Source organism: Paraburkholderia sp. 35.1 (genome assembly GCF_050436525.1).
In the GTDB taxonomy this organism is placed as follows: domain Bacteria; phylum Pseudomonadota; class Gammaproteobacteria; order Burkholderiales; family Burkholderiaceae; genus Paraburkholderia; species Paraburkholderia tuberum.
Map to the genome: position 1 here is coordinate 573,137 of NZ_JBNDMJ010000002.1, position 56,626 is coordinate 629,762.

Here is a 56,626-nt window from a genome sequence, read left to right on the forward strand (position 1 = left end):
CCGCGCATGCAACGGTGCATGGCCAGGTGCTGATGGGCGATCTGAGCTTCGAAGAGTTGCGCCAGCTGTATCCGGAACCGCAGCTCGAACGCTTCACCGAGCGCACGCCGGCGACCGTCGAAGAACTGTATGGACGGGTACGCGAGAGCGCGGCGCTTGGCTATGCGGTCAGCGAGGCGTCGTTCGAGCGGGGGATTTCGGTGGTGAGCGCGCCGGTGCGTGACCAGAGCGGTAAGATCGCCGCCGCGTTGACGGTGACGATCCCGCGTTCGGATATCGGCGAGACCGCCGAGCGCGAGCCGCTGATCATCGCCGTATGCCAGGCGGCGTTGGAGCTGTCCGAGCGCCTGAGCTATCGCCCGAGGCCGGACGATCCGACCGCGATGCAGGCACGCCGCAGATCGGTTGCCGCGCATTGAGTGCGCGCTGACTTCACGGCGCTACTACTTCCAATACTTATTTCATAATTTGTCGGCGAGTCCTGCTGCATTGCACAGCCGGACTCGCCGTGTCACGTCGTCAAAATCATCAGAACGAGTGATGGATGCCGCTCAGGACGATCGCCTGATTGCGGCCGCTCGATACGCCCGCGGTGAAAAACGCCGCGTCGGTGTTCGAACCAGCGCGCTGATACAGCGCGTTGATATACACCTGCGTCGACTTCGACAGCGCATAGACGTTGCCGATCATGAACTGCGTCCAGCGATGGCCGGCCAGCGTCGTCGTCGCGGCGCCGCCTGCGATCGTGTTGAACGGCGTGACCTGCCAGTTCGCGCCAGCGTCGTAGCTCTGATAGGTGTCCGAGTGAGCGGCGCTTTCGAGCTTCACGCGGGTGTACAGGCCGTGTACGAGCACACTGCCGAACTGGTACGACAGGCCCAGGCCCATGTTCTGCAGGTTGTCGGCCGTGTAGGTCGCGGCGGGCTGACCCTGGAAGGTCGTGATGCCGGTCGTCACGATAGACGGCGTGCGGTTGTTCTCGTTCGAATAGCTTGCGCCTGCCTTGAAGCCGCCGTTCGCGTACGTCGCCGCAAAGCCATACGCGCGGCCGATCGCGAAGTTGGTCTGATTGCCGAGGCCCATCATCGCGCCGAAGGTGAAGCCGTCGAACGACGCCGAACGGAATTTCGCCGAGTTGTCGTACGGCACGACCGCGGTGTTGGCGAGCGCGTCGATGTTGCCCGGGTGGAACGCGTACCAGCTCGCCGCCTGGTAGCCGGTGCTGAACGGGCCGAGCACGTCGAAGCTGAACGGCGTCTGATGACCGAAGCTCAGCGTTCCGATCCGGTCGGAAGCGAGACCGACGTAAGCCTGACGGTTGAACAGCACGCCCGCTTTCGCCATCGCGCCCGTGTTCGTATAGAAGCCGTTTTCGAGCTGGAACACCGCCTTCAGGCCATTACCCAGATCTTCGACCCCCTTCAGGCCCCAACGGTCAGGCTGCATGTTGCCCTGTTCCTGAATCCACTTCGAACTGCCGCCCACGTTGCTGATGTACGCGACACCTGCATCGAGGCTGCCATATAGCGTCACGCTGCTCTGCGCCCACGCGCCCGTGGTCATGCAAGCTGCCGTCAAACCGGCCGCAATGATTTGCTTCACCGTTGGTCCTCCTGATCAAACGACGTAGACACTCGCCGAATGCGCCGTCCCTGATCTGTTCTCTGGGGTTAATTCCGTTCTGGTTTCTGCGCCAGAACCACATCGGCTTTACGTCTGCGTTCCACCTATGGACACATGTATCGCCTATGGAAAGTATAGTGAAGCTGAGATCATCCGAAATAAATTTTGAGATCAGTACAAACCCGCTGTTGCCGATCGTCCCACGTCTGGGATTCCGGCTAGGCCATGCTTAGCAAAGGCCCGCGTGGTTAAAGGTTGTGCGCCCGGCACGGCGCGCCGATGTGTGCCAAAAACGACAGTCGGTGTTTTCCCCTAAGAGCTCATTTTTTTATTTTCTCGGCGTAGACCGACTCCTATAATCGACCATACACGAACTGATGTTCCTTATATGGAACGTCAAGGCTCAGGAGAACGTGAGAAATGACCGAACCATGGCGCTGTGCCGGACATGCCGGTGACCTGTCCGAAGACTCCCCGCTCGAGTTCAAGCTCGACGGCACGGAGATCGGCATCTACAAGGTGGGCGACGAGATCTACGCGATGGAAAACGTCTGCCCCCACGCGTACGCGTTGCTGACGCAGGGCTTCGTCGACGGCGACACCGTCGAATGTCCGCTGCACGAAGCCGTGTTCCATATCCCGACCGGCAAGTGCCTGAAAGAGCCGGGCGGCCGCGACCTGAAGATGTACTCGGTACGTCTCGCAGGCGAAGAAATCCAGATCAAGGTGGAATGACATGCGAGAGGTAGCCGTGAATTTCAATCCCTTCCTGAAGCCGTGGCTCGCGCCGCAACCGAACAACGTCGCTGGCAAGGGCGTGATCGAGAAGCCGGGCGAGAGCAGCAACATGGTCTGGCAGAACCGCAAGGCCGAGCCGACCCAGTACGAAAACGACTTTGGCGATGCGCTCGAACGCGTTTTCGAAGCCGGCGCAACAGAACTGCAGGAGGTCGTCGAGGGCTTGAACCGCGACGGTTTCCGCACCCCGGAAGGCACTCAGTGGATCGCCGAGCGCCTGGCCGCCGAATTCCGTCAGCTCGCCGACTAGGCGCGCCTTTCCGAACACGTTTCACCGCATTCGTACTGGAGTCTCTTCATGACGTCCCCCACTACAACTAAAGACACGGCCGATCCGGTCAAGTCGTATCTGGACCGCGGCCTGCGCAACTACTGGTATCCCGTCGCGCCGAGCTGGCAGGTCGGCAACGCGCCGATCGGCGTCACGCGTCTCGGCGACCAGATCGTGCTGTGGCGCGATAGCGAAGGCAAAGTCCACGCACTCGAAGACCGCTGCCCGCACCGCGGCGCGCGCCTGTCGCTCGGCTGGAATCTCGGCGATCGCGTCGCGTGCTGGTATCACGGCGTCGAAGTGAACGGCAGCGGCACCGTCATCAACGTGCCGGCCGTGTCGAGCTGTCCGCTCGAAGGCAAGACCTGCGTGAAGTCGTACCCGGCCGAAGAACACGCCGGCGCGATCTTCCTGTGGTTCGGCGACGACGCGCACAAAGAACCGGCGCCGCTAGTGCTGCCTGACGAACTCGTTGGCGAGGAATACGCAAGTTTCCTGTGCATGTCGAACTGGAAGTGCAATTACCAGTACGCAATCGACAACGTGATGGACCCGATGCACGGCGCCTATCTGCACGCGACGTCGCACTCGATGGCCGAAGGCGACAAGCAGGCCGAGATGCGCGTGCGCAAGACCGAAACCGGTCTGATCTTCGAGAAGATCGGCCAGCGCGACGTGAACTTCGACTGGGTCGAACTCGGTGACACCGGCGCGCTGTGGATGCGTCTCGCGATTCCGTACAAGAAGAAGTTCGGCCCGGGCGGCAGCTTCGGCATCGTCGGCTTCGCGGTTCCGGTCGACGGCGACAACTGCCAGGTCTACTTCTGGCGTACCCGCAAGGTGCAGGGCTGGCAGCGCGACGCATGGCGCTTCCTGTATCGCAACCGCCTCGAAGGTCTGCACTGGGACGTGCTCGAGCAGGACCGCTACGTCCTCGAAAGCCTCGCCCCGAACGCGCGCGATCACGAGTTCCTCTATCAGCACGACGTCGGCATGACGCGTGTGCGCCGCATGCTGCGTCAACGCGCACAGCAGGATCTCGCCGCGCTCGGAACGCATCGCGCGGCCAACGCGACGGCCGCCGCCAACGAAGCCGGTCACAGCCATGCATAACGACGCACTCGCAGCGCTCAAGGGCCGGCGCGTCCTCGTGACGGGCGGCGCGCGCGGTCTCGGCGCGGCGTTCGTCCGTGCGCTCGTCGAAGCTGGTGCACAGGTCGTGTTCGGAGACGTGCTGCACGACGAAGGCCGCGCGCTCGGGGCATCGCTGCGCGAGCAGGGCCACGCGACGACCTATCTGCCGCTCGACCTCGCCGATCCGGCCAGCGTCAAGCAGTTCGCGGAGCAAGGCGCGGCACAGCTCGGCGGTCTCGACGCGCTGATCAACAACGCGGCGATCACGAATTCCGGCGGCAAGTTCGCGGACGAGCTCAATGTCGAAACGTGGGACGCCGTGATGAACGTCAACGTGCGCGGCACCTGGCTGATGAGCACCGCCGCGCTGCCGTATCTGCGCGAATCGGGCCGCGGCGCCGTCGTCAACATCGCGTCGGACACGGCGATGTGGGGCGCGCCGAAGCTGCTCGCGTATGTGGCGAGCAAGGGTGCCGTGATCTCGATGACCCGCTCGCTCGCGCGCGAATTCGGCGCGCACGGCGTGACCGTCAACGCGATCGCGCCGGGCTTGACCGAAGTCGAGGCAACCGCGTACGTGCCCGCCGAGCGTCACCAGTACTACCTGCAAGGCCGCGCGCTCACGCGCGCACAAGTGCCCGACGATGTGACCGGGCCGGTGCTGTTTCTGTTGTCCGATGCCGCTCGCTTTGTGACTGGCCAGCTGCTGCCGGTCAACGGCGGCTTCGTGATGAATTGATCTTGTCGAATCGAAAGGAGAAAGAGATGGCGGACGCCGACAACGAACGCAAATCCTGGGACCAACCCGCGGACGCAAGCTTCCAGCAATGGCTGGACAGCCGCGTCGCACGCCTGGAGACGCGTCGCTACGACTGGGACGCGCTGAAGTTCCAGGCCGACTACGACCCGAAGTATCGACGTGCGCAGATGCGCTATGTCGGTACCGGCGGTACCGGCGTCGCGAAGGACATGAACACGGTGCCCGCAGGCAACTTCACGTTCTCGACGATGGTGATCCCGGCCGGCAACATCGGCCCGAGCCATATTCATACAGACGTCGAAGAAATCTTCTTCGTGCTGCGCGGCAAGATGAAAGTGATCTGCGAGCGTGACGGTGAGACGTGGGAAGCGGTGCTCGGCGAGCGTGACCTGATCTCGGTGCCACCCGGCGTGTACCGCACGGAAGTCAACATCGGCGAGGAAGACGCGCTGATGTGCGTGATGCTCGGTTCGCCGAAGCCGATTACGCCGACGTATCCGCCGGATTCGCCGCTCGCGAAGATCAAGCGCGGCTAACGCGCTGCCACGCCGTCCACGTCGTTCCACTTCACCCGCGAAGAAAATCATGTCCGCAGTCCCGTCCGTCAACGCCGAACAGCTTGCCGCGCTCGAAGCGCGTCTCGCACGCTATCCGGCGCAGCAAGGCAGCCTCGCCGCGCAACGCGTGCTCAGCTATCGCGAAGTCGATCGCGCTGGCCACGACGCGCTGCCGCTCGTGTTGCTGCACGGCATCGGTTCGGGCGCGGCTTCGTGGGTGCAGCAGCTCGACGCGCTCGGCGCGACGCGCCGTGTGCTGGCCTGGGACGCGCCGGGGTATGGCGCTTCCTCGCCGGTCGCGGCAGCTTCGCCAGTTGCGCAGGATTACGCAGTCGTACTGAAGGAATGGCTCGACGCACTCGGTATCGAACGCTGCGTGCTGGTCGGGCACTCGCTCGGCGCGATCGTCGCCGGCGCGTTTGCCGCCGCGCATCCCCGCTATCTGGCGGGTCTGTTGCTGCTGTCGCCCGCGAGCGGCTACGGTGCGGCCGCGCCCGAGGTGCGCGACGCCAAACGCGATCAACGGCTCGCGATGCTGAACGAACTAGGGCCCCAAGGTCTCGCCAACACGCGCAGCGCAAACATGCTGTCCGCCCACGCGAGCGACGAAGCACGCGCATGGGTCCGCTGGAACATGTCACGAGTGATGCCGCATGGCTACGCGCAGGCCACGCACCTGCTCGCCAACGCGGATCTCGCGGCCGACCTCGCGCGCTACGACGGTCGCGTGAACGTCGCGGTCGGCGCCGAAGACACGATCACGACGCCCGAGGCCTGCGAAAAGATCGCTCTGGCCGCGCGGACCCGCCTGCAGATCGTGCCGCGCGCGGGACACGCCGGCTATATCGAGGCACCCGCCGCGTACACCACGATCATCGATACGTTCTGCCGCGCAAGCGACAGCCCATTGAGCCAAAGCGGAGCCAATCAATGACGCCCGACACTCTTGACGCCGACCGCGACCTCGCCGCCGACGGCAACGAAACGAGCAGCGATTCGGGCTACCGTGTGCCCGGTCTCGAACGCGGCTTGAAGATCCTGATGGAGTTCTCGCCGCGCGAGCCGGTGCTCGGCGCACCGGAGCTGTCGCGGCGCCTGAGCATTCCGCGCACGACGGTGTTCCGTCTGCTGCAGACGCTCGAATTCCTCGGCTTTCTCGAACGCGCCGACAAGGACCGCAACTATCGCCTCGGCGTCGCGGTGCTGCGGCTCGGCTTCGAATATCTGAGCTCGCTCGAACTGACCGATCTCGGTCTGCCGATCATCGAAAAGCTGCGCGACGAGACTGGCCTCACGAGCCACATCGTGATTCGCGATGCACGCGACGTCGTGTTCGTCGCGAAGGCGCAAAGCCATGCGCCGATTTTCAGTTCGGTGAAGGTCAACGTCGGCACGCGCCTGCCCGCGCATGCGACGACCCATGGCCAGGTGCTGATGGGCGATCTGACGTTCGAGGAACTGAAGAAGCTCTATCCGGAGCCGGAACTCGAGCGCTTCACGACGCAGACGCCGGCCACGGTCGACGAACTGTACGAACGGATTCGCGACGACGCGCGGCGCGGCTTCGCGATCAGCGAGTCTTCGTTCGAGCGCGGCATTTCGGTGGTCAGCGCGCCGGTGCGTAACGACTCGCGCCGCATCGTCGCGGTGATCACGACGACGATTCCGCGCCGCGAGATCGATGCATCGCTGCTCGACGGCGGTCTCGTCGACAAGGTGCGCCGCGCGGCCGACGAGCTGTCGCAGCGGCTCAATTACCGGCCGAAGTCTGGGCCGAATAGCGGCAACAAGTACATGAAGGCACTGGGGCTCTGATGATCCAAATCGATTTGACCGGACAGGTAGCGGTGGTGACGGGCGGTTCGTCCGGCATCGGCCTCGCAACCGCCGAACTGTTTTTACGCGCCGGCGCTTCGGTCGCGATCTGCGGCCGCGACAGCGAGCGGCTCGCCCAGGCGCAAGCCGCGCTCACGAAGAAGTATTCCGGCGCGCAACTGCTCGCGCAGCGCTGCGACGTGCTCGACGCCGACGAAGTCAACGCGTTCGCGCAGGCGGTGCAGCAGCGCTTCGGCCGCACCGACATGCTGATGAACAACGCGGGCCAGGGCCGGGTGTCGACCTTCGCCGACACGACCGACGACGCCTGGCGCGAGGAACTCGACCTCAAGTACTTCGGCGTGATCCGCCCGACCCGCGCGTTCCTGCCGATGCTGCGCGACACGGCCGGCGCCGGCTGCAACGCGGCGATCGTCAACGTGAACTCGCTGCTCGCGCTGCAGCCGGAGCCGCATATGGTGGCGACGTCGTCGGCGCGCGCGGGCCTGCTGAGCCTGACGAAGTCGCTCGCGGTCGAACTGGCGCCGCAGCGCGTGCGCGTCAATTCGATCCTGATCGGCATCGTCGAATCGGGTCAATGGCGCCGCCGTTATGCCACCCAGGCCGAGCCCGGACAGAGCTGGGAAGACTGGACCGGCGAACTCGCGCGCAAGAAAAACATCCCGCTCGGCCGCTTCGGCCGTCCCGAAGAAGCCGCACAGGCGCTCTTTTATCTGGCTACCCCGCTGTCGTCGTACACGACTGGCAGTCACATCGATGTTTCTGGAGGCGTTGCACGACATGTCTAACAAAACCACCGTTGGCGAACTGATCGCCGCCTTTCTCGAGCAATGCGGCGTTAAAACCGCCTTCGGCGTGATCTCGATCCACAACATGCCGATCCTCGACGCAATCAACACGCGCGGCAAGATCCGTTATGTCGGCGCGCGTGGCGAAGCCGGCGCGGTGAACATGGCTGACGGCCTCGCGCGCGTTTCCGGCGGCCTCGGCGTCGCTTTTACGAGCACCGGCACCGCCGCGGGCAACGCGGCGGGCGCGATGGTCGAGGCGCTGACGGCGGGCACGGCACTGCTGCACGTGACCGGCCAGATCGAAACCGATTATCTCGATCAGGACCTCGCGTACATCCACGAGGCACCGGATCAGCTGTCGATGCTGCAATCGATCTCGAAGGCCGCGTTCCGCGTGCGCTCGGTCGAAACCGCGTTGCCGACGATCCGCGAAGCCGTGCGCGTCGCGCGAGCCGCGCCGAGCGGCCCGGTCAGCGTCGAGATTCCGATCGACATCCAGGCCGCCGAAGTCGAATGGCCGAGCGATCTCGGCGCCCCGCACGTGAGTACGCTCACGCATTGCAAGGACCGCGTCGCGCAACTCGCGCAGCACCTGACGAAGGCGAAGCGCCCGCTGTTGTGGCTGGGCGGCGGCACGCGCCACGCGCGCGCGGCGGTCGAACGTCTGGTCGCGCTCGGCTTTGGCGTCGTGACCAGCGTGCAGGGTCGCGGCGTGCTGCCCGAAGATCACCCGGCCACGCTCGGCGCGTTCAACGTGCACCCGGCGGTCGAAAGCTTCTACAAGACCTGCGACGCGCTCGTCGTGGTCGGCTCGCGTCTGCGTGGCAATGAAACGCTGAAGTACAAGCTCGCGCTGCCGCAGCCGCTGTATCGCATCGACGCCGACGCGCTCGCCGACAACCGCGGCTATCGCAACGACATGTTCATCCACGGCGACGCCGCCGCGGTGCTCGACGAACTCGCGACGCTGCTCGAAGGCAAGCTGAAGATCGATCCGGCGTTCGCGCAAGACCTGGCCGCCGCGCGCGAAAGCGCGGTCGCCGACGTCAGCAAGGGTCTTGGGCCCTACAAGCGTCTCGTCGACGCGCTGCAGGAAGCCGTGGGCCGCGACTACAACTGGGTGCGCGACGTCACGATCTCGAACAGCACGTGGGGCAACCGCCTGCTGAAGATCTTCACGCCGCGCGCTGGCGTGCACGCGCTCGGCGGCGGCATCGGCCAGGGTATGCAAATGGGTATCGGCGCGGCGCTCGCGGGCAATGCGGCGAAGACCGTGGCTCTGTGCGGCGACGGTGGCCTGATGGTCAACGTCGGCGAACTCGCGACGGCCGTGCAGGAAAACGCCAACGTGATGATCGTGCTGATGAACGACCAATGCTACGGCGTGATCCGCAACATTCAGGACGCGCAGTACGGCGGCCGCCGCTGCTACGTGCAACTGCATCAGCCGGATTTCGCGCAGTTCTGCGAAAGCCTGAAGCTCCCGCACTACCGCATCAAGTCGCTCGACGACGCGCCAGCGATCATTCGCGAAGGCATGGCGAAGACGGGTCCGGTGCTGGTCGAAGTGGACATGCTGTCGGTCGGCTCGTTCGCCACCGCGTTCGCAGGCCCGCCGGTCAAGAAAGAGGAGCCGCAACATGCATGAGGCCGGCTACGCGGGACATCACGCGCCCATCGACATCGCGATGATCGGCTTCGGCGCGATCGGCCAGGCGGTGTACCGCTCGGTCGCCGCCGATCCGGCGGTGCGCGTGTCGCATGTGATCGTGCCTGAAAGTCATGTGGCGTCGGTGCGTGAAGTGGTGGGCGCGAGCGTCGACGTGGTGTCGTCGGTGGCGGCGCTGAGCACGAAGCCGCAGTTCGCGCTCGAATGCGCGGGCCACAGCGCGCTCGTCGCTCACGTCGTGCCGTTGCTGAAGGCGGGCACCGATTGTGCGGTCGCGTCGATCGGCGCGCTGTCCGATGTCGGGCTGCTCGATGCGCTCGCGGCCGCGGCCGATCAAGGCGACGCGACGGTCACGCTGCTGTCGGGCGCAATCGGCGGTGTCGACGCGATCTCGGCGGCGCGCTTCGGCGGTCTCGACGAAGTGCTGTACACGGGCCGCAAGCCGCCGGTCGGCTGGCTCGGCACGCCGGCCGAAGCGGTTTGCGATCTGGCCACGCTCGCCGAAGAGAAAGTGATTTTCGAGGGCAGCGCGCGCGAGGCCGCGCGGCTCTATCCGAAGAACGCGAACGTCGCCGCGACGATCGCGCTCGCGGGCCTCGGCCTCGACAACACGACAGTGCGATTGATCGCCGATCCGAACGTGACGCGCAACGTGCATCGCATCGTCGCGCGGGGCGCGTTCGGCGAGATGGCGCTCGAAATGAGCGGCAAGCCGCTGCCGGACAACCCGAAGACGTCCGCGCTGCCCGCCTATAGCGCGATCCGCGCACTGCGCAATCGCGCGGCGCGCTGCGTGATCTAAGACCCGTTAAGACCCGTTAAGGAAACGCTGATCAATGGACCAACTGCCCAAGTTGCAGGCGAGATGGCGTCGAATTTTCTGTATGACGAAGCAAATCGACGCTCAATTCGGTGAATTGGACGCGTAAACGAGCCTCCCTGCTCGCATTTTTCATACGCTTGACGGATTGCTCCCATGGACCGATCGCAACAGATTTCGCGCAATCACCAGATTCGCCAGAGCGAACAGGCTGAACAGTTGCGCGGTGTTCTTGGCCAAGCCCTTGTATCGGGTCTTGCGATGATGAAACAGGTTCTTGACGATATGAAACGGATGCTCAACCCGCGAACGGATCTGCGCCTTGGTTCGCTCGACCGCCATCACCAAGTCCTTCAGCGCTCCCGCCTGCATCGCCTTGATCTTTCCCCGCTTGGCAGCGACGTGCCACTTCACGGTCTTGCCCGTCATTTCCTCGCGCTTGTCTACGCCAATGTAGCCCGCATCGGCAAACGCCTGCTCCTCATGTCCGTGCAGCAGGGCATGCGCTTGCGATACATCCGACACGTTGGCCGCCGTGCCAACCACACTGTGGATCAGGCCCGAGTCGGCATCGACGCCAATGTGGGCTTTCATCCCAAAGTGCCATTCGTTTCCCTTCTTCGTTTGATGCATTTCCGGGTCACGACTCTTCCCGGCGTTCTTGGTTGACGGCGGCGCTTCAATGATCGTCGCGTCAACCAGCGTGCCTTCCTTCATCATCAGTCCACGCTCGCACAGCGAGATGCCAATCTCGTCGAACAACTTCCGTGTCAGTTCGTGCTCGATCAGCAGGCGCCGGAACTTCAACAGCGTGGTTGCATCAGGCACGTTCTCGACTGCCAGATCGATGCCGGCGAAGGCTCGCAGCGCGATGCTGTCATACAGCGCGTCTTCCAGTCCTTCGTCCGACAGCCCGTACCACTGTTGCAGGAAGTAGATTCGCAGCATTCGCTCCAGGCCAATTGGCGGGCGGCCTCGCGTGCCCTTCGGATAGTGCGGCTCGATTGCCGACAGCAAGCGCTGCCACGGAACGACCTTCTCCATCTCCGCCAGGAAGCGTTGGCGCCTCGTCAATCTCTTCTTGCCCGAAATTTCCGCTTCTGCGAAGCCGATCTGCCTCTTCATCATCGTGAGTCTGTTCCGTAAGCTGCCTTCTTCTATAACGTCCTCGGCTACGCCAGCGATGACCACCGAGCTGAATAAATCAGCGTTTCCTTAAGCCCCTGGCTTGAAAGAACCGGAACGACCGACATGACTCACTTCGATACCAGCCTCGTGCCCAACGGCGATATTTTCATCGGCGGCGAATGGCGGCAGGGGCGCGGCAACCCGTACAAAAGCCTGTATCCGGCGGATCAGTCGGTCAACATGGAAATCTCGACGGCCAGCGCCGACGACGCGCGCGAAGCCATCGAAGCCGCCGACGCGGCGTGGCGCAAGTCCAACTGGTCGGGTCTGAAGCCGCATCAACGCGCATTGATCCTGTATCGCATCGCCGATCTGATCATGGCGCGCCACGAAGCGCTCGCGAATCTGCAGCGCCGCGACAACGGCAAGCCGATCGGCGAGACGCGCGTGCTGGTCGCGAGCGCGGCGAACACGTTCCGCTATTTCGCGGCCTGCCTCGAAACGCTCGATGAAGACGTCACGCCGTCACGCGGCGACTATCTGACGATGAGCATCTACGAGCCGATCGGTGTGGTCGCGGCGATCACGCCGTGGAATTCGCCGATCGCGTCCGACGCGCAGAAGCTCGCGCCGGCGCTCGCGGGCGGCAATGCGGTGGTGCTGAAACCCGCCGAAGTCACGCCGCTGGTGTCGCTCGCGCTCGCGCGCATCTGCGAGGAAGCGGGCGTGCCGAAGGGTGTGGTCAGCGTGCTGCCGGGCAAGGGCTCGGTGATCGGCGACGTGCTGGTGCGCCATCCGCTCGTGAAGAAGGTGTCGTTTACGGGCGGCACCGAAGTGGGCCGCGGCATCGCGCGCATCGCGGCGGACAAGCTGATGCCGGTGTCGCTCGAACTCGGCGGCAAGTCGCCGACCATCGTGTTCGACGACGCCGATCTCGATCATGCGGTGAACGGCGTGCTGTACGGCATTTTCAGCTCGTCGGGCGAGGCGTGCATCGCAGGTTCGCGCCTGTTCGTGCAGCGCTCGATCTACGACACCTTCATACAGCGTCTGATCGAAGGCGCGCGCAAGCTGCGCGTCGGCGATCCGTCGCGCGAGAACACGCAGATGGGTCCGCTGATCACGCAGGCGCATCGCGAGACGATCGAACGCTATGTCGCGCTCGGTCTAGAAGAGGGCGGGCGTCTGCTGTGCGGCGGCGAACGTCCGGTCGGCGATAACCGCGAAGCCGGCACCTACTTCCAGCCGACCATTCTCGAAGGCCTGACCAACGACGCGCGCATCTGCCAGGAAGAAATCTTCGGCCCGGTGCTCGTTGCGATGCCGTTCGACGACGAAGCGTCGCTGCTGAAGGAAGCGAACGACAGCGTGTTCGGCCTCGCCGCCGGCATCTGGACGCGCGATTACAAGCGCGCCTACCGGATCGCGCGCGGCCTCGAAGCCGGCACCATCTGGATCAACACCTACAAGCTGTTCTCGATCTCCACGCCGTTCAGCGGCTGGAAGGAGAGCGGCATGGGACGCGAAAAAGGCCGTGTCGGCATTCGCGAATACATGCAACAGAAGAGCCTCTACTGGGGCTTGAACGACGCGCCGTTGGCGTGGGCGAACTGAAGCGGGACGAAGAGGCACGTTATGACGATTCTCGGCATTGAACAGATTATTTACGGCGTGACGGATCTCGCCACCTGTCGGCAGTTTTTCGCGGATTGGGGTATGACAGAGACCGCCCACGACGAAACCCACGCGCGCTTCGAAACGCTGAACGGCTGCACGGTCCTCGTCGTCGAGGCGAACGATGCGTCGCTGCCGCCCGCGTTCGAAGAAGGCCCGACCTTGCGCGAAGTGACGTGGGGCGTCGCGACGAAGGCGGAGCTCGACGCACTGCGTGGCCGCTTCGCCGGCCAGCCGGGCCACTTCGAAAACGACGACGCGGTTGGATGCATCGACCCGAACGGCATGGCGGTGCGCGTCGAAGTCACGCGTAAGTGGGCGGTCCACGTGCACGGTTCGCCGTCGAACGTGTGGGGCCAGACGCTGCGCGTCGATCAGCCGTCGCCGGTCTATGAGCGCGCGGAGCCGGTCGAAGTGGGCCACGTCGTGTTCTTCACGAACAGGCTCGCCGAGCAGGAAAAGTTCTATCACGAACTGCTCGGCTTCGAGACCTCGGACCGTTATCCGGGCCGCGGCGCGTTCATGCGCTGCGCGCCGCACGGCGGCCATCACGACCTGTTCCTGCTGGCGCTGCCGAACGGCAAACGCGGCCTGAACCACGTCGCGTTCACCGTGCGCGACATCCACGAAGTGTTCGGCGGCGGCATGCACATCAGCCGCTGCGGTTGGGAAACGCAACTCGGCCCGGGACGTCATCCGGTGTCGTCGGCGTACTTCTGGTACTTCAAGAATCCGGCCGGCGGCCTGATCGAGTACTACGCCGACGAAGATCAACTGACGCCCGATTGGCAGCCACGCGATTTCGAGCCGGGCCCGACCGTGTTCGCCGAATGGGCGATCGACGGCGGCATCGACGGCAACACGCGGCGCCAGAAAGACGCGAAGGCGCCGGAAGGCAAGTTCATGACGGAGCGCAAGAATGACTGACGTTGCCGCGGAAAAGGCCCAGACCGCGCATGCGGGGCTCGAGGCGCCGCGCACGATCGTCGTGATCGGCGGCGGCCAGGCGGCCGGCTGGGTCGTGAAGACATTGCGCCGGGAAGGCTTCGACGGCCGCCTCGTGATGATCGCCGACGAAGTGCATCTGCCGTACGAGCGTCCGCCGCTGTCGAAGGCCGTGCTGGCCGGCGACGCGAACATCGACACGGTGCGGCTCGTGAAGCCCGGCGATTTCGACGCATTGAATGTCGAGGCATGGCAACCGGATCGCGCGACGTCGATCGATCGCGAGCAGCGCATCGTACGCACGAAGTCGGGCCGCGAAGTGCGGTACGACCGCCTCGTGATCTCGACCGGCGGCGCGGCTCGCCGTCTGCCCGACGCGCTCGTGAAGACCTCGCATATCGCCTATCTGCGCACGCTCGACGAAGCGGTCGCGCTCGGCGAACGGCTGCGCTCAAGCAAGCGCGTGCTCGTGATCGGCGGCGGCTGGATCGGTCTCGAAGTCGCGGCGACCGCGCGCAAGCTAGGCGTCGAGGCGTGCGTGGTGGAAGGCGCGCCGCGTCTGTGCGTGCGCTCGCTGCCGCCGCTGGTGTCCGATTTCCTGCTGGAGCTGCATCGCGCGAACGGCGTGGACGTGCGTCTGAACGCGGCGTTGGTCAAGCTCGAAGATCATCCGAACGACGCGAACCGGCTGCGCGCGACGTTTAAGGACGGCTCGACGCTCGACGCCGATTTCGCGGTGGCCGGCATCGGTCTCGCACCGCATACGGCGATTGCACAAGCGGCGGGCGTGAAGGTCGAGGATGGCATCGTCGTCGATCACTTCGGCGCCACCGACGACCCGCGCATCTTCGCGTGCGGCGACGTCGCGAATCATCCGAGCGCGTGGCTGAAGCGCCGCGTGCGGCTCGAATCGTGGGCCAACGCGCAGAACCAGGCGATCTCCACGGCGAAGGCCTTGCTCGGCACGTTCGAACCGTACACGGATATTCCGTGGTTCTGGTCCGATCAGTACGACGTGAACCTGCAGATTCTCGGCGACATTCCGGCCAACGCGGAACTCGCGGTGCGCGGTGATTTGCCCGGCAAACGCGCAACGCTGTTCTATCTGGAAGACAACACGATTCGTGGCGTGATCGCGATCAACACCCCGCGTGAGCTGAAGCTTTCGCGCAAGTGGATGAACCAGGGCCGGACCATCGACCTTGTCACCCTGACTGACGCCTCCACGGCGCTTGCCTAATCATTTCTACGGACGGCACCTCGGCATGAGAACCATCGAAAACACAACAGGAGACCGCAGCAGCGCCGGTGTTTCAGGCGCTGTGACGCAAGGCTCGATCATCGCGCGTCTGGAGCGCTTGCCGAGGAACCGGATGCAGGTGCGGGCGCGCATACTGATCGGTCTCGCGACGTTCTTCGATGGCTTCGACGTCATCGCGATCGCGGCGACGCTGCCCTTGCTGATCGCGAAATGGAATCTGACGCCGTGGGACGTCGGCTTCCTGCTTGGCTCGGGCGCCGTGGGACAACTGATCGGCGCGTTCCTGTTTCCGTGGTACGCGGAACGCGGCGGACGCGTGAAGGCGATCGCGCTGAGCTCGGGCATTATCGGGATCACCAGTATCGCGTGCGGTTTTGCGCCGACCTTCGCGGTGTTCGTCGCGCTGCGTATCGTCCAGGGCCTGGGCCTCGGCGGTGAGTTGCCGGTGGCCGCGACCTATATCAACGAGATCAGCCGCGCGCACGGCCGCGGACGCTTCGTTCTGCTGTACGAAATCGTGTTCCCGATCAGGCTGCTCGCGTCGAGCGCGCTCGGTGCCTGGATCGTGCCGCGCTTCGGCTGGCAGGCGATGTACTTCATCGGCGGCATGCCGTTGATCCTGTTCTTCGTGCTGCGCAAGCTCGTGCCGGAATCGCCGCGCTGGCTCGCCGTGCGCGACCGGATGGCCGAAGCCGATTCCGCCGTGCTCGCGTTCGAACGTGCCGCCAAGGTGCCGCTGCCGCCGGTCGCGCAGGCGTCGGAGTTCGACGAGATGGTCAATCGCCATCCGAAGCGCCGCGTCGCGGACCTGTTCGGCCCGGCCTATCTGAAGCGCACGCTCGCCGTGGCGATGCTGTGGGTCACCTGCGGCTTCATCCAGTACGGCCTGTCGACCTGGCTGCCGACGATCTACCGCACGATCTATCACGCGCCGCTGCAACTCGCGCTGAACCTGGCGGTCGCGGCGTCGGTGCTCGGCGTGCTCGGATCGCTGGCCTGCGCGTTACTGGTCGACAAGGTGGGACGCAAGCCGATCATCAGCATCTCGTTCGTGCTGTGCGCGTTGTCGCTGGGCATGGCGGGTGTGTTTCACGGCTCGTCGGTGTATGTGGTCGCAACCTGCTGCGCGCTGGCGCTCGGCTTTCTCGCCAGCGGCTTCATCACGGCCTATGTGTACACGCCGGAGCTGTACCCGACCAGCATCCGCGCGATGGGCTGCGGCGTCGGCGGCGCGTGGCTGAAGGTGGCGGCGATCTTCGCGCCGGCGATCGTGTCGAAGACGATGATCGGCGGCAACCTGGAAGTGGCGTTCTATATCCTCGCTGCCGTGCCGTTCCTCGCGGCGGTCGCGGTGCACTTCCTCGGTATCGAAACCAAGGGCAAGGTGCTGGAGCAGCTCGAGGCTTGACCGGGACTGCGTGATGACCGCTCGAGCAGTAAAACGAAAGGCGCACCGGGTAGTGCGCCTTTCGTCTTTGATGAGCCTTGATGACGCGCTGAGCGCTAAAGCGCTTTGCGATATACCACGAAGCCGGACTTATCCGCGACCTTGTCATAGAGCTGCATCGCGGTGTGATTCGTCTCGTGCGTCTGCCAGTAGACGCGTTGCGCGCCGTCGGCTTTTGCCCGCGCATAGACGGCCTCGATCAGCGCACGGCCGACACCCTTGCCGCGCTCGCTATCGAGCGTGTACAGGTCCTGCAGATAGCAGATCGGCCCCGCCATCGTCGTATGACGGTGATAGAGAAAATGCACGATGCCCTGCAACTGCCCGGCGCGTTCCGCGACGAATGCATGCATCGGCTCGTAGCCATCGAAAAAGCGATTCCACGTGATTTGCGTGATCTCGCGCGGCAACGCGGTCTCGCCCGAGCGGCCATAAAACGCGTTGTAGGCGTCCCATAGCGGGAGCCATGCATCGAAATCGTCACGGGTGACGGCGCGAATCTGCAGCGGGGCGGACATGTGGACGGCTCCTTTGAAAAGCTGTGGAACCGCCAGCATAAAAAATTTGCGACGCGATTGTTAGCTCCACCATGCTCGCAAAATCTGGAGCCACGACGCGTGCGACAGTGCGGTGAGCCGATGCATCACCGCATGCCGCGAGTCAGTGCTCGCGACGTTGCTTGTGACGCAACTCGTTGCGGACCTTCTTCGCGGCGAACAGCGGCACGTAGTCGAACACGCGCGCCTCGTTCCGGAATTCGGCGAGCGTATCGGCGTACATGCGCGACACCGTTTCTGCCGGCGTGTCGGTTTCCTCGGCGATGCTTCGGACCACTTCGTCTACATTCGGCTCAGGCTGGGACATGGTCTCTCTCCGGGTAGGACGGCAGGCTGGATGGACGGTACGCGGACGGCAGGAGTCCATTACAGGATGCGAATCGCGAGCGCGCCAATTGAATCGACCTATCGTCCGACTGATTCCACAGAGATTTTTTTCTTGCGCTGCGGCAAGCACCCACGCGGTGAGGCCGTGCGGAAAATCAACCGGCTGCGCGGTGGTGAATACCCGGGAAACGCACAGGGCTAAGCGACCGCCGCCTCTACCTCTGCACTTTCTGCGCTACATGCGCGATCGCGGTCGCGCACGACGCCGATCGCCTGCTTCAGCGCGTAAACATCCTGAAAGTAGCGGTACGGAATTCGGATCTGACTAGCGTTCGCGTCGATGCTTTCAATCTCCTCACTCCACTGCGCGATCTGCGCGCGAGACGGCTCGGCGTTCTTCCATACTTCGTCCTCGAGCGCCTTGATCGCGCGGTACCAAACGATCAGGCGTTTCTTCATCCGCGCTTCGAGCATGCGCGGCAGCGCCTGCGCGAGGCCGATCAGCAGCGCGAGGAACGGCACCAGAATCAGCAGCCGCCGTTCGATCAGACTCGCGAGCCAGAACGGCAGGTAGCGATACAGAAACGGCCGGCCCGATTTGAAGTACCGCACGCTTTCGTCGGAGATCGGGAATTCTTCGGTGTTCAGGTTGGGGAACGTGCCGAGCGGCGTGAAGTAGTCCTCGCCGCCGTGCACCGTGCGCGCCGCGTCGAGCAGCAGATAGACGAGCGCCGGATGCAGCGTGTCCTTCGACACGAGCAGCGCCGTCGCCGCGAGCAGCGTGACGTCGCTGCGCGGCAGATCGTCGGCGACGCTCGTCGAGGCACGCGGCAAGGTGATCTTCGACAGCGACGGGAATTTTTGCGCCAGTGCATCGGCCTGCGCGAAGCTCATCAGCTTCAGGTTGCTGGTGAGCAGCGTGTGCTGCATGTCGGCGTCGGGCCGGCCAATGAAGAATGCCGCGTCGACCTGACCGCTTTCGAGCCCCTGGTATGCGGCGTTCGCATCCATCTGCAGCAGCGTCGAGTTCTGACTCGTGACGCCGCTATAGCCGAGCAGCACCTGCGAGACGTTGAGCAATCCGCTGCCTGGCACGCCCATCGAAATGCGCTTGCCGCGCAGTTGCGACAGCCGGTCGATCGTCGCATCGCCGCGATAGAACACCCAGATCGGTTCGTACGACACGGCGGCGATGGTTTCCAGATTGTCGGTGTCATTCGGACTGGTCGTGCCCGACTGGATGAAGCCGACCTGATAGGCGCTGTTCGGGTCCGCGAGCCGCTGGTAGTTTTCGACCGAGCCCGACGAGCTACGGATGTCGAGCTTGACGCCTTCGCGCTTGAGCAGCGGCGCGTAGCGATCGGCGAAGCCGCGATAGATGCCGCCGTCCGCACCGGTGGTGATGACGATCGTGCGCTGGAACGCGGGCTCGAGCACGAGCGCGAGCATCCAGCCGAATGCGGCGATGAGCACGATCGCGCCGACGATCAGAAGACGTCGGCGCCGCCGCGTCATCGGGGTTGTCGGGCTGCGGTACAGCGCGGGGTCTGGTCTCGGCATCGTTACCCGGTTTGGTCAGGTCCGGCCTTGGTGACTGATGGGATGGAGGTGGTCTCTATTTCCTCAACTTTACGATATCAGAGGGTTTTATTGGATAGTCAGTGATGTGCATTGAAAAGGTCTGGCTGACACTGTCATCGGGGCACAGGTCGGTTGGCCCTGATGTCGAAGATTCCGGTAACTACGCCGTTGCTGCCGCCTTGGGCATTTTGAACGATGTATTCCTGCTTGACCCTGGCAAAAGAGAGGCGAACCTGTTCGTGTTGTGCGGTCATCTCTACGCCCGTGATGAATACATCGTTCATTGTGAGCCTGAGGAAATCGAGGGGGCTGCCAGCCGCCCTGCGCATGGTAAGAACCGCTTTCGAAACGTGCGTGCCGGTCAGGCAATAGGACATCAGGCTCGGACTCGCCCGGTCCACGTTGTGGAAGAACACGAGGTCGTCGACCGAGGCTTTGCTGACGCCGCTTCCTGGTCCGGACATCATGGAGAGCCGCTGTGCCATCTTCCATGTCTAGTTGATCACCTCGATTTCGTCCGGGTGTGTCGCGTCCTGCGACTCGCCCGTAATCCCGTCGATTTTTATGAAAACGTCATTTGACATCAAGGCGACACCTCTTTCTAACAAAAAGCACGGACCCGCCCCACGAGAGCCCCCAGCATAGTAGGAAACTGACTGCGAGCAGCAGCGTAACCACCACGTCCTCTTCGCCCTCCACACCGACGGCGCCAACGAGCTTGAAGAGGGGGCGAAGCATTTCTAACGTGGATTCGCGGCCAACCCAGCGCGCAAGCGGGTCGATCGTCGACAACGCAAGGCAGACTGGGACAGTCAGCACGAAGGTCGTAAAAATCCGCAGGGCAGTTTTCATTGCACAAGTACCGTACCGTAGTACTGCAGTGTGGTGCCGGGTATCTTCCGGGTTGGGTGCGACAGCAAGAACGAGCGTAAGCGATCGAACTGGGACTGGTCTGTGACCGTGATGCATCCCTCACTTTCTCCCCAGCGACCAGTCGGATGCAGGCGGAAGTTGCCTCGCTTCACGCCATTGATAAATGTCCAATCGTCAATCACGCCGTCGTTTCGATAAAGCGCGAACCAGGTCGAATGATCGACATCGGACCATGCGTCCTTGAGAAGGTCATACAGCCATCCCAGATGACCGCCACTCTGTCGGTCTACGATGTAGTACAGGCCTTGCGGAAGCGGACCGCTTTCGGCGACCGCTGTATCTGCGGGGTTGTTGACATGGGCTGGTTTGCCCGAAAAAGCAGACACGTTGCCAAAGCCTTTGCAGGTCAATACAGAGATGAGTCGACGGTTAAGCGTGAAATAGCACTCGGCGGGCATGGTTTACACATCGAAAAGGCGTTCACTCCGTGGTGGCGACGGAAGCGAGAAGACGGGTGACTCGAGGTAACGTTCGTGACACAGTCAGCTTCGGCGAAGACGGAACCATGCTCAATCAGACGACTCGGAAAGCGAGGCAAAATTGGGCCGATGTGCTGCTCGCTCTTTTGATGACATCACGAGTGTGCACGATCGCTGTGCTGCCCTACGCCCCCGCCCCCACCTCACCCCCCAACTCCCGCGCAATAAACTCGACGAACGCGCGAATACGATTCGACATCTGATGCCGCGGCGAATACACCGCGAAGATATCCGCATTCGGTGTGTCGTGATCGGGCAGCAACTGGACGAGCGATCCTTCCGTCAGATACTGCCGGATGTCCCATTCCGCGCGCATCAGGATGCCGTGTCCTTCGAGCGCCCATTTGACGGCGATCTCGCCGTCGTTGGTGGTCAGCGTGCCCTTGATCCGCACCGCCTCGGTCTTGCGCGCGGCGCCGCGTCCCGAGGTCAGCCGCCACACGCCGTACGCTTCGTCGCCCTGACGAATGCCGATGCAGTTGTGGCGCGTCAGATCGTGCGCCGTGAGCGGCATGCCGTGCGCCGCAAGATACGACGGCGCCGCGCACAGCAGACGCCGGTTCGGCGCAAGCCGGCGCGCGACCACGCGGGTATCGGGCGGCTCGCCGAAGCGGATGCAGACGTCGAAGCTGTCGTCGGTAAGCGGCGGGGGCGTGACCGACAACTGCAGTTGAACCGACACCTGCGGATACCGCGCGACGAAGCGCGAGATCGCCGGCCCGACATGGCTGCGCCCGAAGCCGAGCGTCGCGTTCACGCGCAGCAAGCCCTTCGGTGTCTTCTTCGCCGAGCCGAGCAGTTCGGCCAGTTCGTCGATCTCGTCGAGAATCCGCCGCGCGTGCTCGAGGTATAGCTCGCCTTCGGGCGTCAGCATCATGCGGCGCGTCGTGCGGGTTACGAGTGCGACGCCCGCGCGCTGCTCCATCTGGGTCAGGCGCTTGCTGACGGCCGCCGCGGTCAGCCCCAGTTCGCGTGCGGCCGCGCTGAGGCTGCCGCTCGCGGCGAGCGTCGAGAAAAAGCCCAGATCGGCTGGCTGGACGGTGTCGCGCATCGTCTTTTCCGCGTCTTCGCATTTGTGAATGCAAGTTAAAGATGCTTTGAGTTTAGCACCGGTTTTTACCCGTGGGATCGCGCTAGAGTCCACTCACGCCATTCACCAAGCACAGGACGCAGACATGAAGACCTATTGCATCGCAACCATCCCCGGCGACGGCATCGGCAAGGAGGTCGTGCCGGCCGGCGCGCAGGTGCTCGAGGCGCTCGCGAAGACCACGCGTGCCTTCACGTTCGAGTTCGAGAACTTCGACTGGGGCGGCGACTACTATCGTCAACACGGCGTGATGATGCCGGCCAACGGGCTCGACGCGATCCGCAACAAAGATGCGATCCTGTTCGGCTCGGCGGGCGACAAGGACATTCCCGATCACATCACGCTGTGGGGTCTGCGACTGAAAATCTGCCAGGGCTTCGACCAATACGCGAACGTGCGCCCGACGCGCATCCTGCCCGGCATCGACGCACCGCTGAAGTACTGCAAGCCCGAGGATCTGAACTGGGTGATCGTCCGCGAAAATTCGGAGGGTGAATATTCGGGCGTCGGCGGCCGCGTGCATCAGGGCCATCCGATCGAAGCCGCGACCGACGTGTCGATCATGACGCGCGCCGGCGTCGAGCGCATCATGCGCTTCGTGTTCCGCCTCGCGCAGTCGCGTCCGCGCAAGCTGTTGACCGTGATCACGAAGAGCAACGCGCAGCGTCATGCGATGGTGATGTGGGACGAGATCGCGCTCGAAATCTCGAAGGAGTTTCCGGACGTCACGTGGGACAAGGAACTCGTCGACGCGGCGACCGCGCGCATGGTCAACCGTCCCGCGACGCTCGACACGATCGTCGCCACCAATCTGCACGCCGATATTCTCAGCGACCTCGCGGCCGCGCTCGCCGGCAGCCTCGGCATCGCGCCGACCGGCAACATCGATCCGGAGCGCCGCTATCCGTCGATGTTCGAGCCGATCCATGGCTCCGCGTTCGACATCATGGGCAAGGGGCTCGCGAATCCGGTCGGCACGTTCTGGTCGGTCGTGATGCTGCTCGAACACCTCGGCGAATTCGACGCGGCCAGGCGCGTGATGCAGGCCGTCGAAGCGGTCACCGCGAACAACGCGCTGCACACGCGCGACCTCGGCGGCACGGCCACGACCGCGCAGGTGACGGCGGCCGTGTGCGCGTTCATCGAGCAGGCGGCGACGCCCGCGGCGAACGCGGCTTGAGCGCCGGCGTCGCGCGAACTGAACCGGACTGTGCGGAACCGCGCGCAAATCAGGCGCGCGGTCTACGCCCCGGCCACGATCTGGCCGGCACACAACCTTGACTCGATTAGCTCGGCCCAACGTCGGCCGGCGCGAGGCTCGCGCGCGGTCAATAGCCGCGCGCCGCAGGAGGAGACAATGACTTCGGAACTCGAAAGCCGGGTGTCCCGCAAGCTGATGCTGCGGATCATCCCGTTCGTCATGCTGTTGTACTTCGTGAGCTTTCTCGATCGCGTGAATGTGGGCTTCGCCGCGTTGTCGATGAACAAGGCGATCGGTCTTTCGCCGACCGCGTTCGGCCTCGGCGGCGGGCTCTTTTTCATCGGCTATTTTCTGTTCGAAGTGCCGTCGAACCTGATTTTGCACAAGGTCGGCGCGCGGCGCTGGATTGCTCGCGTGATGGTGTCGTGGGGGCTCGTGTCGCTCGCGTCGGCGTTCGTCGTCGGGCGCGAACAGTTTCTACGCGCTGCGCTTCATTCTAGGCGTCGCGGAAGCGGGCTTCTTTCCCGGCATCATCCTGTATCTGAGCCTGTGGTTTCCGGCGCGGCAGCGTGCGGTCGCGGCGGCATGGTTCATGGCCGCCGCGCCGATCTCGACTGCTATCGGCTCGCCGATTTCCGGCGCGATCATGAAACTGCCGCCGATTGCCGGACTCGTCGACTGGCAAATGCTCTACCTACTCGAAGCATTGCCCGCGATTATCCTCGGCTTCTGCGTGCTCAAGTATCTGACCGACAAGCCCGCGCAAGCCGAGTGGCTGCAGCCCGACGAGCGCGACTGGCTGATCGCGAGGCTGAAGCTCGAAGCCGACGCGCGGCACGCGCATGCGGGCCACACGGCCGGCGCGCTCAGCGCGTTGCGCGATCCGCGCGTGCTCGCGCTCGCGCTGATCTACTTCGGCACCTCGGCGGGGCTTTATACGCTCGGCTTGTGGGCGCCGCTGATCATCCGCCAATACGGTTTCGGCACGTTCGAAACCGGGTTGCTCGCCGGCGTGCCGAGCGTGCTCGCGGTGATCGCGATGGTGCTATGGGCGAAGCACTCGGATCGCACCGACGAACGGACGTGGCACGTCGTGATTCCGTGCGCGCTTGCGTGCATCGGCTTCGTGTTCGCCGGTAATGCGACCACCGCGTTGATGATCGTGCTTGCGCTCGTCGTCGTGAACGTGGGCATCAGTGCCGCGAAGGCGCCGTTGTGGGCGATGCCGAGCATGTTCCTGTCTGGCGCCGGGGCGGCGGCGGGCATTGCGATGATCAACTCGATCGGCAACCTCGGCGGCTTCGTCGGGCCGTTTGCGATCGGCTGGCTCAAGAACGTGACGGGCGGCTATACGGCGGGGCTTTACGTGGTCGGCGCGACGTTGGCGGTGTCGGCGGTGGTGACGCTGATGTTGAGCCGGCAGACGAAGTCTGCACCTGCCGCGGTGGGCGAACGGCACGGGCATTCGAACGCGCGCAGATAGCAGAGCTTGCGCGTCAGGTCCAGCAGGTAACGGGGCCGACGCTCGAGGTCTAATACACGCTAGCGATAATCCGCCGCGCCTTTGTCCGACATTACCGGTCTCCCGGCCTATACTGAACCGTGCGGCGCACCATTCGCGCTGCTGACTCACAAAGTCACCTCTGTGCGGATTTCCGCGCGAACGCTTTGCGCGTGTCCGCCGACACCTCGCTGCAAATCCAGCCCGGTGCAGCAACTCTCAATGCGAATGTCGGTCTCCGGCGTGCCACCTCCGCGCGCTGATCGAACACCGACGCCAGCCCGCCACCTTTTCGAAGGACGATTGGTCCTAACCGGCCTATCGTCCGTCCTCCGCTCGTTGCATGAGCAGGAATGGCTACGCATGGCTTACGCATGGCTGTATCTGTCAGATCGCTGTAAATGATGTTTTCTCTTAACTTAGGATGTCGAAAGACGGTGCGTACCTGCGCACCTCATTTGATTACAAGGAGACGAACATGAATAGCCAGCGTTTAAGCATGTTGTCGGCAACGGCTATTGCCCTTCTTTCGCTCAATGGTGCGGCTCACGCCGGCAGCGCATGTTCAGCCTCTCTGCTGAACGGCGCATACGGTTTCAGTGCCGTGGGGCAGGTCATCGGACTGATCGACTCAGCGGGGGTGCATCAATTTGTGACCCAATTGGCGCTTAACAATGTCTCCCTGGTGACGTTCGACGGTTCCAAACATTTCACGCGAATTGACGTCGGCACGATCAATGGTGCGCCGAAGAACGGAGTGACCAGTTTCACCGGGGCCCAGAGTGGCGCCTACACCGTGAACCCCGATTGCACCGGAACGATGACTATCAAATACGACAGCGGGGTGGTGCTAGGCCTTGAAATAGTTGTGACCGATGATGCCAGATTGATCAAGGCCATCATCATCAGCGAGACGGTGCCGTCAGTCGGCCCGACCGTCGATGCCGTGAACTGTACTACGACTTCTTGTAGCGAAGCAGTGCAGGTCAGCCTTGAGGGGCGCAAGGTAGAGGCCTTCGGCTTCCGTCATTAGTCTGCGGGAGGGGCGTGACGTCTCACTCGGTGTCGGCAGACACGTGCAGAAGGAGGCTCCAGCGCAAGCTTCGAACGATGATCCGCTACGGCGTCTTCGATTCGCCGCCCACCACCGGCGGCAGCGTCGATCAAACCGCGGGCAATGCGCTCGCGCTGCAGGTCGCGCAGCAATCGTCGGTCTTGCTGAAGAACGCGGTGGCGAGCGGCGATTCGGAACCGGTGCTGCCGCTGAACGCGGCGGGGCTGTCGTCGATCGTGGTGATCGGCGCTCACGCGGATGCGGGCGTGCTGTCGGGCGGCGGCTCGGGCGCGGTGCCGGCGGCCGCGGGCAACGCGGTGTCCGGTTGCGTGTCGCCGTCGCCGCTGTTGAGCACCTGCGCGACGTGGTACAAGTCGGCACCGCTGGCCGCGATCCAGGCGAAGGCGCCGAGCGCGAGCGTGACCTTCGTCGACGGCACGAACGCGGCGGCAGCGGCGACCGCCGCCGCGAAGGCGGACGTGGCGATCGTGTTCGCGACGCAATGGGAAAGCGAGGGCGCGGATCTGCCGAGCCTGAGCCTGCCGAGCAATACGACTGACAGCTATAACCAGAGCTACGATCAGAACGCGCTGATCAGCGCGGTCGCGGCGCAAGCGAAGCGCGTGATCGTCGTGCTCGAGAACGGCAGCCCGGTCCTGATGCCGTGGCTATCCAACGTGCACGGCGTGCTCGAAGCGTGGTATCCGGGCGTGCAGGGCGGTCAGGCGATTGCCGATCTGCTGTTCGGCGCCGTGAACCCGTCCGGCAAATTGCCGATCACGTTCCCGATGCAGGACGCGGATCTTCCGCAACCGACGATCTCGGCCACCGATACCACCGTTACCTACAGCGAAGGACTCTTCATGGGTTATCGCTGGTATGACGGCAAGCAGATCGCGCCGCTGTTCCCGTTCGGTTATGGGCTGTCCTACACGAGCTACAGCTACTCGGGCCTCAACGCGCAAGTGGATGCGAGTGGCAACGTGAAGGTGACCTTTACCGTCAAGAATACGGGCTCGCGCGCGGGCGCGGAAATCGCCGAAGTTTATGCCGCGTTGCCGAGCGGTCTGGGCGAACCGCCGAAGCGTCTGGTCGGCTGGCAAAAGGTCGCGCTGCAGGCGGGGCAGTCGCAGCAGGTCAGCGTATCGATTGCGCCGAAGCTGCTGTCGACGTGGGACGCGACCAACCACGTGTGGAAGCTCAACGGCGGCGTCTATCAGATGATCGCGGGGGCTTCTTCGCGCGATCCGAATGCGTTGACGGCGTCGGTGACGATCGCGGGGCATTGAGCGCTGAGGTTTTGAACTGGAAAGCCTGCTAGCGGGGTACGGGGTCGAGCGCCGTATCCCGCCGGCACGCGTTCGGCATGTCAGTCGCCGGGCAGACGATAAGCGAACTCGTACGAATGCGCGCCGTCGACGATGTCGATCCTGAACTCGCCTTCAATGCCGCTCAGCTCGCCCGTGCCTGAATCCGGCACGACCGTCACCGCCAGCGCCGCTGCGCCGCGATTCATCACGCCGATATGCTGCAGCACGAACGTGCCCTGCTTGCCCGCCAGCGTGCCAGTGACCTGTTCGAGCGCGACATAGCCGGCCGAGCCTTTGACGTTCGTCATCGCGCTCAGCATTTGCCCTTGGGTGGTCGCGGCGAGATCGCCGGAGATCTGCTTGTCGATCGACATGCGGCCGAGCTTCGATTCGGCCTCCGCGTTTTCAAACGGCATCGGTTGAAGGGAGACGATGAAGGTGCCTTTTGCGACGTGGTGAGTCATCGGGATTTCCTCCGAGCTTGAACGGGCGACGGCGAAGCGGCGAAACGAACCGTGACGCTTCCGAACCGTAGCACACGTCGCTGTCAGGGCGCTGCACGCGCAGTGCCGTCGCTCGTGCCGAACGCGTCCGCGAACTCGCGCTTCAACCACGCGAGCGCCGGGTCCTGGTCGTGCGCCGCGGCCCACATCAGCGAAACCTCGTAGCCCGGCACCTCGAATGGCAGCGGACTCAGCGCGAGACCGAGCGTATCGCGCCAGACGCGGCCGATGAACTCCGGCACCGTCGCGATCGCCGCCGTGCGTTGCACGATGAACGGACTGGTCGCGAAGTTCGAGCTCGAAAACAAGACGTCGCGCTTCAGTCCCTGCATCTCGAGTCGTTCATCGATGAAGCCGCGCAGCTCGGCGCTGAACGAAGTCAGCACATGACGGTGGCGCAGAAACTCGTCCATCGACAAATGCTTGCGGCGCGTCCTGACGAGTTGGGGGTTGTAGACGCTCACGAAGCGCCATGAAAACAGCGGCGTGAATCGCTGCCACGGCACGCATTCGCGGAATACGCCGACCGCGAGTTCGATCGCGCCATCGTCGAGCATCGCGGCGGCGCGCGTCGAATCTGTGGAGCGCGCGATCAGCTTCACGCCGGGTGCGGTGTCGGCGAGGCGCGCGATGATCTCGGGCATCAGCAGCAGTTCGAGCGAATCGCTAAGGCCGATGCGGAACACCCGCTGCGCGCGGGCCGGATCGAAGACGGATGGCTGCGTGAGCGCCTGATGCAGCGATTGCAGGAACGGCTCGATCTGCCGCGCGAGTTCGAGCGCGCGCGGCGTCGGCGTCATGCCTTGCGGCGTGCGCACGAACAACTCGTCGCCGAACGTTTCGCGCAAGCGCTTGAGCGCGCCGCTGACGGCCGGTTGCCCAAGAAACAGCCGCTGCGCGGCACGCGTGACGCTGCGCTCTTCCAGCAGCGCGCGGAAGGTCAGCAGCAGGTTCAGGTCGAAGCGCCGAAAATCATTTTCAATGATGTTGGCCATGACATTAAACGATTTGAGTGATGGGCTCGCACCGCGCATTCTACTGCCACGGGGTCTCCCGTTCACACTCAGGAGCAATGACATGGACTGGCAAAATCAGAAGGTCGTGGTGCTAGGTGGCTCGTCGGGCATTGGGCTCGCGCTGGTGAAGCGGCTCGTGGCGGCTGGCGCGAGCGTCGTCGCGGTGGGGCGCGACCGCGCCAAACTGGACGATGCGCTGCTTGGCATCGGTGGACAGGTGACGAGCGAGGCGCTCGATTGCGCCGATCGGGCGGCGCTCGGACACTTCTTCGGCGGCCTCGGCCGGATCGATCATCTGGTGATGACGCTGTCGGGCGGTGAAGGCGCGGGGCCGTTTGCTGAACTGGATCTGGCCGCGCTGCGGCGTGGCTTCGAGGCCAAGTTCTGGCCGCAGCTCGAAGCCGCGCAGACCGCGCTACCCACGCTGCGTCGCGACGGCAGCCTGACGTTTCTGACCGCGATTTCGGCGCGCATCGCGAATCCGGGCACGGCGGGTCTGGGTGCGATCAACGGCGCGCTCGAAAGCATGATCGGCACGCTGGCGCGCGAGCTTGCGCCGCTGCGCGTGAACGCGGTGTCGCCGGGTGTGATCGATACGCCGTGGTGGGACAGATTTCCCGCGAGCGTGAAGAGTGAGCTGTTTCGGCAGCAAAGCGAAACGCTACCGGTGCGGCGCGTCGGGCAGGCCGACGATGTCGCGCACGCGCTGCAGTTTCTGCTGGAGAACACGTTTATGACGGGGGCGGTGATCGAGTGTGATGGCGGCTTGCGGCTACTGTGAAGTACGGGCGCGGGAATGCGTGGTCAGGCGTTCTTCGCCCGCTGAACGCGAACCGGCAGAAACATCGCCGCCGCGAAGCACAACAAGTGCAGCCCGGCCAGCAGCACGAACGTCGGCAGAAAGCGGCCGGGCTGTGCACCCGAAACACCGTGCAACGCCGACGCTATCACCATCGAAAGCAGCGTCGTCGCGAACGGACCGCCCACTCTCTGCGCGACGTTCAACGCAGTATTCGCAACCCCGAGCCTTTCTCTCCCGATCGACGAATACGCGGCCGAGATCGACGGCACGCTGATCGTCCCTTGACCGACGCCCGCAAAGAACAGACCGACCGCGGCCCATCCGGCGGAGAACGAATCAACGCTCAGCCACAGAAACACGAGCGTGCTCAGAAACGCCAGCAATGCGCCGCCCGCCGCGAGCGCGCGGCAGCCGAGCCGCTCGGTCAACCATCCGAGCAGCGGAAATGAGCACATCATGCCGACGCCGGTTGCCGCGAGCAGGCCGCCCGCGTGCGTGGCCGACAAACCGCAGCCCGCGATCAGAAAAAGCGGCACGGCGAGCTGCCGTCCATACATGATCCCGTTCGCGAAGAACTGGGCGAGTGCGGCGACCGAGAACGTACGTGTCGCAAACATGCGCACGTCGATCAGCGCGGTATGGCCTTTGCGCGCCGCGTACAGCACGAAGCCGGCGAGAAACGCGACGCCCGCGAGCAGACACGCCAAGCCCACCGCTCGCGACGCGTCCTGAAGTCCATAGACAAGCGCGACGAGCCCAGGGGAGATCAACGCAAAGCCGGTGAAATCGAACGGTCGCTTCTGCGACGCGGCGGCATCGCGCGGCAGCAGCAACACCGCCATCGCGACGCCGAAAGCGCCCACCGGAACATTGACGAAGAACAGCCAGGGCCAGCTCGCGTGCGCGAGCACGAGGCCGGCCAGCACCGGGCCGAGAATCGGACCGAGCAGAATGGGTAGCGCGGTGTAGCCCATCACCCGCTCGAGGTTCTTGCCGGCCACGCGTCCGATCATCATTTGTGCCATCGGCACGAGCACACCGGCAACGAGGCCCTGGAAGATGCGCGCGCCGATCAGCTCGCCGATCGTCTGCGCCGCGCCGCACAGCATCGACGCTATCGTGAACGTCGAAAAGCAGAACAGGTACAGCCGCTTCGCGCCGATGCGGTCGACCAGCCAGCCGTTGAGCGGCAACATCAACGCCATCGCGAGCAGGTAGCCGCTGACGATCCACTGCGCGGTAGCGATCGACGCATCGAGCGTATGGCCGATCGCCGACAGCGACACGTTGACCAGCGTCGAGTCCATCTGCGACATGAACGAGCCGATCGACACGACCGCCGCGACTTTCCACACGGTCGGATCGATCCGCGTGGAAGCGGATGCGCAGGCGCGCTCGCGCATGCCGCTCATCGGTCCGCGCGTGTACAGATGAAGGTCTGGCGTTCGGTCGAGCTCATGTGCCGGCTCACGCTGCCTTGCCGCTCGCGCTCGCCGCGGCCGCAGGCTGTACCTGCTCGAGATGGCGCAGCAGCTTCGTCACCATCACGACGACGACGAACGCGAGGACCACGAAGAACAGCGCGAGCGGTGTGAGCACCTGTACCGACACGAAGCCGGCCAACCCCATCATCGCCGATGAAACCAGCAGCAGCGCGCAGCCGAGAATCGCGCTCGTCAGACCCGCGATGTGCGGGAACAGCGAGTTGCCCTTCGCCATCAGCGTCGGATACATCGCGCCGGCGCAGAAGCCCATCACGAGCACAGGCGTCGCGAGCGTCCACACGCGCAGACCGACCGTCAGCGCGAGCAGCAGCATCGCAAGCGACGCGGCCGCCATCAGCCGTGCGCCGATGCGCAGCCGCTGCTCGGCGCTCGGCAGGCCCGGACCGTGCAGGCGATTCGACAGACCGCCAAGAAAGTACATCATGCCGATGCCGAGCGCGAGGTAGCCGAAGAAGGTCGGCGGCTTGTGCAGCGTGGTCTGCACCATGAACGGCCCGACGATGTTGAACACCAGCAGGATGCTGTAGCACAGGCCCTGCGCGAGGAAGCAGCTCTGGAACACGGGGCTCGCGAGCACTTTGCGCGCGTTCGCGGTCAGCGTGCGCGGTTCGAGATGGACGGGCTTCGGCAAGGTCTCGCGATAACGCCACAGCAGCGCCCACATCACCAGCGAATAGATCAGCAGAAATACGAGGCACGCGCGCCAGCCGAACGCGGTCTGCAGATGCGCGCCGATCACCGGCGCGACGATCGGCGCGAGCCCCCACGCGATCGACATGTACGTGAACGCATGCAGCAAGGCCTGACCCGCGAACGAATCGGTGATGATCGCCTTCGCCAGCAGGTTCGTGCTCGCGATGCCGAAGCCCTGCAGTGCGCGGGCGAGGATGAACGTCTCGAGATTGGGCGCCGCGAGCGACAGCAGGCAGCCGACCGTGTAGACCGTCAGACCGAACGCGAGCACGCGCTTGCGGCCATACGCGTCGGCGATCGGACCGAAGATCAGCTGACCGAACGCGTAGGCGGCCATGTAGCCGGTGACGCTGGTCTGGATCGCTTGCGGCGAGGTGCCGAAGTAGCGCGCCATCGCGGGCAGCGCGGGCACGTAGATGTCGATGGCGAGCTGTCCGGCGGACGCGAACAGGCAGATCAGGAATAGCAGGAAGCGCGGCGAGTTCGGGGCGGAGTCGGCGGAAGCGGGGTGGTCGGCGGTGGCGTGGCTCATGGGTGCATCGAAAGGGAACACTGGCGGCGCGGGCATCGATGCGTTCGGATATCGAACGGAAAAGGCGCGAATGCCCCCGGCATTATCGCCGGGTATTGTGCCCGTGGTATGGCAGGAAGTGGGATAGTCCCTGGCGGGGGTGTGGGATGGCGCGGCCGACGAGCGCGCTATCCCGCCGCAACGAGGCTCATTTCGCGCAGTCGTCGATCGACCGCAGCAACGCGCCCTGGTCTGCCGGGTCCTGGAAGAACGCGACGAAGCTCGCATGCTCGTCGTTTGCGATGCGGCCGGAGCAGTCCTTGCCTTTGAGCGGGGGGCGAGACGCCGTCCAGATCATCGCCATCACGGCGAAAGCCAGCACGACGCCTGTAAAGACGAGCCCGAGCAGTAACGACCTGGCGTTGTCCGATATTGCGTCTAGCCGATGCGAAGCCGCCCGCGGCTCGCAATGCATATCGCGGATCTCGAGAGCCGCGTCGGCGCGCCGCTGTTGTCGCGCAAACGCGGTCAGGTGCGGGCCTCGGCGATCGGCGAGACGCTGGTGGCCTATGCGCGTCAGATGCTGGCCAATGCCGAGCAGGCACTGGAGGACGTGCGGCGACAGGTGGAAGGGCTCGGCGGACGGGTTCGGCTCGGCGCTTCCACCGCGGCCATCGCGAATCTGCTGCCGCAGGCGTTGGAACGACTGGCCGCCGGGCATCCCGGCATCGATGTGCAAATCGCCGTGCTGACTTCGCAGGAAACGCTGACGCGACTCGCCCAGGAGTCGCTCGACGTGGGCATCGTGGCGCTGCCGCAAGCGCCGCTACGAGGGCTATCGATCGAAACATGGCGCCGCGATCCGGTGGTCGCGTTCATGCCGGCCGGATGGACGTGTCCAGCTCGTATCACGCCGCAATGGATCGCCGCGAAGCCGCTGATTCTGAACGACGCGACCACGCGGCTTTCGCGTTTGACGACGGAATGGTTCAGCGCGGCGGGGCAGCACCCCACGCCGCGCATCCAGCTCAACTACTCGGATGCGATCAAGAGTCTCGTCGCAGCGGGATACGGCGCCGCGCTGCTGCCGCAGGAACCGAGCCGCTCGTCGGCCGACGCGCGCATCGTCACACGGGCGCTGCGCCCTGCGTTATGGCGACAGCTGGGCCTGGCCTTTCGCGCGGGTCCCGTGGAGCGTCCGACTCAGCATGTGCTCGACGTATTGCGGAGTTTGCGGTTGAGCTAGCGGGCTGTGTTACGTCGCCGACGCTTTCCGCCTCTCCTGCTCCTCGCGATAAAGCACGAACTCTTCCGCCAACGCTTTTGCAACGGAAGCCCTACGCGTGATTCAAGGCGGTGTCGCGGCGTGCTCAATACTCAGGTCTCGATCAGATGCAGAAACTGCCTTACCCGTGGACTGCTGCCTTCACCAAAGAAGGCTTGCGGTGTCGTGTCTTCGGCAACCACGCCGCCGTCCATAAAAACAACCCGATCCGCTACATCTCGCGCAAACCGCACTTCGTGCGTGACGATCAGCATCGTCATGCCCGCTTTGGCAACGTCGCGCATGACGGTCAGGACATCCTCCCGCAGCGCTGGATCGAGAGCAGACGTTGGCTCGTCGAAGAAGATGACCTCTGGATCCATCGCGAGCGCCCGCGCGATCGCTACGCGCTGCTTCTGACCGCCGGACAGCCGTGCCGGATATTCGTTGGCTTTTGCGGCCAGCCCAACCTGTGTCAGCAGGTGAATTGCGCGCTCCGACGCTTGCGCACGAGGGACACCCTTGACGCTGACCGGACCTTCCATCACGTTTTCCAGTGCTGTCCTGTGCGGAAAGAGGTTAAACGACTGGAACACCATCGCGGTGCGCTGGCGGATCGCGCGGATCTTCTTCTGATTCTGGCGTGACGGTTTTGACAAACCGTTGCATTCGACATCAATGCCGCATACTGTCACGCTGCCGGCATCCGGTACCTCGAGGAAGTTCAGCGAGCGCAGCAGCGTGGTCTTGCCCGACCCGGAGGGACCCATTACAACGACAACCTCGCCTTTCGATACGCTGAAATCGACGCCGCGCAAGACATGGTTGTCGCCAAATGCCTTCGAAAGTCCACGGACTTCAATCGTCCTGATATCAGTATTCATACAAAACGCCTCGAAATGCGATTCTCGAGGACGGTCTGGACGATCGTGAGAATCTGGTTGATGCCCCAGTAGATCAGGCCGACCATCAGGAACATTTCCATGTAGCGGAAGGTGGAGGCGCCGACCTGGTCGGCGACGCGGGTCAGTTCTACCACCGTAATTGTCGAAGCGAGGGATGTATCTTTGATGAGTGCAATCATGCGGCTGCCGACAGGCGGAATGGCGATGCGTAGTCCTTGGGGAAGAATAACCCGCGACATGGCTTTCCAGTAACCCATGCCCAGCGACATCGCAGCTTCCCACTGGCCCTTGTCCACCGCGTTGATGCCGGAACGGAAGTTCTCGCTCAGATACGCGGCCGAAAACAGCGTGAGCGCGAGGAGCGCGGCGGGAACCGGGTCAAGTGTCAGACCGTACCGGGGCAAACCGAAATAGATCAGCAGTATCTGCACGAGCAGCGGCGTGCCACGGAAGATGGATACATATGCGAATGCGAAGGCGCGTAGTGCGCCTATGCTGGAGATACGAGCCAAGGCGACAAGCAACCCTAGCGTCGAACCGAGCACAAACGACAACAAACCGAGAAAGAGTGTCATCAGCACCGCACTCTTTAACAGCGGAAGCGAGCGCATGAAAAGCTCGATCATGACTACTCCTTGTGTGCCTTCGCTTTGGTGATCGTGCCGGCCATATCGTAATCTTGCCCGACCCACTTCCTGGCAATGGCCTCGATCGTCCCGTCAGCCATCATGTCTGCAATCGCCTTATCGACCGCTGCGAGCATGGCCGGTTGGCCTTTCTGCAAAGCCGGCGCTGATAGCTGGTAGATCAAGGGTTCGCCCACTTCCTTGACCGGTAAATGGTTGACGTTGGCGTACTTCATGCCGCCGAAGTGCGAGATGATGACTGCGTCGATACGTCCATTGCCCAGATCGCTGAAGACGAGTCCCCCGTTATCGTACGAACGAATGTCGGAGTCATGCAGGTGTGCTCGTGCCCACGTTTCATTGCTCGAGCCAGTGACCACTCCCACTCGCTTGCCTTTAAGGGTTTCCTTGCCCTTAATGTCTGTGTTGCCGGCGGGTACGAAAATGCGGAAATCCTCCACGCCGTATGGTTCGCCGAAATCAACCTGTTGTTGCCGTTCAGGTGTAGGCGTGAGATCGTTCATCACAAGGTCGTACTTGCCCGTCTTCAACCCTTCCACGAAGTTCTTGAACGAATCGGCGACGAATACTACGTTCGGCACGCCAATGCGCTTGCCGACTTCCTTTGCAATTGCAACGTCATAGCCGACAGGTTGATTGTTTTCGTCAAGCATGCTCCATGGGGGACTACTCTGGGTGTTGGCCACGCGCAATGTGCCATTCGCCTTCACCTGCGCGAGAAGATCCGCTGCCTGCACAGTAGCGGGTGAACTGAATGCCGCGGAAAGCGTCACGAAACTCGCTACCGTGGCAAAGCGTCTCCATCCATTGATTGATTTCATCTCGTACTCACTCATCCAGGTAAATTGAATTAAAAAATCTACGCAGCGGTTGCCCGGGCGCGTCCGAATGCGTCAAGACCGGCATTCAGATCCGCAAGCAGCATCGCCGGGTCCTCCAACCCGATCGAAAGGCGCACGATAGGCTGGTCGGTAAGCGGGAACGCACGCTCGGCCTGCAACGGGGCCGGGTAGTAGGCAGCGAGGCTATGCACGCCTCCCCAGCTCGCCCCGATGGGGAAATACTGGAGCGTATCGAAGAATGCGTTGAACGCGTCCTCCGCCGCGGGCTGGAGGATCAGGGAGAAGAGACACCCGCTGCTCGCAAAATCCCGCTTCCAGATGGCATGACCGGCATCGGACGGCAGTGCCGGGAACAGCACCTTGCTCACTTCCGGGTGACGTTCTAGTTCCCTCGCAATCTGCAGCGTTGAGGCGCTCTGGGCAGCGAAGCGGACCTTCAGGGTTTGCAGGCCGCGCATGACGAGGAAGCAGTCATCAGGGCTGGTCTGCTGGCCGAGAACGCTCTGCGTCTCGCGCAAGGTCGCGTAGTAATCCGCGTCGTTCATGCTGATGCAGCCCGCCAGTAGATCCGAATGACCACCAAAAAATTTCGTCGCGGCTTCGACGCTGAAATCCACACCATGTTCGAGCGGTTTGAAAGCGAGCGGGCTTGCCCAGGTGTTGTCCATCATCGTCAATACGCCGTGACGTTTCGCGACTTCGACGATCGCCGGAATGTCGGGCATCTCCATCGTCACCGTCCCCGGCGACTCCATGCAGATCATGCGGGTGTTGGGCTTGATGTACTTTTGAATCGCAGCCCCGATTGCCGGCGGATACAGTTCGACCTCGACGTTGAAGTGCGCCAGCCACTTATGCGCGAATGTCTTGAGCGCGCCGTAGCAGGCAGCGGACACCAGCAGGTGATCGCCGCCGCGCACGAAGCCCATCACGGTCGTCATCAGCGCGGATTGACCGGAAGGCGTCACCACGCAATGCGCGCCACCTTCGAGCTCGGCGATGCGGTGCTCCAGTTCACGAGCCGTTGGCGTTCCGGTGATGCCATAGCTGTAACCGTCCGGTTGCCGCTCCTTGCGGCGCGAAAACTCGGCCAGAGAATCGAATACAACTGTCGATGCCCGCATGACAGATGGGGACAGGCTGCGGAACGGCTGCGGCGCTTTCTGGGGATTGCTTGTCATCTTGCTCCCGGCGATGCCTCGTGGTGGATTGATGATCGAAGTTTACTTTTACCCGGGATTGCATCAACATCGGAAATAATTAGGTCAATAAGTGTAGGTTATGCGGATCAGGGATATCGAAGTATTCAGGGCGGTCATGAACGCAGGAAGCACGAGCAAGGCGGCGGCCCTGCTCGGCATTTCGCAACCGGCTGTCAGTCAGGCCATCAGGCGTCTGGAAACCATGGCGGACTTCGGCCTGTTCGAGCGGATACGCAGCCGGCTCGTTCCCACCCCGGAAGCCGTCGCCCTGATGCGTGAGGTTGACCAGTACTTTCGCGGATTTGAGGTCATCGAGCATCGAATCCGTAGTTTGCGCTCCTACGGATTGGGCCGGATGGCGATCGCCTCTCTGCCGGCACTGGGCACAGGCTTTCTGCCACGTGTCATTGCGGCGTTCGATGCCCCGTCCAGAAACGTGCAAATTTCGCTACAGGTGATGAGTTCGCGCGAAGTGCATGAGAAGGTCTCGGCTGGACAGGTGGATTTCGGCCTGATGTCCGACGAGATGTCGATGGCCGGCCTCGAACACTCGGTGTTCGCGCGTATGCGGGCTGTCGCAGTGATGAACTCGCATCATCCTTTGGCCACGCGTCCTGTCATCGCTGTTGCGGACCTGCCTGAATTTCCTTTCATCGCGCTGAATCCCGAAGACAGCACCAGGCTACGCCTGGAAACGCAACTCACGGCACGCGAAATCCGTCTCAAACCGGTCGTCGAGACGCCGTATTCGCACACGATCTGCGAACTGGCGCTCGCTGGAGTCGGTATAGGAATCGCTCATCCGCTCGTGACGTTGGACTTCGCAGAGCGGGGACTCGTCGTGAAGCCGATCGACATCGAGGTAATGTTCACCGGAGTGCTGGTGTTTCGCCCTGGTACCCCACTCACGGAAACCGCGAGGCAGTTCATGCGGCACATGAGAATGCAGCTCGAACGTGACCAGAAGGCGCTCAAAAGGGCGCTGGCGAATTGATCGGATAGAAATCGGAGACGCAAGCGCAAGGTGAACACGATGCTGCCGGGCGTCCCGCGCTGATCTGCGGGACGCCAGCCAGAACATGGGCCAAAACACCAGCTAAAAAGCAGCCACGCGAGTGCGATTTCCGCGCGTGTCGTGCCTCCAAAGCTCGAAACAAACTGAAACACGCAGGTTAAGCGCTTTGCGGAATAAAACGGCACACTTGGGCGTTTGCCTGATACCAGTAGCGTCGATTTTCAAACAGCTTTCACGGCATTCATCGCCCTCGCGAACGGAACCCCCATGAACACCCAAGCGAATTCCCTGACCGATTCGACCGATGCCTCTCGCCCGCCGCGCTATACGCGCACCGCGATGACGCTGCACTGGCTGATCGCGTTGCTGATGTGCGTCAATGTCGTGCTCGCTCTGTCCGCTGATTCGCTGCCCGACGACTGGGTGCGTCCGGTGATCGACACACACAAATCGATCGGCATCACGGTGCTCGGGCTCGCGCTGCTGCGCATCCTGTGGCGCGTGTCGCACAAGCCGCCGCCGTTGCCGCGCGAGTTTCCGTCGTGGGAAAAGATTGCCGCGCACCTCGCGCACTTCGCGCTGTATTTGCTGATGATTGCGTTGCCGCTGTCCGGCTGGCTGCACGATTCCGCTTGGAAAGACGCGGCCACGCATCCGATGCAGTGGTTCGGCCTGTTCCAATGGCCGCGCTTCGGCTATGTGATGCATCTCGACCCGACGCTGAAAGAGACGTTGCACGATCGCTTCGGCGCGCTGCATGCGTGGCTCGGTTATGCGCTCTATGCGTTGCTGGCGATGCATATCGGCGGCGCGCTCAAGCATGAGTGGCTCGATCGCAAATCGGTGTTGAAGCGCATGACGCCGTGAAGCCGCCGCGTGTTTTTGATGGCGCGAACACAGCTTCGCCAACTAACCGCAACCCAGTTGAACCTGAAACACTCACCTTGAAGAAGACCCTAGAACAGGCACTCGCTGTCGCGTCGCCGCGCATTCTGCCGCGTCGCGCGACGCTATCGAGCACGCTGATCCATTCCAGCGTCGTCGTGCTGTGGGCACTGCTGTTCGCGCGAGCATTCTTTCTGCGTGGCGCGCTCGCGTGGTCGACCGGTATTGCGTATGTCGCATACGACACGTTGCTGCTCGCGTTCGTCACGTGGAAGTCGTTGCCGCTCACGCGCCGCGCGGCGCCGCTCGAAGCCGACCACGAACGGCGCGAGTTGCCGGCCATGGGTGTCATCGTCGCGTCGCGTAACGAGGCGGCCGTGTTGCCGGTCACGCTCGCCGCGCTGCTGCGGCAAACGCACGGCCCCGCGCAGATCGTGATCGCCGACGACGGCTCCACCGACGCCACCGCCGAGCTGCTCACGCAACGCTTCGGCCTCACGCCCGCCGCCGACGGCGTGCTGAGCGCGCCGAGCTCGCAGCATCCGAACCTGTTCTGGCTGCGCGTGCCGCACGGCGGCAAGGCCCGCGCGCTGAACGCCGCGATCACCGTGATGACGACCGACACCGTGATGACCGTCGACGCCGACACGATGCTCGACGACGACGCCACCTACGCGATGCGCGCCGCGTTCGCGAGCGAGCCGTCGCTCGTCGCGGCAGCGGGCATTCTCGTGCCGGTCTGCGGCAAGTCGCTGTCGGGCCGCGTGTTCCAGTGGTTCCAGACCTACGAGTACATGCGCAACTTCATCGCGCGTTTCGCGTGGATGCGCGCGGACAGCCTGCTGCTGATCTCGGGCGCATTCGCGTCGTTCCGGCGCGATGCGCTCGTCGCGGTCGGCGGCTTCGATCCGCAGTGTCTGGTCGAGGATTACGAACTGATTCACCGGCTGCGCCGCTATTCGGTGGATCACGAGCTCGGCTGGGACGTGCGCGTGGTCGGCGAAGCGCATGCGCGCACCGATGCGCCCGACACCCTCGCGAGCTTTCTGCGCCAGCGCCGCCGCTGGTTCGCGGGCTTCCTGCAGACCCAGTACTGGAACCGCGACATGACCGGCAATCCGCGCTACGGTACGCTCGGCATGCTGATGCTGCCGGTCAAGGCGGTCGACGCGATGCAGCCGATCTACGGCCTCACGGCATTCGCATTGCTACTCGGTTTTCTGTTCGGCGGACACGGGGCGATCGTCGTGTCGATCTTCAGCGTGATCGGCCTGAAAACGGCGATCGATCTGGCGTTTTACCTGTGGAGCATCCATCTCTACCGGCGCTGGACCGGCGAGCGCAGTGGCAACAGTCTCGGCATGGCGATGCTCGCGGCCGTTGCGGAGCCGTTCTCGTTCCAGCTCGCGCGTCATCTGGGCGCCGCGCTCGGCTGGCTGCATTTTCTGCGCGGCGGCCGCGCGTGGGGCGTGCAACGGCGCTCCGGGATCGTCGCGGTCGACGAGGATTGAGCAGCTCGAAGTGCAGGTCAATGTTTCCGTAGGGCGGGTGTGGTAAAGGAAGCTCGTCACCCTGATGCGCGCTGCCGCGCAATGTGTGCTGCGACGCATCGCGCATGCCGGCGAAAGTGCCATGCGACGGCTGCATCAAGTAGACTGATGAAGATGCCGCACTGCCATGCAGCGCGGCAACCTTCCATCCGCTGGTGCACGGAGGCTTGACCTATGCATGCAGTTCCCCCGCTCGAACAGGACCAGGAATCCGCAGGCGCAACGCTCGCTGCCGCGCCTGCTCAAGCCACTCACGAGGCGCCGGTGCGCGATCTGCGCCGCGTCGCCATTCATCCGGATTACTGGTACCCACTCGCGTGGTCGCATGAAGTGAAGCGCGGCAAGACGCTCGGCGTGACCTTCGCCGGCGATCCGATCGTGCTCGCGCGCACCGGGAGCGGCAAAGTGTTCGCGCTGGAAGATCGCTGCGCGCATCGGCAGGTGCCGCTGCATCAGGGCGTGGTCGACGGCGAATCGATTCGCTGCGGCTATCACGGCTGGACCTACGACTGCTCGGGCAAGTGCATCGACGTGCCGTACCTGGGCCGCGAGCGTCTACCGAACGGTGTGCGCTCGTATCCGTGTCAGGAAGTGGAGGGACTGATCTTCGTGTTTCCCGGCGACGCCGCGCTCGCGGAGGAGCGGCCGTTGCCGGGCTTTCGCTCGGTGTCCGACCCGAAGTACAAGACGCGCCGTTTCGGCCGTCCGGTCAAGTGTCATTATTCGTTCATGCACGAGAACCTGATGGACATGAATCATCAGTTCCTGCATCGCCGCCAGATGGGGCGCATGCGCGCGCGTTCGCTCGGGCGGCGGCGCGGTGAGGGCTGGGTCGAGGTCGACTACACGTTTGCGCGCATGGAGGGGCAGCAGCCGCTAGGCGAGGCGATGGTGTTCGGCGAGAGGCGCAAGACCGGTGGCTCCGGCGACAAAGACGTCATGACGATCCGCACCGAATACCCGTTCCAGACGCTGCAAATCCGCAACGACGAGCAGACGCTGGTGATGGACCTGTGGATCGTCTATGTGCCGCTCGACCGCGAGCAGCGCACCAACCGAACGTTCGGGCTGCTGTCGATCCGCAAGCCCGGCATTCCGGGTGTGATGAATCTCGCATGGCCGCTGCTGGTGTGGTTCACCGAACGCATTTTCAAGGAGGATCGCGAGATCGTCGAGGCGGAGCAACGCGCCCACGATTCGCAGGGAGCGGACTGGAATCACGAGGTGTTCCCGGTCATCAACGACTTGCGCGCGCTGCTGCGCGAGTGCGGCGCGCCGGACCAGGTGGTCGGCGCGGGCACCGGCGATACGGCGGTGATCCGTTTCTGGGATTCGCGTCACGGCGATCCGCTCGCCAAGACCTGAGCGCGGCGCGGGTGTGTTCACCGGCGCCGCGCACCCCGTCCCGCCACGGCTTTCCCCCTCGCCGGGAATTAATCCATCTTCCCACGGTAGACAATGCGCGGCGCGCGAGCGGCGATAATATCGCCCGGTACTTTTATTGCGCGCGAGTTTGCGCCAATCGACATTCGTCGCGTCCGCACCCGTGTACCATTGCGCTTTTTCCGAACTTCAAGACTCGCTCGTGACCTCGCAACAAACCCCCACCAACTCGCGTAAATCCCTCACTCTGCTGCAGTTGCTTGGCCTGATCGGCGCCGCTGGCCTGATCGCCTCGATCGCGCTGAATTTGCTGGTCCACGCGCACTGAAGCAGCGCCCGCGTCGCGCGGGCAGCCTTGTGCCGGCGCGCGTCGCCGGCTTTCTCGAGATTTTTGATTGCCATGTACAAGAAGGGCGTAGCCGTAGAAATCCAGTTTTCCCCCGAGCGGCTCAACGACGGCGCCGGCGATCCGTACTGGATCGATCTGACCCGCGACGAAGCGCAGCGCCTGCTCGACAGCCTGACGGCGCGGCTCGCGGGAACCGGTAGCGGCACGGTCGCGCCGCTCGTCGTGAGCCTCGATGCGACGGCGCGCACGTGCGCGGCGGATGCCGCTGCGACCGGTATGCCCGATGCGCGGTCGGCCGCGAACGTCGCGACAGCCGACGACTTCAAGCAATGGGTCTGCGTGATCTGCGGCTGGGTCTACGACGAAGCCGCCGGCGTGCCGGAAGAGGGCATCGCGCCGGGCACGCGCTGGGCCGATGTGCCGGCCGACTGGCGCTGCCCGCTGTGCGATGTGGGCAAGGAAGATTTTGCGCTGGTGGAGTTTTAAGCGGCGGGCCGAGGCTCGCCTGATAAACCCGCTCTACGCCGTCCCTTCCGGATAATCCGCCCCCTCGCTCGTCGCTCGCCAGGTGTCGAAATCGCCGCGCAGAAAGTCGAGCTTCCTGTACGCGAGATCGAGCGCGGTCTTGCCGAGCAGCAGACGCAGCGGCGGCGCGTCCGACAACGCCGCATCGATAATCGCCTGCGCGGCTCGCACCGGGTCGCCGGCCTGGTTGCCGCTGCGCGCTTCGGTCTGCTTGCGGCGCTCGCCGGCGGTCGACGCATAGTCGTCGATCAACGTTGCCGACTGCTTGATCGACGGACCCGCCCAGTTGGTGCGAAACGGCCCAGGCTCGACGATCAGCACGCCGATGCCGAGTGGTTTCACTTCCAGCGCGAGCGATTCCGACAGCCCTTCCACTGCGTACTTCGTCGCATGGTAGTAGCCGGTCGCCGCGAAACTTGCAATCCCGCCAATCGACGACACGTTGACGATCAAACCGCTGCGCTGCTCACGCATGATCGGCAGCACGGCCTTCGTGATGTCGACGAGGCCGAACACGTTGGTCTCGAACATCGCGCGGACTTCGCTGTCCTCGCCTTCCTCGATCGCGGCCAGATAACCGTAGCCCGCGTTGTTGACGAGCGCGTCGACGCGGCCGAAATGGCGCTTCGCCTGCGCGACCACGGTTTCTATCTGCGCGCGATTGGTCACGTCGAGCGGCAGCACCAGCGCGCGCTCGCCGTGCCCCTCTGCGATGTCCTTCACTTTCGATGCATCGCGCGCGGTGACGACCGCGCGCCAGCCGCGTTCGAGCACGAGCTTCGCGAGCTCGCGGCCGAAGCCGGTGGAACAGCCTGTGATCAGCCAGACGGGATTGTCTCGATTCATCATTTGGAACACTCCTGTTGAGGGTCTATGACGTGAAGACTGGGAAACGGCGCTAACAACGGCGCCCCGATGCGGCGCAGACGCGCGGCGCGTCGGTAATCGGTATGCGGGTGATGTCAGCTCGAAGCGTGCCCGGTTCGCGCGGCGAACGGTTCGGGCGGTGGCCCCGCGCGAACGCGCGTGGCGCTGCGCGGATTCGCCCGGTGATGAAGCGGGGACGCCGCCGTGACTGCTATGAATGCGATGACCGCTTGGGGCTGGTGTGGCGCTTCAATTGTAGCCGCAGCGCGGCGGCTTCGCTTTGCAGCGCGCCGACGAACGCGTCCGCGAGCGGATGCGCGGGCCGGTGCTCGGGACGGATCACGCTGACGCGAAACGGCAGCGACGACGCGAGCGGCCGGATATGCAGATTGTGGCCCGCGAAATCGAGCGCGGTCAGCGGATTGACGATCGCAATGCCGAGCCCTTGCCGCACGACGCTGCACACGGACACCGCGGTCGGCGTTTCGATCAGCAGGCGGCGCGCGATGTCGGCTCGCGCGAACGCTGCGTCGATTTGCAGCCGGTATGGATCGTTCGCGGACAGGCTGATGAACGCCTGATCGGCGAAATCTTTCAATGCGATCACGCGTTTCGCGAGCAGCGGGTGAGCGTCGGGCAGCACACACACTTCATCGACGGCGATGAGCGGCGTGAGCCGCGTGCCGGGCGGCGGCGCGTCGTGCTCGGTGAGGCCGAGGTCGTAGCGCTGCGCGCTCAGCCATTCTTCGAGAAACGGCGACTCCTGCGTCGCGATCGATACGCTGACGCCCGGCTGCACATCGTGAAAGCGTTTGACGGCGCCCGGCAGGATCGAATGCGAAAACACCGGCAGCGCGATCACGGACAGCTGGCCACCCTTGAATTCGCGCAGCGCGGCCGCGGTCGACGCGACGCGTTCGAGCCCGACATACGCGCGCTTGATCTCGTCGAACAGCGTCAGCGCGGATTGCGTGGGACGTAGCCGGCCCTGCACTCGCTCGAACAACGCGAAGCCGATGCTCTGTTCCATGCGCGCAAGTTCGCGGCTTACGGTGGGCTGCGACGTGAACAGCATCTCGGCTGCCTTGGTCACGCTGCCGGCCGTCATCAGCGCGCGGAAGATTTCGATGTGCCGGTGCGTGAGCGCCATGGTGGGTCCGTGCTATATCAAAAGTGAATAGGTGAGCAATAGATTGGTATTTTACTGAATGATCGCCACGGATCATCATGTCGGCTATCGCTTTCGCAAAGCTTCGACATGCAACCGACCATGACGCCATTCGACTCACGTCAACTCGCCGACCTCGCGCGCCAGCACGGCACGCCGCTATGGGTCTATGACGCCGACACGATCCGCCAGCGCATCGCGCAGTTGCGCAGTTTCGACACGATCCGCTACGCGCAGAAGGCCTGTTCGAACGTGCACATCCTGAGGTTGATGCGCGACGAAGGCGTGATGGTCGATGCGGTCTCTTTGGGTGAACTCGCGCGCAGTTTTGCCGCGGGTTATGCGGCTCAACCCGCATCGAACGGTGGGCCCGAAGGCGTCGTCTTCACCGCCGACGTGCTCGACCACGCGACGCTGGCCACCGTGCTCGACGAGCGAATCACGGTCAACGCCGGCTCGCCCGACATGCTCGAACGGCTCGGGAGACACGCGAGCGAAGGCCATCGCGTGTGGCTGCGGATCAATCCCGGCTTCGGTCACGGCCACAGCAGCAAGACCAACACAGGCGGCGAGCACAGCAAGCACGGCATCTGGCGCGATGAACTGCCACGCGCGCTCGAACTGGTGCGGCGCTATCGGCTGAAGCTCGTCGGGCTGCACATGCATATCGGCTCGGGTGTCGATTACGCGCATCTCGCGAAAGTATGCGATGCGATGGTCGATGCGGTGTCGCAACTCGATCAGGATATCGAGGCGATTTCCGCGGGTGGTGGTTTGTCGGTGCCGTATCGCGATGGTGAGCTGAGTGTCGATACCGCGCATTATTTCCGGCTGTGGGACGACGCGCGGCGCCGCATCGAAGCACGCGTCGGGCATCGCGTGCGACTCGAAATCGAACCGGGGCGCTTTCTGGTCGCGCAGGCAGGTGTACTCGTCGCCGAAGTGCACGCGCTGAACCGGCGGCCGTCGCGGCAATTCGCGTTGCTCGATGCGGGCTTCAACGACCTGGTGCGGCCGTCGTACTACGGCAGTTATCACGAGATCAGCGTGCTTCGGCGCAACGGCACGCCGAGCGATGCGCCGGCCGGCTCGTTCAGCGTGGCGGGGCCACTGTGCGAAGCCGGCGACGTGTTCACGCAGGCGCAAGGCGGTGTCGTCACGAGCCGGTCGATGCCCGCGCCTCGAGTGGGCGACCTGCTCGTGTTCCATGACACAGGCGCGTACGGCGCGTCGATGTCATCGAACTACAACAGCCGGCCGCTCGCGCCCGAGGTGCTGATCGAGCGCGGCAACGCGCGGCTGATCCGGCGCAGGCAGCGCATCGAAGAACTGATAGCGCTCGAAGCAACGGCGGCTTGAGCGGCGCATTGGAGCTCAACACTCAACACTCAACGCTCAATGCGCCCGCACCGCGCGCGTGTACGACGCCATCATCGTCGCGAACTCCTGCGCGGCTGGGGTCAGCGGAATCGCGGCGCGTTGCAGCAGACAGACGTTCTGCTGCAACGCGCGCTCGCGCACGGGGATCGTCGTCAGCACGTCCGCGAACGGCCCGCGCTTCGCGATGACCGATGATTCGAGCGACAGGCAATCAGTCGCGGCTACCAGGTGCAGCGTCTCGTACAAGCCCTCGACGGTCGCGACGATCTTCGGCGGCGGCAAGCCGTAGCTATCGAACAGATGGCTCAACCGGTTGACGTGCGGCTCCTCGGTCAGATTCGGCGAGCGCGTCGTCACCCACCTGCAATCGACGAGTTCGGCGAGCGACTTCGCGCGCGCCTTCGGATGACCGCGCCGGCACACGATCACCGGGTCGGACGGATAGAGCGGCGTGACCGACAGATCGGCGGTGTCGGTCTGCTTCGATACGAGCGCGACAGCGAAATCCAGCGTGCCTTCGCGGATCCACGAAATCATCATGCGCGACGTGCCCGTGCGCAGATGCACGGCGACGCGCTCGAAGCGCGCACGAAACTCCATCAACACGGGCGCGAACGCGTCGACGAGCGGCTCTGTCGTCATGCCGAACGTGACCTCGCCCACGTAGTCGCCGCGCAGTTGCCGCACGTCCTCCTCGGCACGCTCGCATTCACCGAGGATCGCGCCGGCCCGCTGCAGCAGCCGCTGGCCCAGCGCGGTCAGCGCAATGCCGCGATTGGTGCGCGTGAACAGCGTCGCGCCGAGCATCGATTCGAGGTTCTGCAACTGCTGCGTGATGCCGCTTTGCGCGATGCCGAGCGCGCGCGAGGCCGCGCGGATGCTGCCATGCTCGGCGACCGCCGTGAACGCGCGCAGCTGGGAAATCGTCAATGCCATGGCGACAGGGTTTGCTGATCGGTAAAAGTGATCATGATAGTCCGAACGGGACTTCTTTGAGGCGCCACAGCGGCTTACGATCACGCTGTCCTGATCCGCTCATCGTCGCCTTCCATGAAAACTCCACTGATGACTCTCTGCGCCGCGCTGGCTTTCAGCAGCGGCGCGTTCGCCGCTGACGCCAACACGTTGCGCCTCGGCATCGATCCGACCTATCCGCCGATGGACTCGAAGGCGCCCGATGGCAGCCTGAAGGGCTTCGACGTCGATCTCGGCAACGAGATTTGCCGGCGCATCCACGCGCATTGTCAGTGGGTCGAACTCGAGTTTTCGGGCATGATCCCGGCGCTGCAGGCGCGCAAGATCGACGCGGTGCTGTCGTCGATGGCGATCACCGAGAAGCGCGAGCAGCAGATTCTGTTTTCGTCGAAGCTGTTCCAGTTCAAGTCGCGGCTGATCGCGCGGCAAGGCTCGTCGCTCGCGCCTACGGCGAGCGGACTTGCCGGCAAGCAGATCGGCGTGCAGTCGGGCACGCAGTTCGAGAGCTACGCACTGAAGAACTGGACGCCGCTCGGCGCGAACGTGGTCGCCTACAAGAGCCAGGACGAGGTGTTCGCCGATCTGCAGAACGGCCGGCTCGACGGCGCGTTGCTCGGCACCGTCGAGGCCGATTATGGCTTCCTGCGCACGCCCGCGGGCAAGGGCTTCGCGTTTGTCGGCGAGCCGCTTTCGATGGGAGATCGCGGCGTCGGCATCGGCTTGCGCAAGGACGAAACCGCGGTGCAGGCATCGATCAACGAGGCGATCGCGTCGATGCGCAAAGACGGCACCTATGCACGGATCGCGAAGAAGTACTTCGACTTCGATCCGTACGGCAATTGATGCAGATTTCCAACATTATCTTCACGGCTTTCCATTCATGAACAGGCAATCGATTCCGCTTGTGTCGCCAGCCATCGGCACGCACCGCGAACTGGTGTCGTTTCATTTCGGCCCGGCCAATAGCGGGCAGAAGATCTACATCCAGGCGTCGCTGCATGCCGACGAAACGCCCGCGATGCTGACCACGGTGCTGCTGAAGCGGCGTCTGCGGGAGCTCGAGGAAGCCGGCGCGCTGAGCGCTCAAATCGTGCTCGTGCCGGTGTCGAATCCGGTCGGGCTCAGTCAATACGTGCTCGGGCAGTTCATCGGCCGCTTCGATCTCGGCAGTGGCAAGAACTTCAACCGGCATTTCGTGCAGTTCGCAAAGCTCGTCGCGAATGCGAAAGAGGCGCTCGGCGCCGACGCGAACGAGAACCGCCGCATCGTGCGCGAGCTGCTCGCGGCCGAACTCGCGCAACAGAAGCCGCTGACCGAATTCGAGTCGCTGCAACTGGCGCTCTTGAAGTTGTCGTGCGACGCGGACGTCGTGATCGATCTGCATTGCTCGCTCGAAGCGGCGATGCATGTGTACACGAGCGAATCCGCTTGGGCCGAGTTCGAGCCGCTGTCGCGCTATCTCGGTGCAGAGGCGTCGTTGCTCGCGACCGATTCGGGCGGCGGCGCGTTCGACGAAACCCACAGCCTGCTGTGGTGGACGTTGCAGCAGCAGATGCCGGCGAGTAAGCCAGTGCCGACCGGCTCGATCGCGGTGACGGTCGAATGCCGCGGCCAGCGCGACGTGTCGTATGAAGTCGCGCAGCAGGATGCCGACGCGCTCGTCGACTATCTGGTGTGGCGCGGCGCGATTCGGGGCGAGGCCAAACCGTTGCCGCCGCTGCTGTCGCCGGCGACGCCGCTCGCGGGCAGCGAGCAGTTCTATGCGCCGGTGAGCGGGATTCTCGTGCACCGCGCGAAGATCGGCGACAAGATCCGCGTCGGCCAGCCGCTGTTCGATATCGTCGATCCGCTGACCGACGAGACGACCACGATCGCGAGCAAGACCGAAGGGGTGCTGTACATGCGGCGCGCGATCCGTTTCGTGACGGCCGGTGCGCCGCTCGGTCGCGTGACCGGCACGCGGCCGATCCGAACGGGCGTGTTGCTGGGCGCCTGATCGCGTAGCGGCTATGCCGGACTCGGCATCCAGGGGCCGCCTCGACGCCTCGCGCGACGGTGCTGACGTGCGCCTCAGCCGCCTTGCTGCGAAGTAGCCGGCGCCGCCCGGTCGGCGATCCGGCGCCTCGCCTGTTGTGCGGATTTAATCTCTTTCAGCCACGAAAAAGCCCAAGCCCGCCTCCGGATAAAGGCCGATACTCGTCGTCATACTCAACGTGTGTCGGCGCGGCCGGCTTTTTGAAGGAGACGGACAAAGTGAGCAAGGCTACCCAATGGAGCGGGGTGTTTCCCGCCGTCAGCACCCAGTTCAAGCCGGATTTTTCGCTCGACATCGACGCGACGCACCGCGTGGTCAGCAATCTCGTCAAGGACGGGGTGTCGGGTCTGGTGGTCTGCGGCACGGTTGGCGAAAACACCTCGCTGAGCACGTCGGAAAAACTGCAGGTGATCGAGGCCGCGCGCGACGCGGCTGGCGGCAAGGTGCCGGTCGTCGCGGGTGTCGCCGAGTTCACGACCGAGTTCGCGCGGCAGACGGTGCGTGAAGCCGCGCGTGTCGGCGTCGACGGCGTGATGGTCATGCCGGCGCTCGTCTATTCCGCGAAGCCGCACGAAACTGCCGCGCATTTCCGCTCGGTCGCGACCAGCACCGATCTGCCGGTGATGATCTACAACAACCCGCCGATCTACAAGAACGACGTCACGCCGGACGTGCTGATCGCACTGCAGGACTGCGAGAACATCGTCTGCTTCAAGGATTCGTCGGGCGATACGCGACGCTTCATCGATCTGCGCAACGCGGTGGGCGACCGCTTCGTGCTGTTCGCCGGCCTCGACGACGTCGTCGTCGAAAGCATCGCGGTCGGTGCGCAAGGGTGGGTGTCGGGCATGTCGAACGCGTTCCCGAAGGAGGGCGAGACGCTGTTTCGCCTCGCCACGCAGAAGCGTTTCGATGAAGCGCTGTCGCTGTACCGCTGGTTCATGCCGCTGTTGCACCTCGACGCGCGCCCCGACCTCGTGCAATGCATCAAGCTGTGCGAGGAACTGCTCGGCCGCGGCAGCGCCGTCACGCGTCCGCCGCGCCTCGCGCTGCAAGGCGACGCGCTCGCCGAAGTCAAAGACATCGTCGCCAAGGCGCTCGCCACGCGTCCGGCGCTGCCGGACGTCGGTCTCTAAGCACCGCGTTTCAATACGAGCCTTAAAAAACATCGGCACCCTGTCCGCCACGTAGGCGGGACAGGAAGCCGAATCAGGCCGCAAGTAAGCGGGGCTGGCGGTGGTTGCCTCAACTCGCGGTCAGCACCGGCGCAACCGCAGCCGGATCGCTGATACTCGGCCGGCCGTTCTCGACGTGACCGGCAAAGCGGCGCGAGAAGCTCGCGTCGTCACTGCTCGTCACCGTCAGGTCGTACCAGTGATGGCTCGACGCAAGCACCCAGCCTTCGTCGATACGCGCATTGGCCGGCACGACCACGGTGCGCGGGCGCGCGCCGTACGCGTTGTCGATCACCGTCAGATGCGCGATGCCGCCGCCGCTGTTGGTGAACTTCAGGAACACGTTGCCATTCGCGACGTCGTATTGCACGGTCACTTCAGGCCGCGCCGGCTGGTTGTCGGCATGACCGTTGCCATGGCCATCCTGCGTGCTTTGCGTGCTCGCCTGGGTGTTGCCCGCGAACTTGCGCACGAAGCCGTTCGGGCCGAACACGTCGAATGCATACACGCCGTTCGTCGTGCTCAGGTCGAACGTGTCGCTGAGCGACTTGCCCGCTTCGACCGTGTAGCGCCACGGACCGTCGGTGCGATTCGTCGCGTACACGTAGAAGTGCGCGCCCTGGTCGCCGGTGTTGCCGATCGTGATTTCGAACGTGTCGTTGCCCGCGTTCGCCGCGCCGTTCACATGCAGTTCGTACGGCAACGCGCGCGCGAAACGGATGCCCGCTTCCTGCGCATCGACCGGAGTCGGCGTCGTCGGCACGGTCGGCTTCGGTTGCGTCTTGCACTGGTTGTCGGCCATGCTGATGTAGTTGCTGGTGTCCGGCAGCGACGGCATCTTCGCATCCGGCGTGCGGAAGTCGAATGCGGTGGTCAGGTCGCCGCACACCGCGCGACGCCATGCCGTGATGTTCGGCTCATGCACGCCGAAGCGCGTTTCGATGAAGCGGATCACCGACGTGTGATCGAACACCTGCGAGCACACGAAGCCACCCTTGGTCCACGGCGACACGATCGTCATCGGCACGCGCGGGCCGAGGCCGTACGGATAGCCGTCGGCGGTGTAGCTGCCGCCGCGCAGCGGATTGACGACATTGTGGATTTCGCCGTCGGTCGTGACCGTCGACTTGCCCTGGGTGGAGGTCGTCGGCGGTTGCGGCGGCACGAGGTGATCGAAGAAGCCGTCGTTCTCGTCGTACATGATGAAGAGCACAGTCTTGCTCCACACCTCGGGGTTCGACGTCAGCGCGTCGAGAATCTGCGACGTGTATTCGGCGCCGTACGCGGGCGTGTAGCTCGGATGCTCCGAGTAGGCGGCCGGCGGGCACAGCCACGACACCTGCGGCAGCCGGTTCGCGAGCACGTCGGCTTTCAGGTCGTCGATCGTGCGCACGGTTTGCGCGCGCTCGTAGAGCGGCGAACCCGGTTGCGCGTTGATGAAGTTCGTGAAGTTCTGCAGGATGTTGGTGCCGTAATTGCCATTCAGCGGATCGGCGCCCGACGTGCCCTGCTGATAGATCTGCCACGAAATGCCCGCGGCCTGCAGACGCTCCGGGTACGTGGTCCACGACAGCAACTGATAGTTCGGCGGACCGTCGCCGTCGACCCAGTCGTTGTTGTCGAGCAGCGGACCGCCCATCGTGCCGGTCGGGTCGACCATGCCGGTCATCAGATACGCGCGGTTCGGGTGCGTCGGTCCCGGCAACGAGCAGAAGTACGCATCGCAGATCGTGAACGCGTCGGCGAGCGCGTAGTGGAACGGGATGTCGCTACGCAGGTGGTAGCCCATCGTCATGTCGGTCTTGTTGGCGGGCCACTGGTCGTAGCGGCCGCCGTCGATCGCATATTGGGTCTTGTACCACGAGTGATCGAGATCGCCGACGCACTGCGCGCTCGTCGTCGCGGTGTTCAGATGGAACGGCAGCACCGGCTTGGTCGGGTCTTCCTTCGACGGCTGCTTCCACACCGGCAGGCCGCTCGGCAGCGGAATCGGGAAGCGGTCGTTGTAGCCGCGCACGCCGCGCAGGTGGCCGAAGTAGTGGTCGAACGAGCGGTTCTCCTGCATGAACACGACGATGTGCTCGACATCGCGAATCGTGCCCGTGCGCGAAAACGCGGGCACGGCGAGCGCGTTGCGGATCGACTCGGGCAATGCGGTCATCGCGGCGGCGGCGCCCGCGGATGAAGCCACGGTTTGCAGGAAACGGCGACGGCTAGTTGATGTCATCGAATATCACCTTCTGCGTAGGGGAAGAATAGCGCGCGTGAGCGTGCCTTGGGGTGTTTCGTGGTCGGTTACGCGTTGCTCTTGCTGATCAGTTGCGAACTAGTTGTTCGCGCTGTCGCCGGGCGCGTAGCGCATGACCGGCGCGACCTGCTGGCTGTCGGCCGCGAGACTGGCCTGCATGTTTTGCGTGATCGCGTCGGTGGCGGTTGCGCCACTTGCCGCGTTGCTCGCCGTGTTGTTCGCCGTGTTGTCCGCGAATGGCGCTGAGGCGTTGGGAGTCGCCACTGCCGCTGCCGCCATTGCGGGTCGTTGCGCCGCGTCGTTCGGCGCAAGGCTCGTGGTCGTCGCGTTGCTCGTGGAAGAGGAGTCGTCCGCGCCGCAACCGTTCAACGCTATCGTGGCAAGCACCAGCAATGCGGCGCTCGCGATGCAACTGATTTTTCTCATGTCTGCATCCGGTTCGATGAAAGCGGGTGCAGTCTCCATTCCTTTCAAGAAATAATTGTGAAACGTTTGCGCCCGGCATAACTTTCGATAAATCGTCGGTTGATCGAAAGAAAATGGAAAGTATTGGGAAGGTCAATGTTCATGGCGCTGCCATCTGCGCTATGTTTGCTGCTTTATCGTTCGCGCATGGGCACGATTCAATGACTCGCATCGATTCACCCATCGACATCTCGCAACTCGAAGACGAATGGCTCGAAGCCGACGGCTTCGGCGGCTTTGCTTCGGGCACGCTCGGCATGTTGCGCACGCGCCGCTACCATGCGCTGCTGCTAGCCGCGACGCGCGCGCCGGGCGGGCGCATGGTGCTCGTCAACGGTATCGAGGCGTGGGTCGAGGCGGGCGGCGAGCGCTTCGCGTTGACCATGCAGCGCTATGGGCCTGACGTGATCTATCCGGATCTGCGCGGCCGCCTTGCCAGCTTCGACACCGCGCCGTGGCCGACGTGGCGCATTCAACTCGGTGCGCACGCGGCGATGATCGCCGACGTGTTCGTCAGCAAAGCGACGTGCGAAACGGTATTGCGCTGGCGGCTCGAAGGCGGCGAACTCGATGCGCCCGTGCTGAAGATCAGACCGCTGCTGTCGGGCCGTGACTATCATGCGCTGCATCACGAGAATCCGGCCTTCAACTTCGGCGTGCAAGTCAGCGCCGATCAATCGTGCGCGAACTGGCAACCGTATGGCGGACTGCCGGTCGTGCGAGCGGCGACGAACGGTGCCTATACGCATGCGCCCGACTGGTATCGCAACTTCTGCTACGTGCGCGAGCAGGAGCGCGGTCTCGATTGCAGCGAAGATCTCGCGACGCCCGGCGTGTTCAGCTTCGATCTCGCGGAGGGCGACGCGGTGATGATTCTGAGCGCGTCTAGCACGTCCGCCACCGAATGCGCGAACGACAAAGCCCAAACCACCGCCCACGCCGCCCAACTCGCCCACACCGAACAACAACGCCGCGCCGCACTCGGCTCGCGCCTGCAACGTTCGGCCGACGCCTACGTCGTCACGCGCAACGAAGGCCGCACGATCCTCGCGGGCTTTCCGTGGTTCACCGACTGGGGCCGCGACACGTTCATCGCGATGCGCGGCCTGCTGATCGAGTCGAACCGTCTCGACGATGCCGAAGCGATCCTGCTCGAATGGTCGGGCACGCTGTCCGAAGGCATGCTGCCGAACCGCTTCCCCGACTACGGCGACGCGCCCGAATACAACTCGGTCGACGCGTCGCTATGGTTCATCGTCGCGGTTCACGACTACCTGGCGACGCCGCATGCGGGCGCGCAAACGCGCGCGCATCTGCAGCAGGCCGCCGAAACGATCCTGACCGGCTACACGAACGGCACGCGCTTCAACATCAGCGTATGCACGGACGACGGCCTGCTGCGCGCCGGCATCCCCGGCGTGCAACTGACGTGGATGGATGCGAAAGTCGGTGACTGGGTCGTCACACCGCGCATCGGCAAGCCGGTCGAAGTGCAGGCGCTGTGGATCAACGCGCTGCGAATCGCGTCAGCATGGAACCCGCAGTGGCGGCAAGCTGCCGAGCGCGCGACGCTCGCGTTTCGCCGGCGCTTCGTCGATCCGGCCACCCAGGCGCTGTTCGATAACGTCGACGTCGATCATGTGCCGGGCACGGTCGACCGCTCGATCCGGCCGAATCAGATCTTCGCGGTCGGCGGCCTGCCGTTTCCGCTGCTCGAAGGCGCGGCGGCGCGCGCGGTGGTGGGTCAGGTGGAAGCGCAATTGCTGACGCCGCTCGGCCTGCGCACGCTCGCGCCGTCCGATCCCGCCTATCGCGGCCGCTACGGCGGCGCGCCGCGCGAACGCGACGGCGCCTATCATCAGGGCACCGCGTGGTTGTGGCTGATCGGCCCGTTCGTCGAAGCGTGGCTGCGAGTGAATGGCGCGAGTGCCGATAATCTCGCGCAGGCGAGGGCGCGTTTTCTCGCCCCGCTGTACGCGCATCTCGATCACGTGGGCCTCGATCACCTGTCCGAGATCGCCGCCGGCGACGCGCCGCACGCGCCCGCCGGCACGCCGTTCCAGGCCTGGTCGCTAGGCGAATTGCTGCGCGTCGAAAGTCTGCTTGCCCGGTTCGAGCACAACGGCGCGTAAACCGCGCTACGATGTGGGTCCCACCGCCGGGCCTGTTGCAAGGACGTTTTCATGCCACCGCTGCGCGCTGCCAATCTGCTCGCCACGATCGAAGGTTCCCGGCTGCATTCGCCCGAATGCGGCCACTGGCAGCGCTGGGGGCCGTATCTGAGCGAGCGCCAGTGGGGCACGGTGCGCGAGGACTACAGCGCGAACGGCACCGCCTGGGACTCGTTTCCGCACGACCATGCGCGCAGCCGCGCCTACCGCTGGGGCGAAGACGGCATCGCCGGTTTCGGCGACGACCGGCTCAGCTGGTGCGTGTCGCTCGCGCTGTGGAACCGCAAGGACCCGATCATCAAGGAGCGCCTGTTCGGCCTGACCAACTCGCAGGGCAATCACGGCGAGGACGTCAAGGAGTTGTACTTCTATCTCGACGGCACGCCCACGCATTCCTATATGCGCATGCTGTACAAGTACCCGCATGCCGCCTATCCCTACCAGGACCTGATCGACGAAAACGCGCGCCGCGGCGGCGATATGCCAGAGTACGAAGTACTCGATACCGGCGTGTTCGACGATCAGCGCTATTTCGACGTCCAGATCGAATACGCGAAGCACACGCCCGACGACATCGTGATGCGCGTGACGATCGAAAATCGCGCGGACGAAGCGGCGTCGCTCGATGTGCTGCCGCAGATCTGGGCGCGCAACTCGTGGTCGTGGAAAGAGAACAAGGACAAGCCGAAGCTCGTCGCCGGTACCGGTCATGACGGCTCGGTGCGTCTGCTTGGCCATCACCATGTGCACGAACCGATCGTCGTGACCGCGTGGTCGAAGGACGCGCCGCAACTCGCATGGCTGTTCTGCGAGAACGACACCAACGTGAAGCGGCTGTTCGGCATGGACGGCGCGGGCCCGTTCAAGGACGGCTTCAACGACTACCTCGTGCACGGCGACGCGAACGCGATCCGTCACGACGCGGGCACCCGGGCCGCCGCGCATGCGGCGCTCGAGTTCGGGCCGCACGGGCGCGCGGTCGTGTATCTGCGCTGGCACCCGCAATCGGCGACCGATGAAGCGCCATTCGATGCCGACGTGTTGATCGCGCGCCGCCGCGCCGAAGCCGACGAATTCTATGGCGCGTTGCAACACGAGATCACCGACCCCGATGCGCGTCTCGTGCAACGTCAGGCGCTCGCCGGCATGCTGTGGTCGAAGCAGTATTACCAGTACGACGTGCAGCGCTGGCTCGACGGCGATCCGCTGCAACCGAGCCCGCCCGCCGCTCGCAAGCACGGCCGCAACACCGACTGGCGGCATCTGTGCAACGCGGACATCGTGTCGATGCCGGACAAGTGGGAGTACCCGTGGTACGCGTCGTGGGACCTCGCGTTTCACGCGGCCGCGTTTGCCCTGATCGATCCGGCGTTCGCCAAGAAGCAGTTGCTGCTGCTCGTGAAGGACCGCTATCAGCACCCGAACGGCCAGTTGCCCGCTTACGAATGGGCATTGAGCGACGCGAACCCGCCGGTCCATGCATGGGCCGCGTGGCGCGTGTACGAGATCGACCGCGCGCTGACCGGCAAGGCGGACCGCGATTTTCTGGAGCTCATGTTTCACAAGCTGCTGCTGAATTTCTCGTGGTGGGTGAATCGCAAGGACGCCGACGGCCACAATATTTTTCAGGGCGGTTTTCTCGGGCTCGACAACGTCGGCATCTTCGACCGCTCGTCGCCGCTGCCCACCGGCGGCCACATCGACCAGGCCGACGGCACCGCGTGGATGGCCGCGTATGCGCTCGACCTGATGCGTATCGCGCTCGAACTCGCCTACGCGAATCATGTGTTCGTCGATA

The 56,626-nt window shown here is 64.0% G+C and carries 52 protein-coding genes and 5 pseudogenes (2 of these 57 cut by a window edge); 33 read left to right on the top strand and 24 right to left on the bottom strand.

Translation table 11 applies throughout. From position 1 onward, the window contains the following. Positions 1–419 carry the 3' end of an IclR family transcriptional regulator gene (locus OKW27_RS08440; protein WP_429333189.1) on the top strand. Its footprint begins 556 nt before the window's first position, so only the last 419 of its 975 coding nucleotides appear in the window; the start codon falls outside the window, past its left edge; its stop codon occupies positions 417–419. A gap of 109 nt (positions 420–528) precedes the next feature. On the opposite strand, the gene OKW27_RS08445 is transcribed toward OKW27_RS08440, so the two are convergent. Then, the gene (locus tag OKW27_RS08445) at positions 529–1,602 is read right to left on the bottom strand and encodes a porin (protein ID WP_429333190.1); all 1,074 of its coding nucleotides are present in this window, start codon (positions 1,600–1,602) and stop codon (positions 529–531) included. 441 nt (positions 1,603–2,043) lie between these two features. Here OKW27_RS08445 and OKW27_RS08450 point away from each other — a divergent pair, with 441 nt between their 5' ends. The 10 genes from OKW27_RS08450 to OKW27_RS08495 are packed head-to-tail and all read left to right on the top strand — an operon-like array spanning position 2,044 to position 10,241. Continuing rightward, the gene (locus OKW27_RS08450; protein ID WP_090808057.1) at positions 2,044–2,358 is read left to right on the top strand and encodes a non-heme iron oxygenase ferredoxin subunit; all 315 of its coding nucleotides are present in this window, start codon (positions 2,044–2,046) and stop codon (positions 2,356–2,358) included. A gap of 1 nt (position 2,359) precedes the next feature. Beyond that, the gene (locus OKW27_RS08455) at positions 2,360–2,671 is read left to right on the top strand and encodes a recombinase-like helix-turn-helix domain-containing protein (RefSeq protein WP_429333191.1); all 312 of its coding nucleotides are present in this window, start codon (positions 2,360–2,362) and stop codon (positions 2,669–2,671) included. Positions 2,672–2,719: 48 nt separating this feature from the next. Continuing rightward, positions 2,720–3,805: a Rieske 2Fe-2S domain-containing protein gene (locus OKW27_RS08460; protein WP_429333192.1), complete on the top strand. Its 1,086-nt coding sequence runs from the start codon at positions 2,720–2,722 to the stop codon at positions 3,803–3,805. Next, the gene (locus OKW27_RS08465) at positions 3,798–4,565 is read left to right on the top strand and encodes an SDR family oxidoreductase (protein WP_429333193.1); all 768 of its coding nucleotides are present in this window, start codon (positions 3,798–3,800) and stop codon (positions 4,563–4,565) included. Before OKW27_RS08460 ends, OKW27_RS08465 begins: the two co-directional genes overlap by 8 nt. 26 nt (positions 4,566–4,591) lie before the next feature. After that, positions 4,592–5,122, top strand: coding sequence for a cupin domain-containing protein (locus OKW27_RS08470; protein WP_090808049.1), 531 nt, complete (start codon positions 4,592–4,594; stop codon positions 5,120–5,122). A 49-nt stretch (positions 5,123–5,171) separates the two neighbouring features. Further along, positions 5,172–6,077, top strand: a complete 906-nt coding sequence (locus OKW27_RS08475; protein ID WP_429333194.1) for an alpha/beta fold hydrolase — start codon at positions 5,172–5,174, stop codon at positions 6,075–6,077. After that, entirely contained in the window at positions 6,074–6,958 is an 885-nt protein-coding gene (locus OKW27_RS08480; protein WP_090808045.1) for an IclR family transcriptional regulator, read from the top strand. The genes OKW27_RS08475 and OKW27_RS08480 overlap by 4 nt, the downstream gene beginning before the upstream one ends. Beyond that, positions 6,958–7,767 carry an SDR family oxidoreductase gene (locus OKW27_RS08485; RefSeq protein ID WP_429333195.1) on the top strand — a complete coding sequence of 270 codons (810 nt, stop codon included), beginning with the start codon at positions 6,958–6,960 and terminating at the stop codon, positions 7,765–7,767. The genes OKW27_RS08480 and OKW27_RS08485 overlap by 1 nt, the downstream gene beginning before the upstream one ends. After that, positions 7,760–9,418, top strand: coding sequence for a thiamine pyrophosphate-binding protein (locus tag OKW27_RS08490; RefSeq protein WP_429333196.1), 1,659 nt, complete (start codon positions 7,760–7,762; stop codon positions 9,416–9,418). The genes OKW27_RS08485 and OKW27_RS08490 overlap by 8 nt, the downstream gene beginning before the upstream one ends. Further along, entirely contained in the window at positions 9,411–10,241 is an 831-nt protein-coding gene (locus OKW27_RS08495; protein WP_429333197.1) for an aspartate dehydrogenase, read from the top strand. Before OKW27_RS08490 ends, OKW27_RS08495 begins: the two co-directional genes overlap by 8 nt. Before the next feature lie 150 nt (positions 10,242–10,391). Here OKW27_RS08495 and OKW27_RS08500 read toward each other — a convergent pair whose 3' ends face one another. Next, on the bottom strand, positions 10,392–11,384 hold the full coding sequence (locus OKW27_RS08500; RefSeq protein WP_429334568.1) for an IS5 family transposase: 993 nt from the start codon (positions 11,382–11,384) through the stop codon (positions 10,392–10,394). A gap of 126 nt (positions 11,385–11,510) precedes the next feature. On the opposite strand from OKW27_RS08500, the gene OKW27_RS08505 reads away from it, so the two are divergent. From OKW27_RS08505 to OKW27_RS08520, 4 genes are read left to right on the top strand one after another with little or no spacing between them, the layout of a single operon-like run. Further along, positions 11,511–13,001, top strand: coding sequence for an aldehyde dehydrogenase (locus tag OKW27_RS08505; protein WP_429333198.1), 1,491 nt, complete (start codon positions 11,511–11,513; stop codon positions 12,999–13,001). A 21-nt stretch (positions 13,002–13,022) separates the two neighbouring features. After that, positions 13,023–13,988, top strand: coding sequence for a VOC family protein (locus tag OKW27_RS08510; RefSeq protein WP_429333199.1), 966 nt, complete (start codon positions 13,023–13,025; stop codon positions 13,986–13,988). Further along, positions 13,981–15,246 carry an NAD(P)/FAD-dependent oxidoreductase gene (locus OKW27_RS08515; RefSeq protein ID WP_429333200.1) on the top strand — a complete coding sequence of 422 codons (1,266 nt, stop codon included), beginning with the start codon at positions 13,981–13,983 and terminating at the stop codon, positions 15,244–15,246. The genes OKW27_RS08510 and OKW27_RS08515 overlap by 8 nt, the downstream gene beginning before the upstream one ends. 25 nt (positions 15,247–15,271) lie before the next feature. Continuing rightward, positions 15,272–16,675 (top strand): MFS transporter, encoded by a 1,404-nt coding sequence (locus OKW27_RS08520; protein WP_429333201.1) that lies wholly within the window; start codon positions 15,272–15,274, stop codon positions 16,673–16,675. Positions 16,676–16,770: 95 nt separating this feature from the next. Here the strand turns inward: OKW27_RS08520 and OKW27_RS08525 are convergent, their stop codons facing one another. The 7 genes and pseudogenes from OKW27_RS08525 to OKW27_RS08555 form a co-directional block, all read right to left on the bottom strand. Beyond that, the gene (locus OKW27_RS08525; protein WP_018423974.1) at positions 16,771–17,232 is read right to left on the bottom strand and encodes a GNAT family N-acetyltransferase; all 462 of its coding nucleotides are present in this window, start codon (positions 17,230–17,232) and stop codon (positions 16,771–16,773) included. Between the two features lie 142 nt (positions 17,233–17,374). Continuing rightward, the gene (locus OKW27_RS08530) at positions 17,375–17,578 is read right to left on the bottom strand and encodes a DUF3562 domain-containing protein (protein ID WP_090808029.1); all 204 of its coding nucleotides are present in this window, start codon (positions 17,576–17,578) and stop codon (positions 17,375–17,377) included. A gap of 235 nt (positions 17,579–17,813) precedes the next feature. Continuing rightward, a pseudogene (locus OKW27_RS08535) lies at positions 17,814–19,113 on the bottom strand (TAXI family TRAP transporter solute-binding subunit). A 179-nt stretch (positions 19,114–19,292) separates the two neighbouring features. Continuing rightward, a pseudogene (locus OKW27_RS08540) lies at positions 19,293–19,763 on the bottom strand (Hcp family type VI secretion system effector). Continuing rightward, entirely contained in the window at positions 19,753–20,031 is a 279-nt protein-coding gene (locus OKW27_RS08545; RefSeq protein WP_429333202.1) for a hypothetical protein, read from the bottom strand. The pseudogene OKW27_RS08540 and the gene OKW27_RS08545 overlap by 11 nt, the downstream one beginning before the upstream one ends. Continuing rightward, on the bottom strand, positions 20,028–20,510 hold the full coding sequence (locus OKW27_RS08550; RefSeq protein WP_429333203.1) for a DUF2778 domain-containing protein: 483 nt from the start codon (positions 20,508–20,510) through the stop codon (positions 20,028–20,030). The genes OKW27_RS08545 and OKW27_RS08550 overlap by 4 nt, the downstream gene beginning before the upstream one ends. A gap of 205 nt (positions 20,511–20,715) precedes the next feature. Further along, the gene (locus OKW27_RS08555; RefSeq protein ID WP_429333204.1) at positions 20,716–21,642 is read right to left on the bottom strand and encodes a LysR substrate-binding domain-containing protein; all 927 of its coding nucleotides are present in this window, start codon (positions 21,640–21,642) and stop codon (positions 20,716–20,718) included. Positions 21,643–21,766: 124 nt separating this feature from the next. Between OKW27_RS08555 and OKW27_RS08560 the strand changes: the two genes are divergently transcribed. Next, entirely contained in the window at positions 21,767–22,861 is a 1,095-nt protein-coding gene (locus tag OKW27_RS08560) for a tartrate dehydrogenase (protein WP_429333205.1), read from the top strand. A 62-nt stretch (positions 22,862–22,923) separates the two neighbouring features. Here OKW27_RS08560 and OKW27_RS08565 read toward each other — a convergent pair whose 3' ends face one another. Beyond that, positions 22,924–23,169 carry a hypothetical protein gene (locus OKW27_RS08565; RefSeq protein ID WP_429334637.1) on the bottom strand — a complete coding sequence of 82 codons (246 nt, stop codon included), beginning with the start codon at positions 23,167–23,169 and terminating at the stop codon, positions 22,924–22,926. On the opposite strand from OKW27_RS08565, the pseudogene OKW27_RS08570 reads away from it, so the two are divergent. The 3 genes and pseudogenes from OKW27_RS08570 to OKW27_RS08580 all read left to right on the top strand — a co-directional run. Beyond that, positions 23,078–24,365 (top strand): annotated as a pseudogene (locus OKW27_RS08570) (MFS transporter). The gene OKW27_RS08565 and the pseudogene OKW27_RS08570 overlap by 92 nt on opposite strands. A gap of 496 nt (positions 24,366–24,861) precedes the next feature. Then, on the top strand, positions 24,862–25,416 hold the full coding sequence (locus OKW27_RS08575; protein ID WP_184057806.1) for a hypothetical protein: 555 nt from the start codon (positions 24,862–24,864) through the stop codon (positions 25,414–25,416). A 26-nt stretch (positions 25,417–25,442) separates the two neighbouring features. Further along, positions 25,443–26,726 (top strand): annotated as a pseudogene (locus OKW27_RS08580) (glycoside hydrolase family 3 C-terminal domain-containing protein); the annotation flags it as partial. Between the two features lie 80 nt (positions 26,727–26,806). Here the strand turns inward: OKW27_RS08580 and OKW27_RS08585 are convergent. Both OKW27_RS08585 and OKW27_RS08590 read right to left on the bottom strand, forming a co-directional pair. Beyond that, a complete protein-coding gene (locus OKW27_RS08585; RefSeq protein ID WP_090808016.1) occupies positions 26,807–27,211 on the bottom strand; it encodes a DUF3224 domain-containing protein in 405 nt (134 codons plus the stop codon). Positions 27,212–27,294: 83 nt separating this feature from the next. Next, positions 27,295–28,245, bottom strand: a complete 951-nt coding sequence (locus OKW27_RS08590) for a LysR family transcriptional regulator (RefSeq protein ID WP_090808014.1) — start codon at positions 28,243–28,245, stop codon at positions 27,295–27,297. An 82-nt stretch (positions 28,246–28,327) separates the two neighbouring features. Between OKW27_RS08590 and OKW27_RS08595 the strand changes: the two genes are divergently transcribed. After that, entirely contained in the window at positions 28,328–29,047 is a 720-nt protein-coding gene (locus OKW27_RS08595) for an SDR family oxidoreductase (protein ID WP_090808012.1), read from the top strand. Positions 29,048–29,070: 23 nt separating this feature from the next. Here OKW27_RS08595 and OKW27_RS08600 read toward each other — a convergent pair whose 3' ends face one another. The 3 genes from OKW27_RS08600 to OKW27_RS08610 all read right to left on the bottom strand — a co-directional run bounded on the left by OKW27_RS08600 (position 29,071) and on the right by OKW27_RS08610 (position 32,144). Then, complete coding sequence (locus tag OKW27_RS08600) at positions 29,071–30,480, bottom strand: DHA2 family efflux MFS transporter permease subunit (RefSeq protein ID WP_429333206.1); 1,410 nt, start codon at positions 30,478–30,480, stop codon at positions 29,071–29,073. A 55-nt stretch (positions 30,481–30,535) separates the two neighbouring features. Beyond that, entirely contained in the window at positions 30,536–31,798 is a 1,263-nt protein-coding gene (locus OKW27_RS08605) for a multidrug effflux MFS transporter (RefSeq protein WP_184073506.1), read from the bottom strand. A gap of 187 nt (positions 31,799–31,985) precedes the next feature. Next, positions 31,986–32,144, bottom strand: a complete 159-nt coding sequence (locus OKW27_RS08610; RefSeq protein WP_429334638.1) for a hypothetical protein — start codon at positions 32,142–32,144, stop codon at positions 31,986–31,988. Between the two features lie 90 nt (positions 32,145–32,234). Between OKW27_RS08610 and OKW27_RS08615 the strand changes: the two are divergent. Beyond that, positions 32,235–33,023, top strand: a pseudogene (locus OKW27_RS08615) (LysR substrate-binding domain-containing protein); the annotation flags it as partial. A 131-nt stretch (positions 33,024–33,154) separates the two neighbouring features. Here the strand turns inward: OKW27_RS08615 and OKW27_RS08620 are convergent. The 4 genes from OKW27_RS08620 to metC are packed head-to-tail and all read right to left on the bottom strand — an operon-like array spanning position 33,155 to position 36,616. Further along, positions 33,155–33,925, bottom strand: coding sequence for an amino acid ABC transporter ATP-binding protein (locus OKW27_RS08620; RefSeq protein WP_090808004.1), 771 nt, complete (start codon positions 33,923–33,925; stop codon positions 33,155–33,157). Then, complete coding sequence (locus OKW27_RS08625) at positions 33,922–34,572, bottom strand: amino acid ABC transporter permease (RefSeq protein ID WP_090808002.1); 651 nt, start codon at positions 34,570–34,572, stop codon at positions 33,922–33,924. Before OKW27_RS08625 ends, OKW27_RS08620 begins: the two co-directional genes overlap by 4 nt. A 2-nt stretch (positions 34,573–34,574) precedes the next feature. Beyond that, positions 34,575–35,414 carry an ABC transporter substrate-binding protein gene (locus tag OKW27_RS08630; RefSeq protein ID WP_429333207.1) on the bottom strand — a complete coding sequence of 280 codons (840 nt, stop codon included), beginning with the start codon at positions 35,412–35,414 and terminating at the stop codon, positions 34,575–34,577. A 38-nt stretch (positions 35,415–35,452) separates the two neighbouring features. Continuing rightward, complete coding sequence (gene metC, locus OKW27_RS08635; protein WP_090807998.1) at positions 35,453–36,616, bottom strand: cystathionine beta-lyase; 1,164 nt, start codon at positions 36,614–36,616, stop codon at positions 35,453–35,455. Between the two features lie 100 nt (positions 36,617–36,716). Here metC and OKW27_RS08640 point away from each other — a divergent pair, with 100 nt between their 5' ends. The 6 genes from OKW27_RS08640 to OKW27_RS08665 all read left to right on the top strand — a co-directional run bounded on the left by OKW27_RS08640 (position 36,717) and on the right by OKW27_RS08665 (position 42,305). After that, complete coding sequence (locus OKW27_RS08640) at positions 36,717–37,631, top strand: LysR substrate-binding domain-containing protein (RefSeq protein ID WP_429333208.1); 915 nt, start codon at positions 36,717–36,719, stop codon at positions 37,629–37,631. Between the two features lie 288 nt (positions 37,632–37,919). After that, a complete protein-coding gene (locus tag OKW27_RS08645) occupies positions 37,920–38,519 on the top strand; it encodes a cytochrome b (RefSeq protein ID WP_090807993.1) in 600 nt (199 codons plus the stop codon). Positions 38,520–38,596: 77 nt separating this feature from the next. Further along, positions 38,597–40,048, top strand: coding sequence for a glycosyltransferase family 2 protein (locus OKW27_RS08650; protein WP_429333209.1), 1,452 nt, complete (start codon positions 38,597–38,599; stop codon positions 40,046–40,048). Positions 40,049–40,261: 213 nt separating this feature from the next. Continuing rightward, positions 40,262–41,452, top strand: a complete 1,191-nt coding sequence (locus tag OKW27_RS08655; RefSeq protein WP_184057830.1) for an aromatic ring-hydroxylating oxygenase subunit alpha — start codon at positions 40,262–40,264, stop codon at positions 41,450–41,452. A gap of 220 nt (positions 41,453–41,672) precedes the next feature. Next, a complete protein-coding gene (locus OKW27_RS08660; RefSeq protein ID WP_260321012.1) occupies positions 41,673–41,798 on the top strand; it encodes a hypothetical protein in 126 nt (41 codons plus the stop codon). Between the two features lie 72 nt (positions 41,799–41,870). Continuing rightward, positions 41,871–42,305: a rubredoxin gene (locus OKW27_RS08665; protein WP_429333210.1), complete on the top strand. Its 435-nt coding sequence runs from the start codon at positions 41,871–41,873 to the stop codon at positions 42,303–42,305. A gap of 33 nt (positions 42,306–42,338) precedes the next feature. On the opposite strand, the gene OKW27_RS08670 is transcribed toward OKW27_RS08665, so the two are convergent. Together OKW27_RS08670 and OKW27_RS08675 are read right to left on the bottom strand one after the other, a co-directional pair. Next, entirely contained in the window at positions 42,339–43,193 is an 855-nt protein-coding gene (locus OKW27_RS08670) for an oxidoreductase (protein ID WP_429333211.1), read from the bottom strand. Between the two features lie 229 nt (positions 43,194–43,422). After that, positions 43,423–44,361 carry a LysR family transcriptional regulator gene (locus OKW27_RS08675; RefSeq protein WP_429333212.1) on the bottom strand — a complete coding sequence of 313 codons (939 nt, stop codon included), beginning with the start codon at positions 44,359–44,361 and terminating at the stop codon, positions 43,423–43,425. A gap of 120 nt (positions 44,362–44,481) precedes the next feature. On the opposite strand from OKW27_RS08675, the gene lysA reads away from it, so the two are divergent. Beyond that, entirely contained in the window at positions 44,482–45,738 is a 1,257-nt protein-coding gene (lysA, locus tag OKW27_RS08680) for a diaminopimelate decarboxylase (RefSeq protein ID WP_429333213.1), read from the top strand. Between the two features lie 36 nt (positions 45,739–45,774). Here lysA and OKW27_RS08685 read toward each other — a convergent pair whose 3' ends face one another. Then, positions 45,775–46,695 carry a LysR substrate-binding domain-containing protein gene (locus tag OKW27_RS08685; RefSeq protein ID WP_429333214.1) on the bottom strand — a complete coding sequence of 307 codons (921 nt, stop codon included), beginning with the start codon at positions 46,693–46,695 and terminating at the stop codon, positions 45,775–45,777. Between the two features lie 114 nt (positions 46,696–46,809). Between OKW27_RS08685 and OKW27_RS08690 the strand changes: the two genes are divergently transcribed. From OKW27_RS08690 to OKW27_RS08700, 3 genes are all read left to right on the top strand, one after another. Continuing rightward, positions 46,810–47,577, top strand: coding sequence for a transporter substrate-binding domain-containing protein (locus OKW27_RS08690; protein ID WP_187611567.1), 768 nt, complete (start codon positions 46,810–46,812; stop codon positions 47,575–47,577). Between the two features lie 37 nt (positions 47,578–47,614). After that, positions 47,615–48,730 (top strand): succinylglutamate desuccinylase/aspartoacylase family protein, encoded by a 1,116-nt coding sequence (locus OKW27_RS08695; protein ID WP_429333215.1) that lies wholly within the window; start codon positions 47,615–47,617, stop codon positions 48,728–48,730. Positions 48,731–48,987: 257 nt separating this feature from the next. Continuing rightward, positions 48,988–49,905: a dihydrodipicolinate synthase family protein gene (locus OKW27_RS08700; RefSeq protein WP_429333216.1), complete on the top strand. Its 918-nt coding sequence runs from the start codon at positions 48,988–48,990 to the stop codon at positions 49,903–49,905. 109 nt (positions 49,906–50,014) lie between these two features. On the opposite strand, the gene OKW27_RS08705 is transcribed toward OKW27_RS08700, so the two are convergent. Next, positions 50,015–52,171 (bottom strand): phosphocholine-specific phospholipase C, encoded by a 2,157-nt coding sequence (locus tag OKW27_RS08705; protein WP_429333217.1) that lies wholly within the window; start codon positions 52,169–52,171, stop codon positions 50,015–50,017. 99 nt (positions 52,172–52,270) lie between these two features. Beyond that, a complete protein-coding gene (locus OKW27_RS08710; protein ID WP_429333218.1) occupies positions 52,271–52,618 on the bottom strand; it encodes a hypothetical protein in 348 nt (115 codons plus the stop codon). 200 nt (positions 52,619–52,818) lie between these two features. Between OKW27_RS08710 and OKW27_RS08715 the strand changes: the two genes are divergently transcribed. Together OKW27_RS08715 and OKW27_RS08720 are read left to right on the top strand one after the other, a co-directional pair. Continuing rightward, entirely contained in the window at positions 52,819–54,789 is a 1,971-nt protein-coding gene (locus OKW27_RS08715; protein ID WP_429333219.1) for an amylo-alpha-1,6-glucosidase, read from the top strand. A 51-nt stretch (positions 54,790–54,840) separates the two neighbouring features. Continuing rightward, on the top strand, positions 54,841–56,626 hold the 5' portion of the coding sequence (locus tag OKW27_RS08720; protein WP_429333220.1) for an MGH1-like glycoside hydrolase domain-containing protein. It continues 1,037 nt past the right edge of the window; only the first 1,786 of its 2,823 coding nucleotides appear in the window; its start codon is at positions 54,841–54,843; its stop codon lies off the right edge, out of view.

Coding starts and splice junctions, on each gene's coding strand:
- OKW27_RS08450 (WP_090808057.1), top strand. CDS start 2,044: ATGACCGAACCATGGCGCTGTGCCGGACATGCCGGTGACCTGTCCGAA.
- OKW27_RS08455 (WP_429333191.1), top strand. CDS start 2,360: ATGCGAGAGGTAGCCGTGAATTTCAATCCCTTCCTGAAGCCGTGGCTC.
- OKW27_RS08460 (WP_429333192.1), top strand. CDS start 2,720: ATGACGTCCCCCACTACAACTAAAGACACGGCCGATCCGGTCAAGTCG.
- OKW27_RS08465 (WP_429333193.1), top strand. CDS start 3,798: ATGCATAACGACGCACTCGCAGCGCTCAAGGGCCGGCGCGTCCTCGTG.
- OKW27_RS08470 (WP_090808049.1), top strand. CDS start 4,592: ATGGCGGACGCCGACAACGAACGCAAATCCTGGGACCAACCCGCGGAC.
- OKW27_RS08475 (WP_429333194.1), top strand. CDS start 5,172: ATGTCCGCAGTCCCGTCCGTCAACGCCGAACAGCTTGCCGCGCTCGAA.
- OKW27_RS08480 (WP_090808045.1), top strand. CDS start 6,074: ATGACGCCCGACACTCTTGACGCCGACCGCGACCTCGCCGCCGACGGC.
- OKW27_RS08485 (WP_429333195.1), top strand. CDS start 6,958: ATGATCCAAATCGATTTGACCGGACAGGTAGCGGTGGTGACGGGCGGT.
- OKW27_RS08490 (WP_429333196.1), top strand. CDS start 7,760: ATGTCTAACAAAACCACCGTTGGCGAACTGATCGCCGCCTTTCTCGAG.
- OKW27_RS08495 (WP_429333197.1), top strand. CDS start 9,411: ATGCATGAGGCCGGCTACGCGGGACATCACGCGCCCATCGACATCGCG.
- OKW27_RS08500 (WP_429334568.1), bottom strand. CDS start 11,384: ATGAAGAGGCAGATCGGCTTCGCAGAAGCGGAAATTTCGGGCAAGAAG.
- OKW27_RS08505 (WP_429333198.1), top strand. CDS start 11,511: ATGACTCACTTCGATACCAGCCTCGTGCCCAACGGCGATATTTTCATC.
- OKW27_RS08510 (WP_429333199.1), top strand. CDS start 13,023: ATGACGATTCTCGGCATTGAACAGATTATTTACGGCGTGACGGATCTC.
- OKW27_RS08515 (WP_429333200.1), top strand. CDS start 13,981: ATGACTGACGTTGCCGCGGAAAAGGCCCAGACCGCGCATGCGGGGCTC.
- OKW27_RS08520 (WP_429333201.1), top strand. CDS start 15,272: ATGAGAACCATCGAAAACACAACAGGAGACCGCAGCAGCGCCGGTGTT.
- OKW27_RS08525 (WP_018423974.1), bottom strand. CDS start 17,232: ATGTCCGCCCCGCTGCAGATTCGCGCCGTCACCCGTGACGATTTCGAT.
- OKW27_RS08530 (WP_090808029.1), bottom strand. CDS start 17,578: ATGTCCCAGCCTGAGCCGAATGTAGACGAAGTGGTCCGAAGCATCGCC.
- OKW27_RS08545 (WP_429333202.1), bottom strand. CDS start 20,031: ATGAAAACTGCCCTGCGGATTTTTACGACCTTCGTGCTGACTGTCCCA.
- OKW27_RS08550 (WP_429333203.1), bottom strand. CDS start 20,510: ATGCCCGCCGAGTGCTATTTCACGCTTAACCGTCGACTCATCTCTGTA.
- OKW27_RS08555 (WP_429333204.1), bottom strand. CDS start 21,642: ATGCGCGACACCGTCCAGCCAGCCGATCTGGGCTTTTTCTCGACGCTC.
- OKW27_RS08560 (WP_429333205.1), top strand. CDS start 21,767: ATGAAGACCTATTGCATCGCAACCATCCCCGGCGACGGCATCGGCAAG.
- OKW27_RS08575 (WP_184057806.1), top strand. CDS start 24,862: ATGAATAGCCAGCGTTTAAGCATGTTGTCGGCAACGGCTATTGCCCTT.
- OKW27_RS08585 (WP_090808016.1), bottom strand. CDS start 27,211: ATGACTCACCACGTCGCAAAAGGCACCTTCATCGTCTCCCTTCAACCG.
- OKW27_RS08590 (WP_090808014.1), bottom strand. CDS start 28,245: ATGGCCAACATCATTGAAAATGATTTTCGGCGCTTCGACCTGAACCTG.
- OKW27_RS08595 (WP_090808012.1), top strand. CDS start 28,328: ATGGACTGGCAAAATCAGAAGGTCGTGGTGCTAGGTGGCTCGTCGGGC.
- OKW27_RS08600 (WP_429333206.1), bottom strand. CDS start 30,480: ATGAGCGGCATGCGCGAGCGCGCCTGCGCATCCGCTTCCACGCGGATC.
- OKW27_RS08605 (WP_184073506.1), bottom strand. CDS start 31,798: ATGAGCCACGCCACCGCCGACCACCCCGCTTCCGCCGACTCCGCCCCG.
- OKW27_RS08620 (WP_090808004.1), bottom strand. CDS start 33,925: ATGAATACTGATATCAGGACGATTGAAGTCCGTGGACTTTCGAAGGCA.
- OKW27_RS08625 (WP_090808002.1), bottom strand. CDS start 34,572: ATGATCGAGCTTTTCATGCGCTCGCTTCCGCTGTTAAAGAGTGCGGTG.
- OKW27_RS08630 (WP_429333207.1), bottom strand. CDS start 35,414: ATGAAATCAATCAATGGATGGAGACGCTTTGCCACGGTAGCGAGTTTC.
- metC (WP_090807998.1), bottom strand. CDS start 36,616: ATGACAAGCAATCCCCAGAAAGCGCCGCAGCCGTTCCGCAGCCTGTCC.
- OKW27_RS08640 (WP_429333208.1), top strand. CDS start 36,717: ATGCGGATCAGGGATATCGAAGTATTCAGGGCGGTCATGAACGCAGGA.
- OKW27_RS08645 (WP_090807993.1), top strand. CDS start 37,920: ATGAACACCCAAGCGAATTCCCTGACCGATTCGACCGATGCCTCTCGC.
- OKW27_RS08655 (WP_184057830.1), top strand. CDS start 40,262: ATGCATGCAGTTCCCCCGCTCGAACAGGACCAGGAATCCGCAGGCGCA.
- OKW27_RS08665 (WP_429333210.1), top strand. CDS start 41,871: ATGTACAAGAAGGGCGTAGCCGTAGAAATCCAGTTTTCCCCCGAGCGG.
- OKW27_RS08670 (WP_429333211.1), bottom strand. CDS start 43,193: ATGATGAATCGAGACAATCCCGTCTGGCTGATCACAGGCTGTTCCACC.
- OKW27_RS08675 (WP_429333212.1), bottom strand. CDS start 44,361: ATGGCGCTCACGCACCGGCACATCGAAATCTTCCGCGCGCTGATGACG.
- lysA (WP_429333213.1), top strand. CDS start 44,482: ATGACGCCATTCGACTCACGTCAACTCGCCGACCTCGCGCGCCAGCAC.
- OKW27_RS08685 (WP_429333214.1), bottom strand. CDS start 46,695: ATGGCATTGACGATTTCCCAGCTGCGCGCGTTCACGGCGGTCGCCGAG.
- OKW27_RS08690 (WP_187611567.1), top strand. CDS start 46,810: ATGAAAACTCCACTGATGACTCTCTGCGCCGCGCTGGCTTTCAGCAGC.
- OKW27_RS08695 (WP_429333215.1), top strand. CDS start 47,615: ATGAACAGGCAATCGATTCCGCTTGTGTCGCCAGCCATCGGCACGCAC.
- OKW27_RS08705 (WP_429333217.1), bottom strand. CDS start 52,171: ATGACATCAACTAGCCGTCGCCGTTTCCTGCAAACCGTGGCTTCATCC.
- OKW27_RS08710 (WP_429333218.1), bottom strand. CDS start 52,618: ATGAGAAAAATCAGTTGCATCGCGAGCGCCGCATTGCTGGTGCTTGCC.
- OKW27_RS08715 (WP_429333219.1), top strand. CDS start 52,819: ATGACTCGCATCGATTCACCCATCGACATCTCGCAACTCGAAGACGAA.